The 55,507-nt window shown below is 71.5% G+C and carries 54 protein-coding genes (2 of these 54 cut by a window edge); 36 read left to right on the top strand and 18 right to left on the bottom strand.

From position 1 onward, the window contains the following. Together galE and QM782_RS04795 are read left to right on the top strand one after the other, a co-directional pair. Positions 1-51 carry the final stretch of a UDP-glucose 4-epimerase GalE gene (gene galE, locus QM782_RS04800; protein ID WP_415201783.1) on the top strand. It extends 960 nt beyond the left edge of the window, so only the last 51 of its 1,011 coding nucleotides appear in the window; the start codon falls outside the window, past its left edge; the stop codon is at positions 49-51. A gap of 34 nt (positions 52-85) precedes the next feature. Next, positions 86-1,534, top strand: coding sequence for a mannose-1-phosphate guanylyltransferase/mannose-6-phosphate isomerase (locus tag QM782_RS04795; RefSeq protein ID WP_415201782.1), 1,449 nt, complete (start codon positions 86-88; stop codon positions 1,532-1,534). Between the two features lie 47 nt (positions 1,535-1,581). Here the strand turns inward: QM782_RS04795 and ppc are convergent, their stop codons facing one another. Then, on the bottom strand, positions 1,582-4,515 hold the full coding sequence (ppc, locus tag QM782_RS04790) for a phosphoenolpyruvate carboxylase (RefSeq protein WP_415201781.1): 2,934 nt from the start codon (positions 4,513-4,515) through the stop codon (positions 1,582-1,584). A gap of 40 nt (positions 4,516-4,555) precedes the next feature. Between ppc and hemC the strand changes: the two genes are divergently transcribed. The 4 genes from hemC to QM782_RS04770 all read left to right on the top strand — a co-directional run bounded on the left by hemC (position 4,556) and on the right by QM782_RS04770 (position 8,982). Next, positions 4,556-5,569, top strand: coding sequence for a hydroxymethylbilane synthase (hemC, locus tag QM782_RS04785; RefSeq protein WP_415201780.1), 1,014 nt, complete (start codon positions 4,556-4,558; stop codon positions 5,567-5,569). A 9-nt stretch (positions 5,570-5,578) separates the two neighbouring features. Beyond that, entirely contained in the window at positions 5,579-6,343 is a 765-nt protein-coding gene (locus QM782_RS04780) for a uroporphyrinogen-III synthase (protein WP_415201779.1), read from the top strand. Further along, positions 6,340-7,395 carry a uroporphyrinogen-III C-methyltransferase gene (locus QM782_RS04775; RefSeq protein ID WP_415201778.1) on the top strand — a complete coding sequence of 352 codons (1,056 nt, stop codon included), beginning with the start codon at positions 6,340-6,342 and terminating at the stop codon, positions 7,393-7,395. Before QM782_RS04780 ends, QM782_RS04775 begins: the two co-directional genes overlap by 4 nt. 303 nt (positions 7,396-7,698) lie before the next feature. Further along, complete coding sequence (locus QM782_RS04770) at positions 7,699-8,982, top strand: heme biosynthesis protein HemY (protein ID WP_415201777.1); 1,284 nt, start codon at positions 7,699-7,701, stop codon at positions 8,980-8,982. 63 nt (positions 8,983-9,045) lie between these two features. Here QM782_RS04770 and QM782_RS04765 read toward each other — a convergent pair whose 3' ends face one another. After that, positions 9,046-11,892, bottom strand: coding sequence for an Rne/Rng family ribonuclease (locus QM782_RS04765; protein WP_415201776.1), 2,847 nt, complete (start codon positions 11,890-11,892; stop codon positions 9,046-9,048). Positions 11,893-12,444: 552 nt separating this feature from the next. Here QM782_RS04765 and QM782_RS04760 point away from each other — a divergent pair. The 4 genes from QM782_RS04760 to QM782_RS04745 are packed head-to-tail and all read left to right on the top strand — an operon-like array spanning position 12,445 to position 15,477. Beyond that, positions 12,445-13,452, top strand: coding sequence for an RluA family pseudouridine synthase (locus QM782_RS04760; RefSeq protein ID WP_415201775.1), 1,008 nt, complete (start codon positions 12,445-12,447; stop codon positions 13,450-13,452). A gap of 10 nt (positions 13,453-13,462) precedes the next feature. Continuing rightward, entirely contained in the window at positions 13,463-14,125 is a 663-nt protein-coding gene (locus tag QM782_RS04755; protein WP_415201774.1) for an HAD family hydrolase, read from the top strand. 19 nt (positions 14,126-14,144) lie between these two features. Further along, entirely contained in the window at positions 14,145-14,507 is a 363-nt protein-coding gene (locus tag QM782_RS04750) for a Rieske (2Fe-2S) protein (RefSeq protein ID WP_415201773.1), read from the top strand. A gap of 7 nt (positions 14,508-14,514) precedes the next feature. Beyond that, positions 14,515-15,477, top strand: coding sequence for a S49 family peptidase (locus QM782_RS04745; RefSeq protein ID WP_415201772.1), 963 nt, complete (start codon positions 14,515-14,517; stop codon positions 15,475-15,477). Here the strand turns inward: QM782_RS04745 and QM782_RS04740 are convergent, their stop codons facing one another. Next, the gene (locus tag QM782_RS04740; protein WP_415201771.1) at positions 15,478-16,230 is read right to left on the bottom strand and encodes an SAM-dependent methyltransferase; all 753 of its coding nucleotides are present in this window, start codon (positions 16,228-16,230) and stop codon (positions 15,478-15,480) included. It abuts the gene before it with no gap. Next, positions 16,227-16,805: a Maf family nucleotide pyrophosphatase gene (locus tag QM782_RS04735; RefSeq protein WP_415201770.1), complete on the bottom strand. Its 579-nt coding sequence runs from the start codon at positions 16,803-16,805 to the stop codon at positions 16,227-16,229. Before QM782_RS04735 ends, QM782_RS04740 begins: the two co-directional genes overlap by 4 nt. A gap of 26 nt (positions 16,806-16,831) precedes the next feature. Here QM782_RS04735 and QM782_RS04730 point away from each other — a divergent pair, with 26 nt between their 5' ends. The 22 genes from QM782_RS04730 to nagZ all read left to right on the top strand — a co-directional run bounded on the left by QM782_RS04730 (position 16,832) and on the right by nagZ (position 36,272). Beyond that, positions 16,832-17,374: a YceD family protein gene (locus tag QM782_RS04730; protein WP_415201769.1), complete on the top strand. Its 543-nt coding sequence runs from the start codon at positions 16,832-16,834 to the stop codon at positions 17,372-17,374. A 181-nt stretch (positions 17,375-17,555) separates the two neighbouring features. Then, positions 17,556-17,738 carry a 50S ribosomal protein L32 gene (rpmF, locus tag QM782_RS04725; protein WP_234266733.1) on the top strand — a complete coding sequence of 61 codons (183 nt, stop codon included), beginning with the start codon at positions 17,556-17,558 and terminating at the stop codon, positions 17,736-17,738. 117 nt (positions 17,739-17,855) lie between these two features. Continuing rightward, on the top strand, positions 17,856-18,905 hold the full coding sequence (gene plsX, locus QM782_RS04720; protein ID WP_415201768.1) for a phosphate acyltransferase PlsX: 1,050 nt from the start codon (positions 17,856-17,858) through the stop codon (positions 18,903-18,905). A 7-nt stretch (positions 18,906-18,912) separates the two neighbouring features. Then, positions 18,913-19,890 carry a beta-ketoacyl-ACP synthase III gene (locus tag QM782_RS04715; protein ID WP_415201767.1) on the top strand — a complete coding sequence of 326 codons (978 nt, stop codon included), beginning with the start codon at positions 18,913-18,915 and terminating at the stop codon, positions 19,888-19,890. A 52-nt stretch (positions 19,891-19,942) separates the two neighbouring features. After that, positions 19,943-20,905 carry an ACP S-malonyltransferase gene (gene fabD / locus QM782_RS04710; RefSeq protein ID WP_415201766.1) on the top strand — a complete coding sequence of 321 codons (963 nt, stop codon included), beginning with the start codon at positions 19,943-19,945 and terminating at the stop codon, positions 20,903-20,905. Next, complete coding sequence (gene fabG, locus QM782_RS04705; RefSeq protein WP_415201765.1) at positions 20,902-21,648, top strand: 3-oxoacyl-ACP reductase FabG; 747 nt, start codon at positions 20,902-20,904, stop codon at positions 21,646-21,648. The genes fabD and fabG overlap by 4 nt, the downstream gene beginning before the upstream one ends. A gap of 101 nt (positions 21,649-21,749) precedes the next feature. Next, positions 21,750-21,989, top strand: coding sequence for an acyl carrier protein (gene acpP, locus QM782_RS04700; RefSeq protein ID WP_056672556.1), 240 nt, complete (start codon positions 21,750-21,752; stop codon positions 21,987-21,989). Positions 21,990-22,008: 19 nt separating this feature from the next. Beyond that, positions 22,009-23,253 (top strand): beta-ketoacyl-ACP synthase II, encoded by a 1,245-nt coding sequence (gene fabF, locus QM782_RS04695; RefSeq protein ID WP_415201764.1) that lies wholly within the window; start codon positions 22,009-22,011, stop codon positions 23,251-23,253. 28 nt (positions 23,254-23,281) lie between these two features. Beyond that, positions 23,282-23,749 carry a hypothetical protein gene (locus tag QM782_RS04690; RefSeq protein ID WP_415201763.1) on the top strand — a complete coding sequence of 156 codons (468 nt, stop codon included), beginning with the start codon at positions 23,282-23,284 and terminating at the stop codon, positions 23,747-23,749. Then, positions 23,746-24,369 (top strand): RNA polymerase sigma factor RpoE, encoded by a 624-nt coding sequence (rpoE, locus tag QM782_RS04685; RefSeq protein WP_415201762.1) that lies wholly within the window; start codon positions 23,746-23,748, stop codon positions 24,367-24,369. The genes QM782_RS04690 and rpoE overlap by 4 nt, the downstream gene beginning before the upstream one ends. Before the next feature lie 33 nt (positions 24,370-24,402). After that, complete coding sequence (locus QM782_RS04680) at positions 24,403-25,071, top strand: sigma-E factor negative regulatory protein (protein ID WP_415205589.1); 669 nt, start codon at positions 24,403-24,405, stop codon at positions 25,069-25,071. 33 nt (positions 25,072-25,104) lie between these two features. Continuing rightward, positions 25,105-26,130, top strand: coding sequence for a MucB/RseB C-terminal domain-containing protein (locus QM782_RS04675; protein WP_415201761.1), 1,026 nt, complete (start codon positions 25,105-25,107; stop codon positions 26,128-26,130). Between the two features lie 55 nt (positions 26,131-26,185). After that, positions 26,186-27,631 (top strand): DegQ family serine endoprotease, encoded by a 1,446-nt coding sequence (locus QM782_RS04670; RefSeq protein ID WP_415201760.1) that lies wholly within the window; start codon positions 26,186-26,188, stop codon positions 27,629-27,631. Positions 27,632-28,140: 509 nt separating this feature from the next. After that, positions 28,141-29,952 (top strand): translation elongation factor 4, encoded by a 1,812-nt coding sequence (gene lepA, locus QM782_RS04665; RefSeq protein ID WP_415201759.1) that lies wholly within the window; start codon positions 28,141-28,143, stop codon positions 29,950-29,952. Further along, positions 29,952-30,920, top strand: a complete 969-nt coding sequence (gene lepB, locus QM782_RS04660) for a signal peptidase I (RefSeq protein WP_415201758.1) — start codon at positions 29,952-29,954, stop codon at positions 30,918-30,920. The genes lepA and lepB overlap by 1 nt, the downstream gene beginning before the upstream one ends. Before the next feature lie 15 nt (positions 30,921-30,935). Continuing rightward, complete coding sequence (locus QM782_RS04655) at positions 30,936-31,301, top strand: DUF4845 domain-containing protein (RefSeq protein ID WP_415201757.1); 366 nt, start codon at positions 30,936-30,938, stop codon at positions 31,299-31,301. Positions 31,302-31,314: 13 nt separating this feature from the next. Next, on the top strand, positions 31,315-31,995 hold the full coding sequence (gene rnc / locus QM782_RS04650; protein WP_415201756.1) for a ribonuclease III: 681 nt from the start codon (positions 31,315-31,317) through the stop codon (positions 31,993-31,995). Next, the gene (era, locus tag QM782_RS04645) at positions 31,992-32,936 is read left to right on the top strand and encodes a GTPase Era (RefSeq protein WP_415201755.1); all 945 of its coding nucleotides are present in this window, start codon (positions 31,992-31,994) and stop codon (positions 32,934-32,936) included. Before rnc ends, era begins: the two co-directional genes overlap by 4 nt. 4 nt (positions 32,937-32,940) lie before the next feature. Next, positions 32,941-33,690 (top strand): DNA repair protein RecO, encoded by a 750-nt coding sequence (gene recO / locus QM782_RS04640; RefSeq protein WP_415201754.1) that lies wholly within the window; start codon positions 32,941-32,943, stop codon positions 33,688-33,690. Further along, positions 33,687-34,442: a pyridoxine 5'-phosphate synthase gene (locus QM782_RS04635; RefSeq protein ID WP_415201753.1), complete on the top strand. Its 756-nt coding sequence runs from the start codon at positions 33,687-33,689 to the stop codon at positions 34,440-34,442. Before recO ends, QM782_RS04635 begins: the two co-directional genes overlap by 4 nt. A gap of 88 nt (positions 34,443-34,530) precedes the next feature. Next, positions 34,531-34,923 carry a holo-ACP synthase gene (acpS, locus tag QM782_RS04630; protein ID WP_415201752.1) on the top strand — a complete coding sequence of 131 codons (393 nt, stop codon included), beginning with the start codon at positions 34,531-34,533 and terminating at the stop codon, positions 34,921-34,923. Positions 34,924-35,192: 269 nt separating this feature from the next. Further along, on the top strand, positions 35,193-36,272 hold the full coding sequence (gene nagZ / locus QM782_RS04625) for a beta-N-acetylhexosaminidase (protein WP_415201751.1): 1,080 nt from the start codon (positions 35,193-35,195) through the stop codon (positions 36,270-36,272). A 1-nt stretch (position 36,273) separates the two neighbouring features. Here nagZ and QM782_RS04620 read toward each other — a convergent pair whose 3' ends face one another. The 5 genes from QM782_RS04620 to QM782_RS04600 form a co-directional block, all read right to left on the bottom strand. Next, positions 36,274-37,545, bottom strand: a complete 1,272-nt coding sequence (locus QM782_RS04620; RefSeq protein ID WP_415201750.1) for an Hsp70 family protein — start codon at positions 37,543-37,545, stop codon at positions 36,274-36,276. After that, on the bottom strand, positions 37,542-38,123 hold the full coding sequence (locus QM782_RS04615) for a mechanosensitive ion channel family protein (protein ID WP_415201749.1): 582 nt from the start codon (positions 38,121-38,123) through the stop codon (positions 37,542-37,544). The genes QM782_RS04620 and QM782_RS04615 overlap by 4 nt, the downstream gene beginning before the upstream one ends. 148 nt (positions 38,124-38,271) lie before the next feature. Continuing rightward, the gene (gene lysS, locus QM782_RS04610) at positions 38,272-39,801 is read right to left on the bottom strand and encodes a lysine--tRNA ligase (protein WP_415201748.1); all 1,530 of its coding nucleotides are present in this window, start codon (positions 39,799-39,801) and stop codon (positions 38,272-38,274) included. Positions 39,802-39,869: 68 nt separating this feature from the next. Continuing rightward, a complete protein-coding gene (locus QM782_RS04605) occupies positions 39,870-40,430 on the bottom strand; it encodes a sugar transferase (RefSeq protein ID WP_415201747.1) in 561 nt (186 codons plus the stop codon). After that, positions 40,427-41,395 carry an NAD-dependent epimerase/dehydratase family protein gene (locus tag QM782_RS04600; protein ID WP_415201746.1) on the bottom strand — a complete coding sequence of 323 codons (969 nt, stop codon included), beginning with the start codon at positions 41,393-41,395 and terminating at the stop codon, positions 40,427-40,429. The genes QM782_RS04605 and QM782_RS04600 overlap by 4 nt, the downstream gene beginning before the upstream one ends. Positions 41,396-41,476: 81 nt before the next feature. On the opposite strand from QM782_RS04600, the gene QM782_RS04595 reads away from it, so the two are divergent. The 3 genes from QM782_RS04595 to QM782_RS04585 are packed head-to-tail and all read left to right on the top strand — an operon-like array spanning position 41,477 to position 44,888. Further along, positions 41,477-42,628, top strand: a complete 1,152-nt coding sequence (locus QM782_RS04595) for a glycosyltransferase family 4 protein (protein WP_415201745.1) — start codon at positions 41,477-41,479, stop codon at positions 42,626-42,628. Then, on the top strand, positions 42,628-43,842 hold the full coding sequence (locus QM782_RS04590) for a hypothetical protein (protein ID WP_415201744.1): 1,215 nt from the start codon (positions 42,628-42,630) through the stop codon (positions 43,840-43,842). The genes QM782_RS04595 and QM782_RS04590 overlap by 1 nt, the downstream gene beginning before the upstream one ends. Then, complete coding sequence (locus QM782_RS04585) at positions 43,839-44,888, top strand: glycosyltransferase (protein ID WP_415201743.1); 1,050 nt, start codon at positions 43,839-43,841, stop codon at positions 44,886-44,888. The genes QM782_RS04590 and QM782_RS04585 overlap by 4 nt, the downstream gene beginning before the upstream one ends. A 24-nt stretch (positions 44,889-44,912) precedes the next feature. Here QM782_RS04585 and QM782_RS04580 read toward each other — a convergent pair whose 3' ends face one another. Genes QM782_RS04580 through QM782_RS04570 form a run of 3 tightly spaced genes read right to left on the bottom strand, consistent with a single transcriptional unit; the run spans position 44,913 to position 48,253 of the window. Beyond that, positions 44,913-45,644 (bottom strand): glycosyltransferase, encoded by a 732-nt coding sequence (locus QM782_RS04580; protein WP_415205588.1) that lies wholly within the window; start codon positions 45,642-45,644, stop codon positions 44,913-44,915. Positions 45,645-45,694: 50 nt separating this feature from the next. Then, positions 45,695-47,668: a polysaccharide biosynthesis protein gene (locus tag QM782_RS04575; RefSeq protein WP_415201742.1), complete on the bottom strand. Its 1,974-nt coding sequence runs from the start codon at positions 47,666-47,668 to the stop codon at positions 45,695-45,697. A gap of 3 nt (positions 47,669-47,671) precedes the next feature. Then, positions 47,672-48,253 carry an LON peptidase substrate-binding domain-containing protein gene (locus QM782_RS04570; protein ID WP_415201741.1) on the bottom strand — a complete coding sequence of 194 codons (582 nt, stop codon included), beginning with the start codon at positions 48,251-48,253 and terminating at the stop codon, positions 47,672-47,674. A 100-nt stretch (positions 48,254-48,353) separates the two neighbouring features. Here QM782_RS04570 and QM782_RS04565 point away from each other — a divergent pair, with 100 nt between their 5' ends. Continuing rightward, the gene (locus QM782_RS04565; RefSeq protein ID WP_415201740.1) at positions 48,354-48,911 is read left to right on the top strand and encodes a YggT family protein; all 558 of its coding nucleotides are present in this window, start codon (positions 48,354-48,356) and stop codon (positions 48,909-48,911) included. Positions 48,912-48,918: 7 nt separating this feature from the next. Here the strand turns inward: QM782_RS04565 and accD are convergent, their stop codons facing one another. The 6 genes from accD to QM782_RS04535 form a co-directional block, all read right to left on the bottom strand. After that, positions 48,919-49,791 carry an acetyl-CoA carboxylase, carboxyltransferase subunit beta gene (accD, locus tag QM782_RS04560; protein WP_415201739.1) on the bottom strand — a complete coding sequence of 291 codons (873 nt, stop codon included), beginning with the start codon at positions 49,789-49,791 and terminating at the stop codon, positions 48,919-48,921. 35 nt (positions 49,792-49,826) lie between these two features. Further along, entirely contained in the window at positions 49,827-50,636 is an 810-nt protein-coding gene (trpA, locus tag QM782_RS04555) for a tryptophan synthase subunit alpha (RefSeq protein WP_415201738.1), read from the bottom strand. Beyond that, on the bottom strand, positions 50,633-51,901 hold the full coding sequence (gene trpB / locus QM782_RS04550; RefSeq protein ID WP_415201737.1) for a tryptophan synthase subunit beta: 1,269 nt from the start codon (positions 51,899-51,901) through the stop codon (positions 50,633-50,635). The genes trpA and trpB overlap by 4 nt, the downstream gene beginning before the upstream one ends. Before the next feature lie 180 nt (positions 51,902-52,081). After that, positions 52,082-52,765: a phosphoribosylanthranilate isomerase gene (locus QM782_RS04545; RefSeq protein ID WP_415201736.1), complete on the bottom strand. Its 684-nt coding sequence runs from the start codon at positions 52,763-52,765 to the stop codon at positions 52,082-52,084. After that, entirely contained in the window at positions 52,762-53,544 is a 783-nt protein-coding gene (truA, locus tag QM782_RS04540) for a tRNA pseudouridine(38-40) synthase TruA (RefSeq protein WP_415201735.1), read from the bottom strand. The genes QM782_RS04545 and truA overlap by 4 nt, the downstream gene beginning before the upstream one ends. A gap of 26 nt (positions 53,545-53,570) precedes the next feature. Then, positions 53,571-55,507, bottom strand: partial view of a FimV/HubP family polar landmark protein gene (locus QM782_RS04535; RefSeq protein WP_415201734.1) — the 3' portion only. Its footprint extends 193 nt past the window's final position; the window shows 1,937 of its 2,130 coding nt (coding positions 194-2,130); the start codon falls outside the window, past its right edge — the gene reads right to left on this strand; it ends in the stop codon at positions 53,571-53,573.

The following is a 55,507-nucleotide window of genomic DNA, read 5'->3' as shown; positions in this document are numbered from 1 at the left end:
CAGGATGCCTGGCGCTGGCAGAGCCAGAACCCGAACGGCTACGCGCGCTGATTTCCTGAACCGCCTGTCGAGAAACGAACGTCCGATGCTGATCCAACCCGTCGTCCTGTCCGGAGGCTCCGGCACCCGTCTGTGGCCGCTGTCGCGCGAGAAATATCCCAAGCAACTGCTGCCGCTGATCGGCGACGATTCCCTGCTGCAGGCCACGGTGCGGCGGGTCGAGGGCCTGCAGGGAGCCGAACTGGCGCCGCCGATGGTGGTGTCGAACGAGGAATACCGCTTCGTGATCGCCGAGCAGCTGCGGCTGATGGGCAAGCCCGGCACCATCGTGCTGGAGCCCGCCGGCCGCAACACGGCGCCAGCGCTGACGCTGGCGGCGCTGGTCGCACGGCGCGACGGTGCCGACCCGGTGCTGCTGGTGATGCCGGCCGACCACGTGATCGTGGACGTGCAGGCGTTCCAGGCTGCCGTGGCCGAGGGTGCGTGCCTGGCCGATGCCGGCGCCGTGGTCACGTTCGGCATCACGCCGGACACGCCCGAGACCGGCTACGGCTACATCCAGTCCGGCGCTCCCTACGCGGATGGCGCGGGCGGTGCGCGCCTGATCGCGCGCTTCGTCGAGAAGCCCGACCGCGCCACGGCCCAGGGCTACCTGGACGCCGGCGGCTACGCCTGGAACAGCGGCCTGTTCATGCTCAAGGCGTCCAACTGGCTGGCGGCCATCGGCGCCTGCCGGCCCGACATCCTGGCGGCCTGCGACAGCGCCTGGAGCAAGGGTTCAGCCGACGGCGAGTTCCTGCGCGTGGACAAGGTCGCCTTCGCCGCCTGCCCCAGCGACTCGATCGACTACGCGGTCATGGAGCGCCTGACCGCGGGCGCCGAAGGACTGCCGGCCGGCGTGGTGCTGCCGCTGTCGGCCGGTTGGTCCGACGTGGGCGCCTGGGACGCGCTGTGGCAGGTGCTGCCCAAGGACGGCGACGGCAACGTGGTCCAGGGCGACGTGCTGCTGCACGACAGCCACAACACGCTGGCGCTGTCCGAGGGCCGCCTGGTCGCCTGCGTGGGCGTGGACGACCTGGTGGTCGTCGAGACGGCCGACGCCGTGCTGGTCGCGCGCAAGGACAGGACGCAGGACGTCAAGAAGATCGTCGAGGCCCTCAAGCGCGATGGCCGCAGCGAAGGGCAGCTGCATCGCAAGGTGTTCCGCCCCTGGGGCTGGTACGACAGCGTGGACAACGGCGCGCGCTTCCAGGTCAAGCGCATCGTGGTCAAGCCCGGCGGCCAGCTGTCGCTGCAGATGCACCACCACCGGGCCGAGCACTGGATCGTGGTGTCGGGCACGGCCAAGGTCACGCGCGACAAGGAGACCTACCTGGTGTCCGAGAACGAGTCCACCTACATCCCGCTCGGCGCCACGCACCGGCTGGAAAACCCGGGGCGTCTGCCGCTGGAGATGATCGAGGTGCAGTCCGGCAGCTACCTGGGCGAGGACGACATCGTGCGCTTCGAGGACGTCTACGGCCGCTCGCAGTGATGCGCTGAGACCGGCGGCAGGCGAGCGCATGCCGCCGCCGGCGCCCGTCAGCCGGTGTTGCGCAGCCCGGCCGAGATGCCGTTGATGCAGATGTGGATGCCGGTGCGCACGCGCTCGTCCGCCTTGCCTTCGCGGTAGCGGCGCACCAGCTCGACCTGCAGGTGGTGCAGCGGGTCGATGTACGGGAAGCGGTGGCGGATCGAGCGCTGCAGCGCCGGGTTGCCGGACAGCCGCTGCTTCTCGCCGGTGATCTGCGCCAGCGCCTGCGCCGTGCGCAGCCACTCGGCCTCGATCATGCCGAACACCTTCCGGCGCAGCCTGGCGTCGCCCACCAGCTCGGCGTAGCGCGAGGCCAGCGCCAGGTCGCTCTTGGCCAGCACCATGTCCATGTTGGACAGCAGCGTGCGGAAGAACGGCCACTGGCGGTACATCTTCTGCAGCAGCGCGAGCCGTTCCTTGGCGCCGGATGCCTTCCTGCGGCTGCCGCTGCTGGCATCGTCCTGCTGCCCGGTGCCGGCCAGGAAGGCCTCCACGGCCGAGCCGAAGCCGTACCAGCCCGGCAGCGTCAGCCGGCACTGGCCCCAGCTGAAGCCCCAGGGGATCGCACGCAGGTCCTCGATCTTCTGGGTGGCCTTGCGCGAGGCCGGGCGCGAGCCGATGTTCAGCTCGGCGATCTCGCGGATCGGCGTGGACTCGAAGAAGTAGTCGGTGAAGCCCGGCGTCTCGTAGACCAGTTGGCGGTAGGCGCGCATGCTGGCGTCGGACAGCGCGGCGGCGGCGTCCAGGAAGGCCGGCGTGGCGGCCTTGGTCGGCTGCAGCAGCGTGGCCTCCAGCGTGGCGGCGACCAGCGTTTCCAGGTTGCGCCGGCCGATTTCCGGGTTGGCGTACTTGGAGCCGATCACCTCGCCCTGTTCGGTCAGCCGGATCTGCCCGCGCACGGTGCCGGGCGGCTGGGCCAGGATGGCCTGGTAGCTCGGGCCGCCGCCGCGGCCCACGGTGCCGCCGCGGCCGTGGAACATGCGCAGGGTGATGTCGTGGCTGGCGGCCAGCTCGTCGAACAGCTCGACCAGCGCCAGCTCGGCGCGGTACAGCTCCCAGTTGCTGGTGAAGATGCCGCCGTCCTTGTTGCTGTCGGAGTAGCCGAGCATGATGTCCTGCTCGCCGCCGGAGCGCTGCATCATCTGCGCGATGCCCGGCAGCGCGTAGAAGTCGCGCATGATGGGCGCGGCATTGCGCAGGTCCTCGATGGTCTCGAACAGCGGCACCACGATCAGGTCGCAGACGGCGCCCTCGGCGCGCGCGCCGCGGCCCTTGGGCTCGTCCAGCATGCCGCGCATCAGGCCCACTTCCTTCTGCAGCAGCAGCACCTCCAGCAGGTCGCTGACGGTTTCGGTGTGGCTGATGATGTAGTGGCGGATGGCGTTGCGGCCGTAGCGCTCCAGCACGCTGCGCGCGCTCTCGAAGATCGCGATCTCGCTGCGCACGTGGTCCGAGTACTGCGCGCCCAGCACGCGCAGCGGCCGCGCGTCGTTCAGCAGGCGCAGCAGCAGCGCCCGCTTGGCGGCCTCGTCCAGCGCCGCGTAGTCGGGTTCGACGCGGGCCGTGGCCAGCAGTTCGGCGACCACCTCCTCGTGCTTGTCGGAGCTTTGGCGCAGGTCCAGCGTGGCCAGGTGGAAGCCGAACACGTCCGCCGCGCGGATCAGCGGGTGCAGCCGCTGCGCCGTGAAGGCCGCGCCGTGGTGCGACTTCAGCGACGCCTCGATCGTGCGCAGGTCGGCCAGGAATTCCTCGGACGTCAGGTACGGGTTCTGCGGCGCCACGGCATGGCGCGCGGCGTCGCCGCCGGTCAGCCTCTTCAGCGTGGCGGCCAGGCGCGCGTACATGCCGGTCAGTGCGCGCCGGTAGGGCTCGTCCCGCCGGTGCTCGCTGGGGTCGGGCGAGCGTTCGGCCAGCGCCAGCATCTCGGGCGGGATGCTGACCAGCCGGGCCGACAGCGACAGCTCCGCGCCGAGGCGGTGCACCTGGGTCAGGTAGAAGCGCAGCGCGATCTCGGCCTGGTGGCGCAGCGCGTATTCCATGGTCTCGGCGGTGACGTTGGGGTTGCCGTCGCGGTCGCCGCCGATCCACTGGCCCATGCGCAGGAAGCTGGCCACGCTCTGGTTGCCGAGTTCGCGTTCGAGCTGCGCGTACAGCTTGGGGATCTCGCGCAGGAAGGTCGACTCGTAATAGGAGAGCGAGTTCTCGATCTCGTCGGCCACCGTGAGCTTGGTGTAGCGCAGGAGCCGCGTCTGCCACAGCTGCATCACGCGTGCGCGCAGCTGGGCCTCGTTGGCGGCCAGTTCGCGCGGCGTCAGCGCATCGCGCCCGCCGCTGGCCAGCTGGGCGCGCAGCTTGATCTCGTCGCGCGCGGCCAGCAACTGGGCGATGTCGCGCTCGGCATCCAGGATGCTCTTGCGCTGCACCTCGGTCGGGTGCGCGGTCAGCACCGGCGAGACGTAGCTGGTCGCCAGCGTCATCGCGATCGCCTTGGGCGCGATGCCGGCCCAGCGCAGGCGCGACAGCGCCACGTCGATGCTGCCTTCCTGCGTGTTGCCGGCGCGCTCGTGCACGGCGCGGCGGCGGATGTGGTGCCGGTCCTCGGCCAGGTTGGCGAGATGGCTGAAGTAGGTGAAGGCGCGGATCACGCTGACCGTCTGGTCGCCGGTCAGGCTCTTGAGCAGCTTCTTGAGCGCCTTGTCGGCTTCTTCGTCGGCGTCGCGGCGGAACGCGACCGACAGCTTGCGCACCTGCTCGATCAGGTCGAACGCGGCAGCGCCGTCCTGCTCGCGGATCACGTCGCCGAGCAGCCTGCCGAGCAGCCGGATATCCTCGACCAGCGGACGCTCGTTGTCGCGCGCGGCGGTCCGACTGCGCGGCGCCGGTGCGGGAGAGGAAGCCGCTGCCGCGGCGGGAGAGGCGGGCGCCGGTTCGTGTGTCTTCATGGCGGAGGGGGAGGGGGCTGCAAGGCGTTGTGCAAGAACGATGCCACGCCTTGGTGGGAGAACGCCCCATGCTAGCATCCGGCCCCCGCGGCCGCTGCCGGCCCGTTCCCGGTTGGTTACCAGCGTGCACGCTTCCTCTTCGTTCCCCCCGGTCGTGATCGCCACCCGCGAGAGCCGCCTGGCCTTGTGGCAGGCCGAGCATGTGCAGGCGCTGCTGGCCCGGCGCGGCGTGCAGGCCAGCCTGCTCGGCATGACCACGCGCGGCGACCAGATCCTGGACCGCACGCTCAGCAAGGTCGGCGGCAAGGGCCTGTTCGTGAAGGAGCTCGAAGCCGCCTTGCAGGAGGGCCGCGCCGACCTCGCCGTGCATTCGCTCAAGGACGTGCCGATGGAGCTGCCGGACGGCTTCGCGCTGGCCTGCGTGCCGGAGCGCGAGGACCCGCGCGATGCCTTCGTCTCGCCGCGCCATGCGCGCTTCGCGGACCTGCCGCACGGGGCGGTCGTCGGCACCTCCAGCCTGCGCCGCGGCGTGCTGCTGCAGGCGCTGCGGCCGGACCTGGACATCCAGCCGCTGCGCGGCAACCTGGACACGCGGTTGCGCAAGCTCGACGACGGGCAGTACGCGGCCATCGTGCTGGCGGCGGCCGGCCTCAAGCGGCTGGGGCTGCAGGAGCGCATCCGCGAGACCTTCGAGCCCGACGCCATGCTGCCGGCGGCCGGCCAGGGTGCGCTCGGCATCGAGGTGCGGGCCGACCGCGCCGACCTGCAGGCCCTGCTGGCGCCGCTGGCGCACACGCCGACCTGGCTGGCCGTGGCGGCCGAGCGCGCCGTCAGCCGCGCGCTGGGTGGCAGCTGCTCCATGCCGCTGGCCGCCCATGCGCAATGGGGGGCCGCGGGCCTGCGGCTGCGCGGCGCCTGGGGCGACCCGGACGTCCGCGGCGTGCTGGTCCGTGCCGAAGCCGAAGCCGCCGTGGGGAGCCTGTCCGACGCCGAGGCCCTGGGCCGGCAGGTGGCGCAGGCGCTGCGCGCCGGCGGTGCGCACGCGGTCGGCTGAGGGCGGCGCATGCGCGTGCTGGTCACCCGGCCGCTGCGCGAAGCCCTGTCCTGGTGCGCGCAGCTGTGCGCCCATGGCGTGCCGGCCGAACCGCTGCCGCTGATCGAGATCGCGCCGGTCGACCCGGCGCCGCTGCGGCAGGCCTGGGAGGAACTGCCGGCCTGCCGCGCCGCCATGTTCGTCAGCGCCAATGCGGTCGATGCGCTGTTCTCCGCCCGGCCCGGCGCCATGCCCTGGCCTGCGGCGACGCGCGCCTGGGCCACCGGGCCGGGCACCGTGCGAGCGTTGCGGGCGGCCGGCGTGCCGCAGGCCGGCATCGACGCGCCGGATGACGGGGCCGCCCAGTTCGATTCCGAAGCGCTGTGGCAGCGGGTCGGCGTGCATGCCATGCCGGCCGGCACCCGGGTGCTGATCGTGCGCGGCGCCGATGCCGAGGGGCGCCTGGGCGGCCGGCCCTGGCTGGCCGAGCAGCTGGCGGCGCGCGGCGTGGCGCTGCGCCAGTTGGTCGCCTACCAGCGCCGCCTGCCGCCGTGGGACGCGGCGGCGCGGGCCGGCGCGTCGGCGGCGGGCGATGGGGGACTGTGGCTGTTCAGCAGTTCCGATGCGGTGCGCCATCTGCAGCGGCTGCTGCCCGGCCAGTCCTGGGCGCGCGCCGCCGCGCTGGCCACGCACGCGCGCATCGCCGAGGCGGCCCGCGGCGCCGGCTTCGGCCGCGTCGCCGTCACGCAGCCCACGCTGGCGGCCGTTTTGGCGTCGATAGAATCGCCGCGATGAATGCCGAGCCGTCCCCAGAGCCTCCGCCGGACAGCGCCGCGAGGGGGCCGGGCCCCCGGGCAAGGCCGGCATCGACCGCCGTGCTGCGGGCATTGGTGCTGTTTCTCGCCCTGCTGGTGGTGATCGCGCTGGGCGCTACCGGCCTGCTGTGGCAGAAGGTCGCGGGCATGCAGGAAAGCCTGGCCCGCCAGAGCAGCGACACCCAGGCCCGCGCCCTGGAGGCGCGCGCGGCCGCGCGCGAGGCCCAGGATCTCGCGCGCGAGACCGCCGCGCGCCAGGCGGTGGCCGACGTCAAGCTCGGTGAAGCCGCGGTGCAGCGCAGCCAGGTCGACGAACTGCTGGCCAGCGTGTCGCGCTCGCGCGACGAGACGCTGGTCATCGACCTCGAATCCTCGCTGCGCCTGGCGCAGCAGCAAGCCCAGCTGACGCTCAGCGCCGAGCCGCTGCTGGCCGCGCTGCGCGCCGCCGACCAGCGCCTGGAGCGGGCGGCGCAGCCCAGCCTGGAGCCGGTGCGCCGCGCGATCGCGCGCGACATCGAACACATCGGCGCCACCCAGATGACCGACACGCAGGCCCTGCTCGGCAAGCTCGACGACCTGGTGCGGCAGGTCGACGAGCTGCCGCTGGCCAATGCCATGCTGGCTGCCGGCGCCGGGGTGCGGGCCGGCGACACGGAGCCGCCGGCGGCCGAATGGTGGCTGCGCCTGTGGCAGCAGATGCGCCGCGAAGCCATGCGCCTGCTGCGCGTGTCGCGCATCGACCAGCCGGACGCCGCGCTGCTGGCGCCCGAGCAGGGCTACTTCCTGCGCGAGAACCTCAAGCTGCGGCTGCTGAACGTGCGCGTGGCCCTGCTGGCGCGCCAGTTTGTTTCGGCACGGGCCGACGCGGGCGCGGCCGCCTTGGCGCTGAACCGCTATTTCGACCCGGCCGCGCGGCGCACCCAGCAGGTCGCGCACACGCTGTCCGACGTCCAGGCGCAGCTGAAGGCGGTGGAGCTGCCGCGCGTGGACGAAACCTTCTCGGCGCTGGCCACGGCCGCGGCGGGCCGATGACGTCGAACCACCGTTCCGCCCCGTGGCCATCCGAAGCGCGGCGGGCGGGCCGGCGCCGTGGACCGCTTGGAAGCCGTGAGCGAATCCGTCGCACCCGCGCGAGATGCCTGATGAGCGTCCACGTCCATCGCCAACGCCGTGCGCGGGGCCTTGCTCTTCGGGTCCGGGAACGCCAGGCCCTGTGCGGGCGTTGCAGTCCTTGTCCTGGCACTCGCCAGGGCGGCAGCCTGCACCGGTGCCTACGCCTGTGGCCCGGCCCACCCCGTCGCGGGCGCGATCGATCCGTTCACGGCTTCTGACATGATGCGCGCACTGCTCTGGTTCCTCGCGCTGTTCGGCCTGGCGGCCGGCGCGGCGCTGCTGGCCGGCAACAACGACGGCATGGTCACGCTGTTCGTGCCGCCGTACCGGGTGGACCTGTCGCTGAACCTCGTGATCGTGCTGCTCGTCGTCGGCTTCGCGCTGCTGCATCTGGCGCTGCGCGGCCTGTCGGCACTGCTGTCGATGCCGCGGCAGGCGCAGCGCTGGCGCCTGCAGCAGCGCGAGCGCGCGATGCATGCGGCCGTGCTGGACGGCGTGACGCACCAGCTCGCCGGCCGCTTCCTGCGCGCGCGCAAGGCGGCCGAGGCCGCGCTGCAGCAGGAAGACATGCTGGATGCCGCCGGCCTGCGCCTGCCGCATGCCGGCAAGCTGCGCGCCATGGCCCACGTCGTCGCGGCCGAGAGCGCCCATGCGCTGCAGGACCGGGCCACCCGCGACGCGCACCTGCAGCAGGTGCTGCAGAGCCTTGCCGACCGCGATGCGCAGGAGACCCGCGAGGGCGTGCAGTTGCGCGCCGCGCGCTGGGCGCTGGACGACCGCGATCCCCAGGCCGCACTGCGGCGGCTGGACGACATGCCGCAAGGCGCGGCGCGGCGCACGGTGGCGCTGCGCACCCGGCTGAAGGCTGCGCGGCTGGCGCGGCAGACCGTGCCGGCGCTGGAAACGGCGCGCCTGCTGGCCAAGCACCGGGCGTTCTCGCCCGAGGCCGCGAACCTGATCCTGAAGGGGCTGGCGCTGGAGCTGCTCCAGGACGCCCACGATCCGGTGCAGTTGCAGCGGGCCTGGTCCCAGCTCGAGCCGGCCGAGCGCGCCATCCCCGAGGTGGCGATCGACGCCGGCCGGCGCCTGGCCGAACTGCAGGGCGACGTGGTGCTGTCGCGCCAGTGGCTGCTGCCGGTGTGGGAGGAGTTGATGCGCGCGCCGCGCCTGCCGGAGCACGACGCGACGCTGGTCAAGCTGATCCAGGCGCTGGAAGCCGGCTTCGATGCCGAGGAAGCCGGCGCCAGCGACCTGCAGTGGCTCGAACGCATCGAGGCGGCCCAGCGCCAGCACCCGCAATCGGCCGAGCTGCAGTACCTGGCCGGCATCGCCTGCCTGCGGCACCAGCTCTGGGGCAAGGCGCAGCAGCTGACGGTGCAGGCCCTGGCGCGCCTGCAGGACGTGGAACTGCGGCGCAACGCCTGGCGGGCGTGCGCGGTGCTGGCGGCCCAGCGCGGCGACGAGGCCGAGGCGCAGCGGGCGCTGCGCGAAGCGGCCCTGCTGTAGCCGCCGTTTCTTTCCAAAAAAAAGCCGCCCCGAAGGGCGGCTCGCGCCGGGTGCCGGCTGCGGTCAGAACGGCAGCTGCATGTTGCCGAGGTCGCGCCGGGTCTCCACCAGGATCAGCGGCTCGTCCGAGACCTGCACCACGGGCGGGCGTTCGCGCGGCACGTGCACGGGCTTGGGCTCGGCGGCGATGGCGGCCTGCACGGCGGCGCTCTTGGCGGCGTCGGTGACGACCCACTGCAGGCCCGAGTTCAGCGCGACCTGCTCCAGTTCGGCCACCGGCAGCGCGAACGGCTGCACCTTGGGCAGTGCGCCCGGCGCGGCTGCTTCGGCGGCGCTTGCAGCGGCCGGCTGCTGGCCCTCGTCCGCGATGGCTTCGGCCGGGCGCGGCGTGCGTTCGCGGCGTTCGCGGCCGTAGCGGTCGCGCGAGCGCTTCTCGCGGCGCGGGGGCTCCTCGGCTTCGTCGGCTGGTGCGGCCGCCGCGGCCCTGTCTTCGGCGGGCGCGGCGGTGTCGGCGACCGGTGGTGCCTGGACTGCCGGGGTGGCGGGGGCGTCAGGGACGGCGGGAGCGTCCGAGGCATCGGGCGTCGCCGCGAAGTACGACGGGCGTTCGGTGCGTTCGGGCCGGGCCGGCGGCGTCACGTCCTCCTCGGGCGCTGCTGCGTCGGTCAGTTCGCCCGGTACGCGCTCCTCGCGCGGCTCGCGCTCGGCACGGGGCCGGCCGCCGCGGCCACCGCGTTCGCGGCCCTCGCGCGGTTCACGGCCGTCGCCGCGCTCGCCGTTGCGCGGGGCGCGCTGGCGTTCCGCCGGCAGTTGCTCGGCGTCGGCGATGTCTGCCGGCGGCAGGCTGGCCTGGCCGTCGGCACGCACCTCGCCATCGGGACGTTGGCGCGGGCCCTGGCCCTGGCGTTCGCCGCCGCGGCCACCGCGGCCACCGCTGCGGCCCTGGCTGTCGGCCTGCTCGCCGTTGCGCGGCTCGTCGGCGCGCGGTGCCCGCGGTTCGCGGTTCTCACGGGCCTCGCGGCCTTCCCCGTTGCGGCCGCGGCCACCACGGCCGCCGCGGCCCTGGCCTTCGCCGCGCGCGCCGCGCCCTTCCGGCCGCGCAGGCGCGGCCGGCGCCGGGGCTGGCGCGGCCACCGGCACCGGGGCCGGAACCGCCGGCGGCGTGGCCGGGCGGGCGCCGAACAGGCTCTTGATGAAGCCGATGAAGCCGCGTTCCTCGGGCACCGGCGGCACGTAGGCCGGCGCGGGAGCCGGGGCCGGGGCTGGCGCGGGCGCCTCCACGGCCTTGGGCACGGGCTGCGGCGCCGGCGCATCGGGCAGTACGCCCTTGATCAGCGGCTGCTGCTTGTTGGTCGGCTCCTTGGAGCGGCGGGTGACGGCCGTCGGGTCCTCGACCTCCTCGGCGAGCTTGTAGCTGGCCTGCATCTGGTCCAGACGGGGATCGTCGTGCTTGAGCCGCTCCATGCGGTAGTTCGGCGTTTCCAGCGTCTTGTTCGGAACCATCAGCACGTTGATGCGCTGCTTCAGTTCGATCTTGGCGATCTCGGTGCGCTTCTCGTTCAGCAGGAACGAGGCCACTTCCACCGGCACCTGGCACAGCACCGAGGCCGTGTTGTCTTTCTGCGACTCCTCCTGGATGATGCGCAGGATCTGCAGCGCGGAGCTCTCGGTGTCGCGGATGTGGCCGGAGCCGCCGCAGCGCGGGCAGGGGATGGAGGCCCCCTCGGACAGCGCCGGGCGCAGCCGCTGGCGGCTCATCTCCATCAGGCCGAACTTGCTGATGGTGCCGAACTGCACGCGCGCACGGTCCTGGCGCAGCGCATCGCGCAGGCGGTTCTCGACCTCGCGGCGGTTCTTGGACTCCTCCATGTCGATGAAGTCGATCACGATCAGGCCGCCCAGGTCGCGCAGGCGCATCTGGCGCGCGACCTCGTCGGCCGCCTCCAGGTTGGTGCGCGTGGCGGTCTCCTCGATGTCGCCGCCGCGGATCGCGCGCGCGGAGTTCACGTCGATCGAGACCAGCGCCTCGGTGTGGTCGATCACGATGGCGCCGCCGGAGGGCAGGCTCACGGTGCGGGCGTAGGCCGACTCGATCTGGTGCTCGATCTGGAAGCGGCTGAACAGCGGCGCGTCGTCGCGGTAGCGCTTCACGCGCGGCGCGTGTTCGGGCATCACGTGCGCCATGAACTGGTGCGCTTGCTCGTACACGTCGTCGGTGTCGATCAGGATGTCGCCGATGTCGTGGTTGAAGTAGTCGCGCAGCGCGCGCACGACCAGGTTGGATTCCTGGTAGATCAGCTCGGGCTTGCGCAGGCTCCTGGCGGCCTCGTCGATGGCCTTCCACAGCTTGAGCAGGTAGTTCAGGTCCCACTGCAGCTCGGGGGCGCTGCGGCCGATGCCGGCGGTGCGCGCGATGATGCTCATGCCCTTGGGGTAGTCGAGCTGGTCCATCGCCTCCTTCAGCTCGGCCCGGTCGTCGCCCTCGATGCGGCGCGAGACGCCGCCGCCGCGCGGGTTGTTGGGCATCAGCACCACGTAGCGGCCAGCCAGCGAGATGAACGTGGTCAGCGCCGCGCCCTTGTTGCCGCGCTCTTCCTTCTCGACCTGGATCAGCAGTTCCTGGCCCTCGCGGATCACGTCGTTGATGCGCGCCTGGCTGACCGAGACGCCCTCGGCGAAGTACTGCCGCGAGATTTCCTTGAACGGCAGGAACCCGTGGCGGTCCTCGCCGTAGTCCACGAAGCAGGCTTCCAGCGAGGGCTCGACCCGCGTGACCACGGCCTTGTAGATGTTGCCCTTGCGCTGCTCGCGCCCTTCGATCTCGATCTCGTAGTCCAGCAGCTTCTGCCCGTCCACGATCGCCAGGCGGCGCTCTTCGGCCTGCGTGGCGTTGATCAGCATCCGTTTCATGGTGCGTTCCTCATGGGGCTCCGCGGAGCCCGGTCTCTGTCGTCAAAACGTCGCGCTGTGGTGCGACTCTTCGGATGCCTGAACGAACGTGACCGAAACGCAAGGAATTGCCGGAGAGCCCTCACGCAGGCGCACGAGGCGCATGGCGTGGGGCATGGGCGCGTGGATGGCGGCAAGGGCCGGGGCGGCTCGGCCCGTCCGCAGCGGCTGCGGACGGCCAGGCAGGCCGTGGCGGTGCGTGGCCTGCGCGCGACGCCGGCCGCGCGGGCGTCTGCCCGCGCCGGCCGGTTCGGGAGGATGGTCTCCGCACCATGTGCTTGCTCTGATCCGCCGGCCTGGCAGCCATGCGCGGTGCATGGTCGCCAGGCCGGCTTGGGGTATTCCGTATCTGGGTTTCGATCGCTTCGCTCGCCCCGAACGCCTGTCGGCTGGCCCCGCGGCCTGCGCGGACCGGGTCGGCTGCCGACGCCTCCGAGGGGCATCGCCGTGCAGCGTGTTGGGCAGTGTGCTCTAAACTCGTGGTTTATCAAGCACTTACAGGCCAAGACGCTGGTGACGAACATTATAGGTGCAGCGCCGGCATCGGCGCCGCCGGCCCCCCGGACCGTGCAGGTCGGCGCTGACGCCGAGGGCCAGCGGCTGGACAACTTCCTGCTGCGCGAACTCAAGGGCGTTCCCAAGACGCATGTCTACCGGATCATCCGCAGCGGCGAGGTGCGGGTGAACAAGGGGCGGGCCGCTGCCGATACCCGGCTGGCGCTCGGCGACCAGGTGCGGCTGCCGCCGCTGCGGCTGTCGGAACGTGCGGAGCACAAGGCGCAGGCCATGGCCGGCCGCGCCGCGCCGGCCCGCAGTTTCCCGGTGCTGTACGAGGACGAGGCCTTCCTCGCCATCGACAAGCCGGCCGGCGTGGCGGTGCACGGCGGCAGCGGCGTGGATTTCGGCGTGATCGAGCAACTGCGCATGGCCCGGCCCGGTGCGCTGTTCCTCGAACTGGTGCACCGGCTGGACCGCGAGACCTCCGGCGTGCTGCTGGTGGCCAAGAAGCGCAGCGCGCTGAAGGCGCTGCAGGACCAGTTCCGCGGGCGCGAGACCGGCAAGACCTACCTGGCGCTGGCGGTCGGCGCCTGGCCGGCCAACCGCAAGGTGCTGGACAAGCCGCTGGTGCGCTACCTGCTGCCCGGCCGCAGCGGCACCGAGGGCGAGCGCCGCGTGCGCGTCACGGCCCGGGACGACCCCGAGGGCATGCGCTCGATCACGCTGGTGAAGCTGGCCCGGCAGCTGGCCGAATTCAGCCTGCTGGAGGTCACGATCAAGACCGGCCGCACGCACCAGATCCGCGTGCATCTGGCCAGCGAGGGCCATCCGATCGCCGGCGACGACAAGTACGGCGACTTCGCGCTGAACAAGGCGCTGGCCCGGCGCGGGCTGGCGCGCATGTTCCTGCACGCCTGGCAACTGCGGATCGCGCATCCGGCCAGCGGCGCGCCGGTGGAATTGCAGGCGGCGCTGCCGCCCGAGCTCGATGGCTTTCTGGCGGCCTGCGCGCCAGCGGAGTGACAATCGCCCGATGCACGCCCGACGCTTCGACCTGATCGCCTTCGACTGGGACGGCACGCTGTTCGACTCCACGGCCATCATCACGCGCTGCATCCAGCAGGCGGTGCGCGACGTGGGCGGGACCGTGCCGACGGACGCCGCGGCCGCCTTCGTGATCGGCATGGCCCTGCCGCAGGCCCTGGCCCACGCCGCGCCGGACGTGCCGCCCGAGCGCTATCCCGAACTCGGCGCGCGCTACCGCCTGCATTACATGCGGCACCAGAACGACATCGTGTTGTTCCCCGGCGTGCCAGAACTGCTGGAGGCGCTCAAGGCGCGCCAGATCCTGCTGGCCGTGGCCACCGGCAAGTCGCGCCGCGGGCTGGACGAGGCGCTGCGCACGGTGGAGCTGCAAGGCATCTTCGACGGCTCGCGCACGGCCGACGAGACCGCCGGCAAGCCGCATCCGCGCATGCTGCAGGAACTGATGCGCGAGTTCGACGTGCCGCCCGAGCGCGTGCTGATGGTCGGCGACACCACGCACGACCTGCAGATGGCGCTGAACGCCGGCTGCGCCGGCGTCGGCGTGGGCTACGGCGCCCATCCGCACGAAGACTTCGCGGCGTTGCGGCCGCTGTTCGTCGCCCAGTCGGTCCGCGAACTGCACGACTGGCTGCTCGCGCCGCGGCCCTGAAGCCCGCCAGCGTCAGGCCATGGACGCCATCGCCCTGTGCCATTCGCGCGATCTCGTCGACGGCGGCGAGGCCGTGCCGTTCGACGTCCTCTACCACGGCCAGACCTGCCGCGCGTTCGCGATCCGCCACCAGGGCCAGGCCCATGCCTACCTGAACCGCTGCACCCACGTCGCCATGGAGATGGACTACCAGCCCAACCGCTTCTTCGACGACAGCGGCCGGTGGCTGCTGTGCGCCACCCATGGCGCGGCCTACGATCCGGCCAGCGGCGGCTGCGTGGGCGGCCCGTGCCGCGGCGGACTCGTCCGCATCGCGCTGTCGGAGCGTGACGGCGTGGTGCATTGGCATACTCACTCCCAGTTGCAACCCGTTTTCTTCTAGTGCCGCCATGACCGAACCGCAAACCCCCGGCCGCGCGCCGTCCGACCCGCAGTGGGAGCGCAGCCTGCTGGAGCGGCTGGCCTTCGCCTCGCTGAAGGAGCAGCGCGCCGCCCGGCGCTGGAAGATCTTCACGCGGCTGGCCTGGCTGGGCTTCTTCGTCGCGCTGGCCTGGCTGGCGCTGCTGCGCGCCGCGCCTTCGCCGAGCACCAGCACCGCGCACACGGCCATGGTCGAGGTCAAGGGCGAGATCGCCGCAGGCGCCGACGCCAGCGCCGAATCCATCGTCTCGGCCATGCGCAGCGCCTTCGAGGACGAGGGCGCCCGGGCCGTGGTGCTGGTGATCAACTCGCCGGGCGGCAGCCCGGTGCAGGCCGGCATCGTCAACGACGAAATCCTGCGCCTGAAGGCCAAGCACAACAAGCCGGTCTACGCCGTGGTCGAGGAAACCTGCGCCTCGGCGGCCTACTACATCGCGGTCGGCGCGGACCAGATCTTCGTCGACAAGGCCAGCATCGTCGGCAGCATCGGCGTGCTGATGGACGGCTTCGGCTTCACCGGCCTGATGGACAAGCTGGGCGTGGAGCGCCGGCTGCTGACGGCGGGCGAGAACAAGGGCTTCCTGGACCCGTTCAGCCCGATGAGCGAAGCCCAGCGCGCCCAGGCCCAGGCCATGCTCGACACCATCCACCGGCAGTTCATCGGCGTCGTCAAGAAGGGGCGGGGCGACCGCCTGAAGGAAACCCCCGAGACCTTCAGCGGCCTGTTCTGGACCGGCGAGCAGGCCGTGCAGATGGGGCTGGCGGACCAGCTCGGCAGCCTGGACTACGTGGCGCGCGACGTGGTCAAGGCCGAGGACATCGTCGACTACACGCAGCGCGAGAACGTGGCCGAGCGGCTGGCCAAGCGCTTCGGCGCGGCGTTCGGCGAGGGGGCGGTGCGCGCGCTGCGCGCGGCGCCGGCGCTGCGCTGATCAGCGGCCGAGCGCGAACACGGCCGGCGCGTCCGGCAGCGGCTCGGGGTGCTGGCGCCAGGCCTTGACCGTGCGGCTGGCGATCTGCGCGTCCTGCAGCGTCAGCCCGCTGGCGATCGCCAGCCGCGTGTTGTGCTGCAGCGTCTGCACCAGTGCGCGGCGCAGCGCCTCGCCGCGGTAGGGCGTCTCGATGCACAACTGGGTCTGGCCGGTCTTCAGCGCCAGCGCTTCCAGCTGCCGGATGCGCTGCACCCGTTCCTGCGCATCCTGCGGCAGGTAACCCACGAAGGCGAAGTTCTGGCCGTTCAGCCCGCTGGCCGCCAGCGCCAGCAGCAGCGCGCTGGGGCCCACCAGCGGCACCACGGCCACCTCCAGCGCATGGGCCGCGCGGACCACGGAGCTGCCCGGGTCGGCCACGGCCGGCATGCCGGCCTCGCTGACCAGGCCGACGTCCTGCCCTTGCAGCGCGGCGGCCAGCAGCGGGGCGGCGTCGAAGCCCGGTCCGTGGTCGCCTTTCTTGTGCACTTCGCGCGGCAGTTCGGTCAGCACCTGCTGCTGCAGCGGCGTGGCCAGCGGCACCACGGCGTCGATGCGCTTGAGGTAGGCGCGCGTGCTCTTGGCGTTCTCGCAGATCCAGTGCGACAGGCGGGCCGCCACCTGCAGCGTGGCCAGCGGCAGCGCCTGCTCCAGCGGCGCCGGCACGGCGCAGCCGAAGTCCAGCGGCGCCGGCACCAGGTAGAGGCGGCCGTTCACAGCAGGCGCAGGCCGGCCGCACGCAGCAGCCGGCAGGTCGCGATCAGCGGCAGGCCGACCAGCGCGGTCGGGTCGTCGCTGGTGATGGCGTCCAGCAAGGCGATGCCCAGGCCCTCACTCTTGGCGCTGCCGGCGCAGTCGTACGGCTGCTCGGCCTGCAGGTAGGCCTCGATCTCGGCGTCGTCCAGTGCGCGGAAGCGCACCCGAACCGGCACCAGCGCGCTGTCGGCAAAGCCGCTGGCCCGGTGCACCACGGCCAGCGCGGTCTGGAACATCACGGTGCGGCCGCGCATCGCGCGCAGCTGGGCGGTGGCGCGCGCATGGTCGCCCGGCTTGCCGAGGGACTGTCCCTCCAGGTCGGCCACCTGGTCGGAGCCGATCACCACCGCGTCCGGATGCCGCGCCGCGACCGCATGCGCCTTGGCCAGTGCCAGCCGGCGCGCCAGCGCGTCAGGCGCCTCGCCCGGCAGCGGGGTTTCGTCGACCTCGGGGGCGACCACGTCGAAGGGGATGCGCAGGCGGGCCAGCAGCTCGCGGCGGTAGCGCGAGGTGGAGCCCAGGATCAGTCGTGGCATCCGGTGATTCTCTTACACTGCCCCGCATGAACGCGCAGAAGAAGGGGTACCGCCTGGACGTCAAGGCCTTCGCCCAGAGCGGCGGCGAACGCAGCGAGGAAGACCGGCTGTCCGACTATCCGCGACTGTTCGAAGAGGCCGGCGGCCGAGGTGCCGACCGCCCGGTGCGCTGGCAGGCGCACGGCGAGTTGCGCAAGCCCCCCGGCCACGCGCCGCAGGTCTGGCTGCACCTGCAGGCCGAGGCCGAGGTGCCGCTGACCTGCCAGCGCTGCCTGGAGCCGGTGGACGAGACGCTGGCCGTCGACCGCTGGTTCCGCTTCGTCGCCGACGAGGCCCAGGCCGCCGCCGAGGACGAGGAGGCCGAGGAGGACGTACTGGCGCTGGACCCCGCGTTCGACCTGCAGGCGCTGGTCGAGGACGAACTGCTGATGGCGCTGCCGCTGGTGCCGCGCCACGCGGTCTGCCCGGCACCCGTGCCCCTGCAGCACGCCGATCCCGGCTTCGAGCAGGCCCAGGCCGACAAGCCCAACCCTTTCGGCGCGCTGGCCGGCCTCGGGCGCAAGACCTAGCTTTCCTCTTTGCCCGGCGGCGGGCTATAATCATGGGCTTCGCGTGCCGCGTGCGCCTGTGATGGTGCATGCTTCGGCCAGATCGTGACCCGCGCTCTACGTACCAGGTCGTACCCGGTACGCATGGAGAAATCGGGGTTGCGGTCCCCGCAATCCTCATTCATTCGTCCAGGAGCCGACCATGGCAGTCCAGCAGAACAAGAAGTCGCCGTCCAAGCGCGGCATGCACCGCTCGCACAACGCGCTGAGCGTGCCCGGCATCGCCGTGGAACCCACCACCGGCGAAACCCACCTGCGCCACCACATCAGCCCCAACGGCTTCTACCGTGGCCGCCAGGTGCTCAAGAACAAGTCCGAAGCCTGATCGTTTCGCCTGCAAGGCCCGTGGCTACCTTCCGTAGCGACGGGCCTTTGTCTTGGTGGCCGTTTCTTCATTCGTCCGCGATGCAATCGTCCGGATCGCGGGCGTACAGTTGACGCCATGATCACCGTCGCTGTCGACTGCATGGGGGGGGACCACGGTCCCGGCGTGACGTTGCCGGCCTGCCGCGCGTTCCTCGAGGCGCACGCCGATGCCCGCTTGCTGCTGGTCGGCCTGCCAGAGGCGCTCAAAGGCTTCTCCCATCCGCGTGCGCAGAGCGTTGCCGCCACCGAGGTCGTCGGCATGGACGACCCGGTCGAAGTGGCGCTGCGCAAGAAGCGCGACTCCTCGATGCGTGTGGCCATTGCCCAGGTCAAGGACGGCAAGGCCGACGTGGCCGTGTCCGCCGGCAACACCGGCGCGCTGATGGCCATCGCCCGCTACCTGCTCAAGACCGTGCCCGGCATCGACCGGCCGGCCATCGCCACCCAGCTGCCGAACGCCCGCGGCGGCGCCACCACGGTGCTGGACCTGGGGGCCAACGTCGATTGCACGGCCGAGCACCTGCTGCAGTTCGGCCTGATGGGCGCGGCCCTGGTCTCGGTGCTCAAGGGGCATGACGAGCCCACGGTCGGCCTGCTGAACATCGGCGAGGAGGCCATCAAGGGCAGCGAGGTCATCAAGCGGGCCGGCGAACTGCTGCAGGCCGCGCACGCGGCCGGGCACCTGAACTTCCATGGCAACGTGGAGGGCAACGACATCTACAAGGGCACGACCGACCTTGTGGTCTGCGACGGCTTCGTCGGCAACGTCGCGCTCAAGAGCAGCGAGGGCGTGGCCTCGATGATCGGCGGCTTCATGAAGGCCGAGTTCTCGCGCAGCCTCTGGACCAGGCTCGCTGGCCTGCTGGCCTATCCGGTGCTGCAGGCCCTCAAGAGCCGGCTGGACCATCGCCGCTACAACGGGGCGGCGCTGCTGGGCCTCAGGGGGCTGGTGTTCAAGAGCCATGGCTCGGCCGATGCGTTCGCGTTCGAGCAGGCGCTGGGCCGCGGGTATGATGCGGCGCGCAACAAGCTGCTGGACCGGGTGCAGGCGCGCATCGCCAAGACCATGCCCCAGCAGGCCGTGGCGGCCGGGGCCGAGGCGCCGGCCGAGCTGGCAGCCCACTGACATCATCATGCCCACCTATTCACGCATCTCGGGGACCGGCAGCTACCTGCCGCCGCGCCGGCTCAGCAACGCCGATCTGGTCGCCGAACTCGCCGGCCGCGGTGTCGAGACCTCCGACGAGTGGATCGTCGCGCGCACCGGCATCGAGGCGCGCCACTTCGCGGCGCCCGACGTGACCAGCAGCGACCTGGCCCTGCCGGCCGCGCAGGCCGCGATGCAGGCCGCAGGCGTCGAGCCGCAGCAGATCGACCTGATCATCATGGCCACGTCCACGCCGGACATGGTCTTTCCTTCGGCCGCCTGCATCCTGCAGCACAAGCTCGGCATCGCCGGCTGCCCGGCGTTCGACATCCAGGCCGTGTGCAGCGGCTTCGTCTATGCGCTGACGGTGGCCGACGCGATGATCCGCGCCGGCACCGCGACGCGGGCGCTGGTGGTCGGCGCCGAGGTGTTCTCGCGCATCCTCGATTTCAACGACCGCACGACCTGCGTGCTGTTCGGCGACGGTGCCGGCGCCGTGGTGCTGGAAGCGTCCGACACGCCCGGCCTGCTGGCGAGCGACCTGCATGCCGACGGCAGGCATGTCGGCATCCTGTGCGTGCCGGGCAACGTGTCGGGCGGCCGGGTGCTGGGCGATCCGCTGCTGAAGATGGACGGCCAGGCCGTGTTCAAGCTGGCCGTGGGCGTGCTGGAAGACGCCGCCCGCGCCACGCTGGCCAAGGCCGGCAAGGCGCCGGAGGAGATCGACTGGCTGATCCCGCACCAGGCCAACATCCGCATCATGCAGAGCGCGGCCAAGCGGCTGAGGCTGCCGATGGACAAGGTGGTCGTCACGGTCGCCCAGCACGGCAACACCTCGGCCGCCTCGATCCCGCTGGCGCTGGACCACGGCGTGCGCAGCGGCAAGGTGCGCAAGGGGGACCTGCTGCTGCTCGAAGGCGTCGGCGGCGGCTTCACCTGGGGCGCCGTCCTGCTGAATTTTTGAGGAGACCGCGGCGCGCCGACCGGGTCGCCATGGCCCGGGCGCCCTACAAGCCATGACCACACCGTTCGCATTCGTTTTTCCGGGCCAGGGCTCGCAGGCCGTCGGCATGCTCGATGGCTGGGGAGGCCATGCCGCCGTGGCCCAGACACTGGCCGAAGCATCCGATGCGCTGGGCGAGGATGTCGCCAGGCTGATCCGCGAAGGCCCCAAGGAGGCGCTCGCGCTGACCACCAACACGCAGCCGGTGATGCTGGTCGCCGGCGTGGCCGCCTACCGCGCCTGGATGGCCGAGACCGGCCTCGCGCCGGCCGTCGTCGCCGGCCATTCGCTGGGCGAGTACTCGGCGCTGGTCGCCTCCGGCGTGCTGACGCTGGCGCAGGCCGCGCCGCTGGTGCGCTTCCGCGCCCAGGCCATGCAGGAGGCCGTGCCCGTGGGGGCCGGCGCCATGGCCGCGATCCTGGGCATGGACAGCGCGCAGGTCGCGGCCGGCTGCGCCGAGGCCCAGGCGGCGCTGAACCAGGCCGGCGAGGTCGTCGAGGCGGTGAACTTCAACGACCCGGCCCAGACCGTGATCGCCGGCAGCAAGCTGGCGGTCGAGCAGGCCTGTGCGCTGCTGAAGGCCAAGGGCGCCAAGCGTGCGCTGCCGCTGCCGGTGTCCGCGCCGTTCCATTCCAGCTTGATGCGGCCGGCGGCCGAGCGGCTGCGCGAGCGCCTGGCGGGCCTCGCGTTCGGCACGCCGCAGATTCCGGTCGTCAACAACATCGACGTGGCCGTGCAGCAGGACGCCGATGCCATCCGCGACGCGCTGTACCGCCAGGCTTTCGGGCCGGTGCGCTGGGTCGAGTGCGTGCGCGCCATCAAGGCGCGCGGCGTGGCGACCCTGCTGGAGTGCGGCCCTGGCAAGGTGCTGGCCGGCATGGTCAAGCGCATCGATCCGGAACTGGCGTCGGGCGCCGTCTACGATCCCGCGACGCTGGCCCAGTCGAGGGCCCAGCTGGAAGGAGCCGCGGCATGAGCCATCCCGCCATCCAGGAACAGGTCGCGCTGGTGACCGGCGCCTCGCGCGGCATCGGCGCAGCGATCGCGCAGGAACTGGCGCAGCGTGGCTACCGGGTCGTCGGCACTGCTACCAGCGAGGCCGGCGCAGCCTGCATCGGCGAGGCGCTGGCCGCCCACCCCGGCTGCAGCGGCCGCGTGCTGGACGTGAACGACGCCAAGGCCGCCGAAGCGCTGGTGGATGCCATCGTGCAGCAGCACGGCGGCCTGCACGTGCTGGTCAACAACGCCGGCATCACGCGCGACACGCTGGCCATGCGCATGAAGGACGAGGACTGGGACGCGGTGCTCGACACCAACCTCAAGGCCGTGTTCCGCATGAGCCGCGCCGTCATGCGCGGCATGATGAAGCAGCGCTACGGCCGCATCGTCAACATCACGTCGGTGGTCGGCGCCTCCGGCAACCCGGGCCAGGCCAACTACGCGGCGGCCAAGGCCGGCGTGGCGGGCATGACGCGCGCGCTGGCGCGCGAACTGGGCGCGCGCGGCATCACCGTCAACTGCGTCGCGCCCGGTTTCATCGCCACCGACATGACGGGCAAGCTCTCGGAGGAGCAGCACAAGGCGCTGCTGGGCCAGATTCCGCTGGGCCACCTGGGCAAGCCGTCCGACGTGGCGCATGCCGTGGCCTACCTGGCTTCGCCCGAGGCCGCCTACGTGACGGGGCAGGAACTGCACGTCAACGGCGGCATGTACATGTAGCTGCCGCGTGGTGGCTGGTTTCCTTGCATCCGCAAGGAGTACCGGCCGCCAGGACGGCCTCGCTAAAATCACCGATTCTTTACAAACCCGATGGGGGAACCATGAGCGATATCGAAGCACGCGTCAAGAAGATCATTGCCGAGCAGCTGGGCGTGGAGGAGTCCCAGGTCACGAACGAGAAGTCGTTCGTCGCCGACCTGGGCGCCGACTCGCTGGATACCGTCGAACTGGTCATGGCGCTGGAAGACGAGTTCGGCATCGAGATTCCCGACGAGGACGCCGAGAAGATCACCACGGTGCAGAACGCGATCGACTACGCCAACAGCCACCAGAAGGCCTGAGGCCGAAGGACTGCCGCATATGTCGCGTCGTCGTGTCGTCGTCACGGGTCTGGGCTGCATCAGCCCGGTTGGAACAACGGTGGAGTCGTCCTGGCAGGCCTTGCTGGCCGGCCAGTCCGGCATCGATCTGGTCCAGAGCTTCGACGCGAGCGGCCTGGCCTGCAAGTTCGCAGGCGAAGTCAAGGGCTTCGATGTCGCCCAGTACATCCCCGAGAAGGAAGCGCGCCACATGGACCGCTTCATGCAGCTGGGCATCGCCGCGGCCTGCCAGGCGGTCGAGGATGCGGGGCTGGCGACCGGCGAGGCGCTGAGCGAAGAGGAGGCCACGCGCATCGGCTGCAACGTGGGTTCCGGCATCGGCGGCCTGCCCATGATCGAGCAGACCCATACCGAGCTGATGAACCGCGGCCCGCGCCGGGTGTCGCCGTTCTTCGTGCCTGCCTCGATCATCAACATGATCTCGGGCCATGTCTCGATCAAGTTCGGCTTCAAGGGTCCGAACATCGCCGTGGTCACGGCCTGCACGACCGGCCTGCACGCGATCGGCCTGTCGGCCCGGATGATCGAGTCCGGCGATTGCGACGTGATGGTCGCCGGCGGCGCGGAGTCCACCGTCTCGCCGCTGGGCATCGGCGGTTTCGCGGCGGCGCGCGCGCTCAGCACGCGCAACGACGATCCCAAGGCGGCGTCGCGCCCCTGGGACAAGGGCCGCGACGGCTTCGTGCTCGGCGAGGGTGCCGGCGTGCTGGTGCTGGAAGAGTACGAGCGCGCCAAGGCGCGCGGCGCGAAGATCTACGCCGAGCTCGTCGGCTTCGGCATGACGGGCGATGCCCACCACATCACCGCGCCGAACGTGGATGGCCCGCGGCGCTCCATGCAAATGGCGCTGCGCAACGCCGGCCTGAATGCCGACCAGGTCCAGCACCTCAACGCGCACGGCACCTCCACGCCGCTGGGCGACGTGAACGAGACCAATGCCGTCAAGGCGGTGTTCGGCGACCATGCGCACAAGCTGGCCATCAACTCCACCAAGTCCATGACCGGCCACCTGCTCGGCGGCGCCGGTGGCATCGAAAGCGTGTTCACGGTGCTGGCCCTGCACCATCAGAAGGTGCCGCCCACGATCAACCTGGTCGAGCCCGATCCGGAGTGCGATCTGGACTACTGCGCCAACGTCGCGCGCGACCTGCGGATCGACGTGGCGCTGAAGAACAATTTCGGCTTCGGTGGCACCAACGGCTCGCTGGTGTTCAAGCGCGTCTGATCCTGTCGCAGACGCGTTCATCCACCGCATGCACAGCGCCCCGGCGGTCCGCTATCCGGTGGCGCGGTCCTGGCGTGCCGGTTCCGTACCGGTGCTGCTGGCAGGCACGGCCCTCGCGGTGTGCGGCTGGTGGTGGCGGCAGGGGACTGCGTTCTGGCCGCTGGCCGTCGTGCTGGCCAGCGTGGTGCCAGCGCTGGCGGTCGGCCTGTTCCAGTGGCGCGGCATGCGTCCCGGCCTGTTGCATTGGGATGGGGCGCACTGGTGGTGGTCGGATGCGGCCGACGCCACGCAGCGGGGGGAGTACGCCGTGGTGCCCGATCTGCGGCTCGACCTGCAGCACGGTCTGCTGCTGCGGCTGCACGGATTGCCCCGTGGCACGCGCTGGCGCTACCTCGAACGTTCGGCCCGGCCGCAGTCCTGGAACGACCTGCGCCGCGCGCTGTATGCCCCCGTCCCCGTGGACGCCGCCGGCGCGCCGTCTCCCCTAGCGCCGTGAGCGATGCAGCGCCTTCTTCGGACAGCGATCTGGTGCTCGTCGAGCGCACGGTCGCGGGCGACCAGCGCGCGTTCGAGCTGCTGGTGCTCAAGTACGAGCGCCGTATCCAGCGCCTGATCGCCCGCATGGTGCGCGACGTGGATCTGGTGGACGACATTGCCCAGGAGACGTTCCTGCGCGCCTACCGCGCACTGCCGAAGTTCCGCGGCGACGCCCAGTTCTACACCTGGCTGTACCGCATCGCGGTCAACACCGCCAAGAAGGCGTTGATGGACCTCAAGCGCGATCCGACCGTGGCCGAGGCCGCGCTGCGCTCCAGCAGCGACGACGAGCATGAAACTTATCGCTCGGAAACCGAACCAATCAGCCACGAGACGCCGGATACCGTGCTGGCCGCCCAGCAGATTTCCGAAGCAGTGAACGCGGCGATGGAAGCCTTGCCGGACGATCTGCGGCAGGCCGTGACGCTGCGGGAAATCGAAGGGCTCAGCTACGAGGAAATCGCGGAAGCCATGAACTGCCCCATCGGCACCGTGCGTTCGCGCATCTTCCGGGCGCGGGAAGCGATCTCGGCGAAGGTCAAGCCGTTGCTGGAGAACCAGTCGGGCAAGCGCTGGTGATGGCGGGTGGGACGAGTGTTGCAGGTGACGACGATGGATGAAAACGAAGTCTTGAGGCTCCGCGAACGGCTGTCCGCCCTCGCCGATGGCGAGTTGGCGGGCGAGGATGTCGCTGCGCTGATGGATGCGGCCGGCCAGGCCGGCCGGGTGCAGGCGGTACTGGCCACTTGGCAGACCTACCACCTGATCGGCGATGTGCTGCGCGGCGGGGAGCAGGCGGCTGCGCATGCCTCTGCCGGCTTCCTGGGGCGGCTGCAGGCGCGCCTGGCGCAGGAAGGACCGTTGGCGCTGGAGCGTCCGGTCCTGGCCGAGCCGCTGCAGGCCGTCGTGCGGCGCGCCGAACCCGCCAACGACGCCAGCTTCCGCTGGAAGATGGTGGCGGGCTGCGCCTCGTTCGCTGCGGTCGCGGCGTTGGCCTGGGGCATCGTGGGCGGCTCCGGCCCGGTGGCGACATCGTCGCAGATGGCGCTCGTGGCGCCGCCGGCCCAGACGCAGCCGGAAGTCGCGGTCGTGGCCGAAAGCCCCGTTCCTGTCGAGAGCATCGTCACGCTGCCGAGCGGCGAGGCGCAGGTGATGATCCGCGACGCCCGTCTCGACGAGTTGCTGGCGGCCCACAAGCAGGCTGGCGGGTCGAGCGCGCTGCAGATGCCGGCGCCGGCGGGCTTTCTGCGCAGCGCGACCTTCTCGGCCTCCGATCGATGAGATGAGGACGGATTGAGCGCGCGGCTGCCGCCCATGGCTTTTCTTCCGTTCTGCCGCACCAGCGTCCTGGCCTTGCTGGTGGTGCTGGGTGCGTCGGCCGCCGGTGCGCAGCCGGTCGCCGATGCCGTTGGCGATGCGCCGACGGCGGGCGCGGAGCAGCGCAGCATCGGCGAGTGGCTGCGGCGCATGCACGACGCCTCGCGCAAGCGCACCTATTCGGGCAGCTTCGTCGTCTCCTCCGATGCGATGCTCGCGAGCGCCCGCATCTGGCATGCCTGCGAGGGCGAGCAGCAGATCGAGCGCGTGGATGCGCTGAGCGGCCCGCCGCGGATGACCTTCCGCCGCAACGACCATGTCGTCACCTTCCTGCAGGACGCGAAGGTCGCCCGCATCGAGAAGCGCGAAGCGCTCGGCCTGTTCCCGAATCTGCTGCAGGCGGTCGACAGCTCCATTCCCGAGTTCTACACGGTGCGTCAGCTCGGCCAGGATCGTGCGGCAGGCTTCGAGGCCGACATCGTGCTGATCAAGCCCAAGGACAAGCTGCGCTACGGCTACCGGATCTGGAGCGAGAAGAAGTCCGGCCTCGTGCTCAAGCTGCAGACGCTGGACCACGACGGCCGGGTGCTGGAGCAGGCGGCGTTCTCCGAACTGCAGATCGATGCGCCGGTGCGCCTGAGCGCGCTGGCCCGCATGATGGATAAGACGGCCGGATACCGCATCGAACGCCTGGAGACCCGGGTCGTCGATCCCGCCGACGAGGGCTGGGAACTGCGCGAGCCGGTGCCAGGCTTCCAGGCCATGCACTGCATCAAGCGCGCGGCCCACGCCGGCGCCGCGCCGACGATCGTGCAGTGGGTGTTCTCCGATGGCCTGGCTTCCGTCTCGCTGTTCCTGGAGCCGCTCGATCCGCAGCGCGTCGCCAAGCCCGGGCTGGTCGCCATGGGGGCCACGCAATCGCTGATGCAGCGCCACCAGGGCTGGTGGCTGACGGCCGTGGGCGAAGTGCCGCCCGCCACGCTGAAGGCGTTCGCCAGCGCGCTGCAACGCAGCCGAAAATAATCGCACACGGCGGGTGCAGGCCCGCCCGCACAGGAAGGAAACAAGGATGATGAAGATGCCCCGCTTCGTTGGATGGCCGTGGCGCCCGCAAGCCGCGGCGCTGGTGCTGGCCCTGGCGGCGCCGCTGCTGCTGCAGCCGGCGCTGGCGCAGGCCCCGCAGCTCAGCAGCCTGCCCGACTTCACCGCGCTGGTGGACCAGGTCGGTCCCTCCGTCGTGAACATCCGGACCGTGGAGCGTGCACCGTCGTCGCCAGGCGGGGGGGCGGCCGACGAGGAGATGCTCGAATTCTTCCGCCGCTTCGGCATCCCGCTGCCCAACATCCCGCGCCAGCAGCAGCCCGATGGCGACAACCAGCCGCGCGGCGTCGGCTCGGGCTTCATCCTCAGCGCCGACGGGCTGATCATGACGAACGCGCACGTCGTCGAAGGCGCCACCGAGGTGCTGGTCACGCTGACCGACAAGCGCGAGTTCAAGGCCAAGCTGATCGGGTCCGACAAGCGGACCGACGTGGCCGTCGTGAAGATCGACGCCACGGGCCTGCCGGCCGTCAAGCTGGGCGACGTCGGCAGGCTGCGCGTGGGCGAGTGGGTCATGGCCATTGGCTCGCCGTTCGGGCTGGAGAACACCGTGACGGCCGGCATCGTCAGCGCCAAGCAGCGCGACACCGGCAACTACCTGCCCTTCATCCAGACCGACGTGGCCATCAACCCCGGCAACTCGGGCGGCCCGCTGATCAACCTGCGCGGCGAGGTGGTCGGCATCAACAGCCAGATCTACTCGCGCTCGGGCGGCTTCATGGGCATCTCGTTCGCGATCCCGATCGACGAGGCCACGCGCGTGGCCGAGCAACTGCGCGAGAACGGCCGCGTCTCGCGCGGGCGCATCGGCGTGCAGATCGAGCAGGTCACCAAGGACGTCGCCGAGTCCATCGGCCTGGGCAAGCCGCAGGGCGCGCTGGTGCGCAGCGTGGAGGCGGGCTCCCCGGCCGAGAAGGCCGGCATCGAGGCCGGCGACATCATCGTGCGCTTCGATGGCAAGCCGATCGAGCGCTTCGGCGAGCTGCCGCGCCAGGTCGGCAACACCAAGCCGGGCAGCAGGAGCACGGTCACCGTGTTCCGCCGCGGCGCGACGCGCGACCTGAGCATCCTTGTGGCGGAGGTCGAGCCCGACGCACCGGTGGCCAAGGCCGCCGGCAAGGAGGAGCGGCCGCGCAGCTCCGCGGCGGGCCAGGCGCTGGGCCTGACGGTCAGCGAGATCGGCGAGGCGCAGAAGAAGAGCATGCGCATCAAGGGCGGCGTCAAGGTCGAGGCGGCCACGGAGGGGGCCGCGCAGGCCGGCTTGCGCGAGGGCGACGTGATCGTGGCCATCGCCAATACCGAGATCGGCAGCGTCAAGGACTTCGAGGCCGTGGTGGCCAAGGTCGACCGCAGCAAGCCGGTGAACGTGCTGTTCCGCCGCGGGGACTGGGCGCAATACGCGCTGATCCGCCCGGTTCGCTGACCGTTGGCGTACACACAAGGCCCCCGGCGGCGCTCGGGTTTGGGGTTTTTGCGGTCCTTTCCGGGCCCTGGGGAAGTCCGCTGCTGACTTTTTTGCGGGCCTCCCCTGTGGACTGGGGAGGTTGGTGTACGCCTGCGTTGGCAGGTCTGCTCAAGCGATTTGGATAGAATCAGCGGCCCAATCGGGCCTTGTGCGGCATATGGAGCCAGGCCCGAACCCACGATGCGGGATGCCAACAACCATGCCCGTGCCGATCCACAGGGCGCCCACAAGTTGTCCAAGGAACTATCCCGCGATCTTGTGGATAAGCTGTATATAAAATCCTGTTGCCACCTTGCAACGACCCTGTGCTGCCGTGCGTTCAGCGACGCAGCCAGCCCTTTTTGCCTACAATGAAGCTCCAACTATCGCAGTTGCCAAAGATTGTTGGTTCGGGGCGCGTCGTTGATCGACGCGCCCTTTTTCTTTTTGTGCGCCCTCTAAATTCAATTACTTAACGCTTCTCGTTGATGCAGCACATCAGAAACTTTTCGATCATTGCGCACATCGACCATGGCAAGTCGACGCTGGCGGACCGGCTGATCCAGCGTTGCGGCGGCCTCGCGGAGCGCGAGATGGAAGCCCAGGTCCTCGACTCGATGGACATCGAGAAAGAGCGTGGGATAACTATCAAGGCGCAGACCGCCGCGCTGCGCTACCAGGCGCGCGACGGCCAGATCTACAACCTCAACCTGATCGACACGCCGGGCCACGTGGACTTCTCGTACGAGGTGAGCCGCTCCCTCAGCGCCTGCGAAGGCGCGCTGCTCGTCGTCGATGCCAGCCAGGGCGTGGAAGCGCAGACCGTGGCCAACTGCTACACCGCGCTGGACCTCGGCGTGGAAGTCGTGCCGGTGCTGAACAAGATGGACCTGCCGCAGGCCGACCCCGACACTGCGCGCGCCGAGATCGAGGACGTGATCGGCATCGACGCGAGCGAGGCCATCCCGTGCTCGGCCAAGACCGGCATGGGCATCGACGAGATCCTGGAGGCCATCGTCGCCAAGGTGCCGCCGCCGCGCGGCAACCCCGACGGGCCCTTGCGCGCGATGATCATCGACAGCTGGTTCGACAGCTACGTCGGCGTGGTGATGCTGGTGCGCGTGGTCGACGGCCGCCTGGCCAAGGGCGAGCGCATCAAGCTGATGGCCAGCGGCGCGACCTACGAGGCCGGCAGCCTCGGGGTGTTCACGCCGGCCAACCAGTCGCGCGAGGCGCTGGAGGCCGGCGAGGTCGGCTACATCATCGCCGGCATCAAGGAGCTGCAGGCCGCGCGCGTGGGCGACACGGTGACGCTGGTGCGCGGCGGCAGCGGCGGCGCGGCCTTCACCGCGACCGAGCCGCTGCCCGGCTTCAAGGAGATCCAGCCGCAGGTGTTCGCGGGCCTGTACCCGACCGAGGCCAACCAGTACGACGCGCTGCGCGACAGCCTGGAGAAGCTCAAGCTCAACGACGCCTCGCTGCACTACGAGCCCGAGGTCTCGCAGGCGCTGGGCTTCGGCTTCCGCTGCGGCTTCCTGGGCCTCTTGCACATGGAGATCGTGCAGGAGCGGCTGGAGCGCGAGTTCGACCAGGACCTGATCACGACCGCGCCCAGCGTGGTCTACCAGGTCGTCAAGAACGACGGCGAAGTGCTGATGGTCGAGAACCCGTCGAAGATGCCGGACATCGGCAAGACGGCCGAGATCCGCGAGCCCATCGTCACTGTGCACCTGTACATGCCGCAGGACTATGTCGGCCCGGTCATGACGCTGGCCAACCAGAAGCGCGGCGTGCAGATCAACATGGCCTACCACGGCCGCCAGGTCATGCTGACCTATGAGATGCCGCTGGGCGAGATCGTGCTGGACTTCTTCGACAAGCTCAAGTCCGTCAGCCGCGGCTATGCGTCCATGGACTACGAGTTCAAGGAGTACCGGGCGTCCGACGTGGTCAAGGTCGACATCCTGCTGAACGGCGAGAAGGTCGATGCGCTGTCCATCATCGTGCACCGCAGCCAGTCGCAGTACCGCGGCCGCGCCGTGGTGGCCAAGATGCGCGAGATCATCTCGCGGCAGATGTACGACGTGGCGATCCAGGCCGCCATCGGGGCCAACATCATCGCGCGTGAGACAATCAAAGCTTTGCGCAAGAACGTGCTCGCCAAGTGCTACGGCGGCGACATCACCCGCAAGCGCAAGCTCCTCGAAAAACAGAAAGCTGGCAAGAAACGCATGAAGCAGATCGGCTCGGTGGAAGTTCCACAGGAGGCCTTCCTGGCCATTTTGCAGGTGGAAGACTGATGCCAGCGCTGACCGCCGCGATCCTCGCGGCCTTCGTGGCCTACGGCGGGGCCTGGTACCTGGGGCGCATCGAAGGCAATTTCGCGCTGCTGCTGTTCATGGCCACGGTCGTGACCGGGGCCTACTGGCTGGCCGAGCGCTTCGTCTTCCTGCCGCGCCGCCGCGCCGCGGCCGAGCGGCTGGAGCAGCAGACCGCCCAGCGCCGCCAGGAGCTGGCCGGCAAGGGCATCACCCAGGTCGACAATGTCGATCTGGCCGAGGCCCGCAGCCTCATCCTGCAGCAGCCCTGGTGGCTGGACTGGACGGCCGGGCTGTTCCCGGTGATCCTGGTCGTGTTCCTGCTGCGCTCGTTCCTGTTCGAGCCGTTCAAGATCCCTTCGGGCTCGATGATCCCGACGCTGCTGGTCGGCGACCTCATCCTGGTCAACAAATACCACTACGGCGTCCGCCTGCCGGTGCTGAACACCAAGATCACCGAGGGCCAGCCGCTCGCGCGCGGCGACGTGGTGGTGTTCCGCTACCCGCCCAAGCCCAGCCTGGACTACATCAAGCGCGTGGTCGGCATCCCCGGCGACGAGGTGGCCTACCTGAACAAGCGCCTGACCATCAACGGCCAGCCGGTGCCGATCCAGCCCGTGCCCGAGTTCTTCGACAAGGACGCGATGCGCTACTTCAAGCAGTACCAGGAGCAACTGGGCGGCAAGCCGCACCGCCTGCTGATCGACGATGACCGGCCGGCCTTCATCCCGGGCGTGGAGAACTTCGCGTTCAAGGACCAGTGCCGCTACAGCGTCGAGGGCGTGGTCTGCAAGGTACCCCCGGGCCACTACTTCATGATGGGCGACAACCGCGACAACTCGCTGGACTCGCGCTACTGGGGCTTCGTGCCCGACGGCAACATCGTCGGCAAGGCGTTCTTCATCTGGATGAACTTCGGCGACTTCGGCCGCATCGGCGCATTCGACTGACGGAGGGCGGGGGCAGTGCACAACCGGAAGATCCGGCGTCCGGGCGCCCGCCAGGCGGGACTGAGCTTCTTCGGCGTGCTGATCGTCGGTGCGCTGGTCGTGTTCGCGTTCGTGATCGGCGCCAGGATCGTGCCCACGGTCCTCGAGTACCAGGCCATCCGCAAGGCCGTGGACCGGGCTTGCGCCGGCACCACGGTGGCCGAGGTGCGCCAGATCTTCGACCGCGCGGCGCAGGTCGACGACATCACCTCGATCAAGGGCAGCGACCTGGAGGTCGGCAAGCAGGGCGAGAAGGTCGTCGTCTCCTTTGCCTACGACAAGGAGATCGAGCTGTTCGGCCCGGCCTATCTGCTGCTGAAGTACCGGGGCCGGTCCCGGTAGCGCCGCGCCCGTGATGCTCGACCTGACTGCGCTGCAGCAGCGGCTGCAACACCGTTTTTCCGACGAGCGCCTGCTGCTGCGCGCCATCACCCACCGCAGTTTCTCGGCGGACCACAACGAGCGGCTGGAATTCCTGGGCGACTCGGTGCTGAGCCTGGCCATCTCGGGCCTGCTGTACCAGCGCCTGTCGGACCAGCCCGAGGGCGACCTCTCGCGCGTGCGCGCCAACCTGGTCAAGCAGGACACGCTGCACCAGATCGCGCTGGGCCTGGGCCTGCCCGACCTGCTGCGCCTGGGCGAGGGCGAGGCCCGCTCCGGCGGCCACCGCCGCCCCTCCATCCTGGCCGATGCGCTGGAGGCGCTGATCGGCGCGGTCTACCTGGACGGCGGCTTCGCGGCCGGCGAAGCGCTGGTGCACCGGCTGTTCGCCAAGGTCGCGATCAACCCGCAGATGCAGGCCATCGGCAAGGACGCCAAGACGGAATTGCAGGAATGGCTGCAGGGCCGCAAGATGAAGCTGCCGGCCTACCGCGTGGTCAGCACGCTGGGCGCGGCGCACCGCCAGACCTTCGACGTGGAGTGCACGGTCGAGGAGCTGGGCCTGGCCGAGCGCGGCATCGGCGGCTCGCGCCGCGCTGCCGAGCAGGCCGCCGCGGCCGCCATGCTGGCCAGACTGAAAGCGAGCAAGCCATGACAGAGCAAACGCCCGCCGCCCCCGAGCACGCCGCCCCGGCCGGTCCGCAGCGCTGCGGACTGATCGCCATCGTCGGCAAGCCCAACGTCGGCAAGTCCACGCTGCTGAACGCGCTGGTCGGCCAGAAGATCAGCATCACCTCGCGCAAGGCGCAGACCACGCGCCACCGCATCACCGGCATCCACACGATCGGCGCCGCGCAGTTCGTGTTCGTGGACACGCCGGGCTTCCAGACGCGGCACGACAACGCGCTGAACCGCTCGCTGAACAAGACCGTGCTGGGCGCCGTCGGCGACGTGGACCTGGTGCTGTTCGTGGTCGAGGCCGGCAGCTTCGCGCTGGCCGACGCCAAGGTGCTGTCGCTGCTCAAGCCCGGCGTGCCGGTGCTGCTGGTGGCCAACAAGCTCGACAAGGTGCACCGCCGCGGCGAGCTGGCGCCCTGGCTCAAGTCCATGCAGGAGCGGCATCCGTTCACCGAGTTCGTGCCGATGTCGGCCAAGAACCCCAAGGACGTCGAGCGCCTGTTCGCGATCTGCGAGCGCTACCTGCCCGAGCAGCCCTGGTGGTACGCCGAGGACGAGCTGACCGACCGCAGCGAGCGCTTCCTGGTCAGCGAGACCGTGCGCGAGAAGCTGTTCCGCCTGACCGGCGACGAACTGCCCTATACCTCCACCGTCGTCATCGACAAGTTCGACGAGGAGCCCGCGCGCAGCGGCCCGGGCCGCATGGTGCGCATCGCGGCCACCATCGTGGTCGAGCGCGACGGCCACAAGGCCATGGTCATCGGCGACAAGGGCGAGCGCATCAAGCGCATCGGCACCGAGGCGCGCGTGGAGCTGGAGCGGCTGCTGGACGCCAAGGTCTTCATCGAGCTGTGGGTCAAGGTGCGTTCGGGCTGGGCCGACGACGAGGCGCGCGTGCGCTCCTTCGGCTACGAGTGAGGATGTGGCCACCAGGCGTGTCCTCGACGAGCCGGCCTATGTGCTGCACCGCTACGACTGGAGCGAATCCAGCCTGATCCTGGACGTGTTCACGCGGCGCCATGGCCGCGTGGCGCTGGTGGCCAAGGGCGCCAAGCGGCCCAGCTCGGGCTTCCGCCCCGTGCTGCTGCCGCTGCAGGCGCTGCGCCTGTCCTTCGGCGGCGATGGCGAGATCCGCACGCTCAAGGGCGCCGAATGGGCCGGCGGCCACGTCATGCCGACCGGCGGCGCGCTGCTGGCCGGCTACTACCTGAACGAGTTGCTGCTGCGCCTGCTGGCGCGCGAGGACGCGCACCCCGAGCTGTTCGACGCCTACGCTCAGGCCGTGGCGCTGCTGGCCAGCGAGCACGGCGAGGCGCAGCAGGCCGTGCTGCGCAGCTTCGAGCTGCTGCTGCTGCGCGAGACCGGCGTGCTGCCGGCGCTGGACGCCGAGACCGCCACGCTGGCGCCGCTGGATCCCGCCGCGCAGTACGTGCTGGTGCCCGAAGGCGGCCTGCGTGCGCGCCATGGGGACGACCGCGCCGGCCTGGCCGGCGCGCAGTGGCAGGCGCTGCAGCAGGCGCTGCAGGATGCCGCGCCCTTCATGGCCACGCTGCATGCCTGCGCCCATCTCAACGGGGCGCTCAAGCCGCAGCTGCGCAACCTGCTGCACTACCATTGCGGCGGCGCCGCGCTGCATACGCGGCAGCTGCTGCTGGACCTGCAAGCCCTATGACCTCTCCCACCTCTGCGCTGCGCTGCGCGCTGTCCGTCAACGTCAACAAGGTCGCGCTGGTGCGCAACACGCGGCACCTGGGCATCCCCAGCGTGCTGCGCGCGGCGGAGCTGTGCCTGGCGGCCGGCGCGCACGGCATCACCGTGCACCCGCGGCCCGACGCGCGCCACATCCGTGCCGGCGACGTGCACGAACTGGCGCAGCGGATGCAGGCCTGGCCCGGCCGCGAGTTCAACATCGAGGGCAACCCGTTCCAGAACCTGATGGACTTCGTGCGCGCCGTGCGGCCCACGCAGTGCACCTTCGTGCCCGACAGCGAGGACCAGTTCACCAGCGACCATGGATGGGATCTCGCGCGCGACGGCGAGCGCTTGCGGCCCCTGATCGCCGAGGCCCGCGCGCTGGGCGTGCGCGTGAGCCTGTTCATGGACGCCGATCCCGCCGCCATGGCCGGCGCGCGCGCCGTCGGCGCCGACCGCGTGGAGCTCTACACCGAGCCCTACGCCGCGGCCTTCGGCACGGCGCGCCAGGCCGAGGTGCTCGATGCCTTCGCCCGCGCCGCTGCGGCCGCCGCGGCGGCCGGCCTGGGCGTCAATGCCGGCCACGACCTGAACCGCGCCAACCTCACGCCCTTCCTGCAGGCCTGCCCGGCCGTGCAGGAGGTGTCGATCGGCCATGCGCTGATCGCCGATGCGCTGGAACTGGGCTACGCCGAAACCGTGCGCGCCTACCTGGCGCGCATCGCGGCATGAACATGGCCCCCGCGTCCGTCGCGTCGCATACTCGCTGCGCCCCGAAGGGGCCGCAGCGCGTCCCTGGCGCAGCCGGCCGGGCACGTGCATGATCCACGGCCTGGGCACCGACATCTGCGACGTGCGCCGCATCCGCGAGAGCGTCGCGCGGCACGGCGAGCGCTTCGCCGAGAAGGTGCTCGGCGACGGCGAGCTGGCGGTGTTCCGCCGCCGCAGCGCGCGCTGGCCCGAGCGCGGCCTGCGCTTCCTCGCCACGCGCTTCTCGGCCAAGGAGGCCTTCAGCAAGGCCATCGGCCTGGGCATGCGCATGCCGATGACCTGGCGCGCCTGCGAGATCGCCAACCTGGCCAGCGGCCAGCCGGTCATCGTGCTGCACGGCGAGCTGAAAACCTGGTTCGAGGCGCGGGGCCTGACGGCCCACGTCACGCTGACGGACGAGACCGACTATGCGGCCAGCTTCGTGGTCGTCGAGAAGAACTGAAGTGAAGCACCCCCGGTCTGCGCGCTCCGCGCTGCGCCAACCCCCTCCGAGGGGCGGCGGGCCGCGGCTCCCAGCCTGCCTGCGCAGGTTTGGACGGCCCGACGAGGCTGCTTCTCCGGAGCGGCTGCAGCCTGCAAGGCATGCCTGCGGTCCGGCCAAGCCGGCCCGCGGCGCCCGCTGGCATGGCCTGCTCCGCGGCCTTTCGAACCCCTGCCTGCGGCCCGGTTGCATGCGCTGCGGGTGGCGCGCCAGCGCCGTGGAGAACTGACATGCAGCACGCCCCCCTCGTCATCGACATCGCTGGCACCGCGCTGACCGACGACGACCGCCGCCGCCTCGCCCACCCGCTGGTCGGCGGCATGATCCTGTTCGGCCGCAACTGGCAGGACCGCGCCCAGCTCACGGCCCTGTGCGCCGAGATCAAGGCCCTGCGGCCCGACCTGCTGGTCTGCGTGGACCACGAGGGCGGCCGCGTGCAGCGCTTCCGCACCGACGGCTTCACCCACCTGCCGCCGATGCGCGCGCTCGGCGCACGCTGGATGCAGGACGCCGGCCCCCTGCCGGGCGAAGGCGCACTGGCCGCCATGGCCGCGGCCACCGCCTGCGGCTACGTGCTCGGCGCCGAGCTGCGCGCCTGCGGCGTGGACTTCAGCTTCACGCCGGTGCTGGACCTGGACCACGGCGGCAGCACCGTGATCGGCGACCGCGCCTTCGCGCGCGATCCGCGCGTCGTCGCCATGCTGGCGCGCTGCCTCGCGCACGGCCTGCTGCAGGCCGGCATGGCCAATTGCGGCAAGCACTTTCCCGGCCACGGCTTCGTGCGCGCCGACTCGCACACCGACATGCCGGTGGACCGCCGCAGCCTCAAGGCCATCCTGGCCGACGACGCCCAGCCCTACCGCTGGCTCGACGGCGTGCTGACGGCCGTGATGCCGGCGCACGTGGTCTATCCCCGCGTCGACGCCCGCCCGGCCGGCTTCTCGCGCCGCTGGCTGCAGGACGTCCTGCGCGGCACGCTGGGCTTCGGCGGCGCCATCTTCAGCGACGACCTGAGCATGGCCGGCGCGCGCCGGCTCGACGGCCGCACGCTGGACTACGCCGAGGCCGCGCTCGCGGCGCTGGACGCCGGCTGCGACCTGGCCCTGCTGTGCAACCAGTCGCTGGACGGCGGCGAAGCGCTGGATGCGCTGATCGACGGCGTGGCCCGCGCGCAGGTCGAGGGCCGCTGGCAGCCGTCGGAGGCTTCCGAGCTGCGCCGGCTGGCGCTGCTGCCGCTGGCGCCGGCGCCCGGCTGGGAGGCGCTGATGACGCAGCCGGCCTACATGCAGGCGCTCTGGAAGCTGCCCTGATTCAGCGGCCGTACAGCGCCCGCGCCTGGTAGGCCAGCCCGGCCGCCACGCCGCCGAACAGGTCGCCCTCGACCAGCGGCACGCCCGGCAGGCCGGCCGCCAGCGCCGCCTGGAACGGCCGCAGCGCCGACGAGCCGCCGGTCAGGTAGATGGCCTGCAGGCCGGCGGGCGCGATGCCGGCGGCGCGCACGCAGTCCTGCGCGCAGCCCACGACCTGTGCCAGCAGGGCGGCCAGTTCCTCGGCCAGCTGCCGCGGCGTCAGGGCGACGTGCAGGCCGGGCTCGACGCAGCCGAGTTCCATGTCCGCCGGCGCATCGCGCAGCGAGGCCTCGATCTTGGCCCGCTCCACGGTCTCGGCGATGCGGTGGCCCTGGCCGTGCTCGAGCACCCGCATCAGCCGCTCGTGCAGCCGCAGGTCGCCGTAGTTCACGCGCAGGCCGCGCGCCTCGCACTGCGCCCTGGGCCCGCTCAGCCAGTGGATCAGGTGCCAGGACGACAGTTCGAAGAACACCTTGCTCGGCACCTCGCGCCCGTCCGGCCCGTGGTGGCCCAGGCCCAGTGCCGGCATCACGCGCGCCAGGTTCAGCCGCTGGTCGAAGTCCGTGCCGCCGACGTGCACGCCGCGCGTGGCCAGCACGTCGGCGCTGCGGTCGGCGTGCAGCCGGCGGTCCGGGGCCAGCCGCACGACCGTGAAGTCCGAGGTGCCGCCACCGATGTCGGCCACCAGCACCACGGCCTCGCGCGCGATGCGGCGCTCGTAGTCCAGCGCGGCGGCGATCGGCTCGTACTGGAAGGCGACCTGCTCGAAGCCGGCGCTGCGGGCGGCCGCGCGCAGGCTGTCCTCGGCCTGGCGGTCGCGCACCGGGTCGTCGTCGACGAAGTGCACGGGCCGGCCCAGCACCACGCGGCGCGGCCGCGCGCCCAGTTGCCGTTCGGCCCGCGCGGCCAGCTCGGCGAGGAACAGCGCGACCACGTCCTGCAGGCGCACCAGCGCGTCGCCGATGGCCGTGGCCTCCTGCATCAGCGGACTGCCCAGCACGCTCTTGAGCGAGCGCATCAGCCGCCCCTCGAAGCCGGCCAGGTACTGCGCCACCGCGTCGCGGCCGAAATGGCGCAGGCCTTCCTCGGTGTTGTAGAAGACGGCGGTCGGCAGCGTGGTGTGCGCGCCCTCGACCGGCAGTGCGCGGGCCAGGCCGTCCGCGCCGACGTGGGCGACCGCGGAATTGGAGGTGCCGAAGTCGATGCCGAGCGCCGGCGCCGCGGGCGGCGTCACGGTGCGTCGCCGCCGGTCGGCAGTTCGGCGGCGCGCCAGCGCCGCAGCGATTTCTGGAAGAACAGCGAATTGGGCACCTGCAGCAGGGCGCCCTTGTGGTCGGGCAGCACGTCTTCCAGCGTGGTGTAGACCAGCTGGATGTTGACCACGCGCCCCTTGATGCCGGGCTTGTCGCCGGCGTCGATGACTTCGATCACGTCGCCCAGCCGGAACGGCCGCGTGCTGAAGATCAGCACGGAGCAGAACAGGTTGGACAGCACGCTCCAGGCCGCGAAGAAGGCGATGGCCGCCACCGTCACGAAGCCGGTGAAGCCGGTCCACAGCACGGTGGCCGACACGCCCAGGCGCTCCATCACCAGCAGGAAGGCGGCGCCGTAGATCAGGTAGCGCAGCAGGTTGCGCGCCGGCGTCACCAGGTCGGCCGGCAACTGGTAGCGCGTGCCGAGCCGGGCCACCAGGCGGCGCAGCAGGTACTGCAGCAGCCAGGCCGCGACCAGGATGCCGACGATCTGCAGGCCGGGCACGAGCACGTCGATCCATTCGTGCGCCCAGGCGGGCAAGTAGGCTCTCAAGCGCATCTCAGCGACCCCTTTGCGCGGTGCGATTCACATGGCCGCGGAGCAGGCCATGCCAGGGCGCCCGCGGAACTGGCTCTGCCTGGCTGCCGGGCAGGCCCCCTGCGCGCGGCGCAAGGGGGAGCAGCGCAGCAGCCTGGGCCGGGATGTTTCACGTTTCCCGGCGCAGCGCCGGGAAGAGGATCACGTCGCGGATGCTGGGGCTGTCGGTCAGCAGCATCATCAGCCGGTCGATGCCGATGCCGCAGCCGCCGGTGGGCGGCATGCCGTATTCCAGCGCGCGCACGAAGTCGTGGTCGAAGAACATGGCCTCGTCGTCGCCGCCGTCCTTGGCCGCGACCTGGGCGGCGAAGCGCGCGGCCTGATCCTCCGCGTCGTTGAGCTCGGAAAAGCCGTTGCCGAACTCGCGGCCGGTGACGTAGAGCTCGAAGCGCTCGGTGACCTCGGGCCGCTCGTCGTTGGCGCGCGCCAGCGGCGAGATCTCGGTCGGGTGCTCCATGATGAAGGTCGGCTGCCAGAGCTGCTCTTCCACCGCCTCCTCGAAGTACAGCACCTGCAGGCTGGCCAGGCTGCGCCGCGACAGGCGGTCCTTCTCCTCGGTCAGGCCGAGCCGGCGCAGCGCGGCGACCAGCCACTCGGCGCTGTCCACGTTCTCGCCGGCCTCGGTGTGGGCCAGGATGGCCTCGCGGATGGTCAGCCGCGCGAACGGCCGGGACAGGTCCACCTCCCGGCCCTGGTAGGACAGCTGCAGCGTGCCGCGCGCGGTCTGCGCGGCATGGCGCACCAGCGCCTCGGTGAAGTCCATCAGGTCGCGGTAGTTCCACCAGGCCGCGTAGAACTCCATCATCGTGAACTCGGGGTTGTGCCGGACCGAGATGCCTTCGTTGCGGAAGTTGCGGTTGATCTCGAACACGCGCTCGAAGCCGCCGACGATCAGGCGCTTCAGGTACAGCTCGGGCGCGATGCGCAGGAACATCTGCTGGTCCAGCGCGTTGTGGTGGGTGACGAAGGGCTTGGCGTTGGCGCCGCCGGGGATCGGGTGGAGCATCGGCGTCTCCACCTCCAGGAAGCCGTGCTCGACCATGAAGGCGCGGATCGCCGACACGGCCTGGCTGCGCGCGACGAAGCGCGCGCGCGCCTGCTCGTCGGTGATCAGGTCCACGTAGCGCTGGCGGTACTTCTGCTCCTGGTCCGTCATGCCGTGGAACTTGTCCGGCAGCGGGCGCAGCGACTTGGTCAGCAGGCGCACGCTGCTGGCCTTGACCGAGAGCTCGCCGGTCTTGGTGCGGAACAAGGTGCCCTCGCAGCCGACGATGTCGCCCAGGTCCCAGTGCTTGAACGCGGAGAGCGTCTCGGCGCCCACCGCGTCCTGCGTGATGTAGAGCTGGATGCGGCCGGTCGCGTCCTGCAGCGTGGCGAAACAGGCCTTGCCCATCACGCGCTTGAGCATCATGCGGCCGGCGACCACGGCGCGCACCGGCGCGGCTTCGAGCTGTTCGTTGTCCTGGCCGTCGTGGCGGGCATGCAGGTCGGCGGCCTTGTCCTGCGGCTTGAAGTCGTTCGGGAAGGCCACGCCGCCGCCCTGGGCCTGGCGTTCGCGCAGGGCCTTGAGCTTCTCGCGCCGCTCGGCGATGAGCTGGTTGTCGTCGGTAGGCGTGGGCGTGGCGGTGGGGTGGGACATGGCTGGATGGGAGCGGGTGGCGCGCGGGCGGGCTGCCCGCGGCGAAACCGGCGATTTTAGGGTTGTTGCTAATGCGAGACGCCGTCGCGCGCCAGCACCTTGCGCGCGGTGCGCCACAGGATCACGAGGTCCAGCCGCAGGCTGCGGTGCTGCAGGTACCAGTGGTCGAACGCCACCTTGGCCGGGATCGGCAGCTCGTCGCGGCCGTTGATCTGCGCCCATCCGGTCAGGCCGGGCGGCAGCGCGTCCACGCCGGCCTCGGTGCGCAGCGCGACCAGGTCGTGCTGGTTGAACAGCGCCGGGCGCGGGCCGACGAAGCTCATGTCGCCCTTCAGGATGCTCCACAGCTGGGGCAGTTCGTCCAGGCTGCTGCGGCGCAGGAAGCTGCCGATCGGCGTGAGCCACTGCTCGGGCCGTTCCAGCAGGTGCGTGGCCACGGCCGGCGTATCGGTGCGCATGCTGCGGAACTTGGGCATGCGGAACAGGCGGTTGCGGCGGCCGACGCGGTCGGACCAGTAGAGGGCGGGGCCGGGGGAGGTGAGGCGCACGGCCAGGGCGATGGACAGCAGCGGCAGCGCCAGCAGCGGCAGCAGCGCCAGTGCGAGGGCGATGTCGAACAGCCGCTTCACCGCAGGCCCTGGACGGTGCGGCGCAGGCCTTCGTCCACGCCCAGCGGCGGCGCCCAGCCGAGCACGCGGCGGGCCTTGGCGATGTCCACCCGCAGGCTGCCGCACAGGCGCTCGACGGCCGCGCCGCGGCCGAGCAGGCCGGCACCCGCGCGCAGCAGCGCCGGCGGCACCGGCAGCAGCCGCGCGGGCCGGCCCATCGCGGCGGCCAGGCGGCGCAGCAGGGCGGGCGTGGACAGGTCCTCCCCGTCGCTGGCCAGGAAGGTCTGCTGCGCGGCGGCCGGATGCTCCAGGCACAGCAGCAGCAGGTCCACGAGATTGTCCAGGCCGACCAGGCTGCGCCGGTTGTCGATCGCGCCCAGCGGCAGCGGCCAGCCGCGCGCGACGGCGCGCACCAGCGCCGCGAAGTTGGCGCGCACGCCGGGGCCGTAGACCAGCGGCGGGCGCACGACGACGACTTCCATCCCGGTGCGCGCGGCGATCGCCGCCAGGCCCTGCTCGGCCTCCCATTTGCTGAGGGCGTAGGGATCCTGCGGCGCCGGCGCCATGTCCTCGGTGAACGGCCGGTCGGCCGGCGTGGACTCGCCGTGGACCTTGACCGTGCTGGCGAACACGAAGCGGCGCACGCCGGCGGCGGCCGCCTGCTCCGCCAGGCGCAGCGTGCCGGCGGTGTTGACGGCGCGGTAGGCGGCCAGCGGGTCGGCGGCCGGATCGCGCAGCACGTGGGCGCGGGCGGCGAGGTGCAGCACGGCCGAGGCGCCGCGCAGCGCGGCCGACCAGTCGGCCTGCGGGCCGAGCGGCGCGACGGCCACGGTCTGCACATGCGGTGGCAGCGGCACCGGGGCCGCTGCCGCACGGCCGGCCAGCCGCAGCGCCGAGCCACGCCGTGCCAGCGCCTGGACCACGGCCCGCCCGACGAAGCCGCTGCCCCCCGTCAGGACGATGGGCGGGGCGGCGGGCGCGGGCATGTGGGCGATGCGTAGGGATCGGGGCGCACAATGTTAGTGGACAGGACCCGGGCGCCGGCCTGCGCATCTGCCTGTGATCCGATGGCCAAGCTGCTCTATTTCATCTCCGAGGACTGGTTCTTCTGCTCGCATTTCCTGGACCGTGCCATCGCGGCGCAGCGCGCCGGCCACGAGGTGCTGGTGCTCACGCGCGTGGCCGCGCACGGCGAGCGCCTGCGCCAGCTCGGTTTCCGCCTGCTGCCGCTGCGCATGGAGCGCAGCGGTACGCATCCGCTGCGCGAGCTCGGCGTGTTGCGGCAGGTCTGGCGCGCCTACCGGGCCGAGCGGCCGGAGCTGCTGCACCACGTGGCGCTCAAGCCCATCCTGTACGGCAGCCTCGTGGCGCGGTGCCTGGGCCTGAGGGCGGTCGTCAACGCGCCGGTCGGCATGGGCTACGTGTTCACGGCCGGCGGCGCCCGGGGCAGGGCGCTGCGTGCGCTGGTGCGCCTGGCCCTGCGTGCGCTGCTCGATCCGCCCGGCAGCAAGGTCGTGTTCGAGAACGAGGAAGACCTGGCGGCCAGCGTGCGGGACGGCAGCGTGCGGGCCGACGACGCGGTGCTGATCCGCGGGGCCGGGGTGGACATGGCGGTGTTCGCGCCGGCCGAGCCGCCCGCCGGCACGCCGGTGGTCGTGCTCGGCGCGCGCATGCTGCGCGACAAGGGGGTGCAGGAATTCGTCGCGGCGGCGCGGCTGCTGCGGGCACGCCAGGTGGACGTGCGCTGCGTGCTGGTCGGCGCGCCCGATCCGGCCAATCCCTCCTCGCTGACGCGCGAGCAGCTCGAGCGCTGGCAGGCCGAGGGTGCGGTGGAATGGTGGGGCCACCGCGACGACATGGCCGCGGTGCTGCGGCAGTGCCACATCGCCTGCCTGCCGTCGTACCGCGAGGGGCTGCCCAAGTTCCTGCTGGAGGCGATGGCGTGCGGCCTCGCCGTCGTGAGCACCGACGCCACGGGCTGCCGGCAGGCGGTCGAGCATGGGGTGACGGGGCTGCTGGTGCCTCCACGCGACGCGGGCGCGCTGGCCCGGGCGCTGGAGCGGCTGCTGCGCGATGGCCAGGAGCGCGCAGCCATGGGACGGGCCGGACGCGAACGCGTGCAGCGCCTGTTCGACGACCGCATCGTGGTCCGGGACACCGTGGCGCTGTACCGCCAGCTCATGGCGGAGAGCGTGACGGTGGGCGGAGCCTGGCGGTAATGGGGCGCCTCGCGCGGCTGGCGGGCTCCGCCGGCGCGATGCATGCGGCGGGCAGCCTGATGCAGCGCGTGGGCACGGTCTCGCTCATGATCGGCATCGGCCAGTTCTGTGGCCTCGACGTGCTCGGCCAATGGGCCGTGGGGCAGACCCTGGCGCTCGCTGTCCAGGGTCCGGTCGGCATGTCACTGGCCCAGGTGATGCTGGCGGGCCGCGATGCAGCAGGCGGCAGCGGCCGGAACGCCTTCCTGGCGGCGCTGAAGCTGGCTTTCGTCGCGACGGGCGCGGTGATGCTGCTGGCGTTCGCCCTGTCTGCCGGCGCTGTCTTGCCCGCCGACTGGCGGATGCTCGATGGCCGCGCGCTGGCCGCGGTGGCGGCGTACACCATGGGCGGGACAGCCTACATGCTGGTGGCGGCGCGATTGCTGGTGGACGGCGATGGCATGCGCCTGCGCCGGCTCGCATGGGTGGGCGGGGTGGCCGCGCTGTTGCCCGCCCTGCTCGCATTCGGTGCCGCCGCATGGTGGACCGTGGCCGGCGTGGGCGTGGTGCTCGGCGCCGGAAGTCTGTCGTGCGCGGCCCTGGCGGCGGCGGACTGGCGCACGATGGGGCCATCGGGCGTCCGGGCGGTGCTGCACCGCGCGCTGCCGCTGGCGTTGGCAAACGCCTTGCTGAATCCCGCCGTGTTCATCTCCGTGTCCGTGGTGGGCGTGCAAGGCGGCATGCCGGCGGCGGCGCTCTACAACATCGGGAATCAGCTGCGCAACTTGTTCATGGTGCCGGTCGCGCTGTGGATGCCGGTGCATTTGCGCCACCTGGTCGTGTCGGGCGGGCGCGGGGTTCCCTACGGCGGCGCGGCGGCCTTGCTGGGCATCGCCGTGCTGGCCGCGCTGATGGCGTACCCGCAGATGGCGTGGCGGCTGTTCACGTCGAGCGCGCCGACGCCGCAGGCGTTGACGGTCGTGCGTCTGACGCTGCTGTCCGTTCCGCTGCTGGTATTCAACTCGATTGCGGGCCAGGTCTTCATCGCCAGGGGCCGGCTGTGGACGACCTTCGGCCTGACTGCGCTGTGGTGCCTGGGGCTGCTGCTCGGCTACCTCGCGCTCGGTTCGGTCGATTCGGTGGCCGAACGGATGTCGATGGCGCAGATCGCCGCGTATGCAGCCGTGGGCGTGGCGACGGTACTGTTGCGTTTGCGCGCGGGACGGGCCCGATGACGCGCAAGACGCTCGTGGTCGGGTTCCACTACCACCATCACGACGCCTATTCGGGATACGGGCGCCTGATGGAGCACCTGCGCTCGGCGCAGGTGTACGACTGCACGCCGCTCTTCTCGGGGCGCCCCACCACGGGCCTGGACCTGGCGTTCCGGCGCCTGGCGGTCGAACTGTCGACGATCGTGAAGGGCGCGCGCGCGGACGTCATCCACTACCTGTATCCCGAAGGGCTGGTCTTTCTTTCCCCGCTGGTGCTCAAGCATGTGTTGCGCAAGAAGATCGTCATGACCTTGCATCTCTCGCCTGCTTCGCTGCTGCAGGTGAGCCGCGAGGGCGGGGCGGCCAAGGCATGGCTGCGCAAGGCGTTCCGCGGACTGTTCCTGCGCTGCGTGCGCTGCGTCGACCATGGCATCGCCTTGACAGCGGATGCGGCGGCCGCCTACGGGCACCAGTTCGGGATACCGCGCATGTCGGTCGTTCCCCACGGCGTGGTCGTGTCCCGTCCGGGCGCGCCGTCGAAGAAGCCTTTGCTGCAGGCCAGGCCGGCCATCTGCGTCGTCGGCAGGAACTACCGGGATCTGGCTTTTCTGAACGCGGTATTGCAGGACGAACGGTCGCGGTGCTGCGAGTTCCATCTGGTCGGCGTGGACTTCGACCGTATCCGTGTGCCGGAACATGCGCAGGTGTTCTGCCACCGTGAGCGGCTGAGCCACGAGGACTACGCGGCCGTACTGGGACGGTGCTTGTTCATGCTGTTGCCGCTGGAGTATGCGACGGCCAACAACGCGGTACTGGAGGCCTACCAGCATCGGCTCATCGTGTTGACCACGGCGGCCGGCATGCAGGAGGAATACCGGGAGCCGAGCCTGGTGCAGTTGGACGATCCAAAGGATTTCTACCGGGCCGTGGAAGGGCTGTGCGCCCGCGCGCGGTCCGGCGACCTCGACGTGGACCGGCTGCTGGAGGCCGCTGCGGCGTCTTCGGCCAGACGGTTCGGCTGGGAAGGCATCGCCCGCAGGATCGAGGCCATCCACCAGCAGGTCTGAACGCGGCCCCTGCGGTCGATGCCGTCACCTGCGCATCGCTCTGCCGATCGTCTTGCCGATGGCCACGAGCAGTCCCAGCAGCTTCGCGACGCTGGGGGCGACCAGCAGGCTGCGCAGCATGTGGCCCGCGACCTCGGCATAGCCGAGCAGGCTGCCGCTGGACTGCTGGGGCGAGACCCGGTAGTCGATCATCGGCAGCGAGGAGGTCACGACCGTGACGTCGGGGGACTCGGCCATCCTGAGCCACAGGTCGTAGTCTTCGCTGCGCAGGCCATTGGCATAGCCTTTGAACGCCAGCAGCCTGTCGCGCCGGATGGTGGTGGCGGGATGCACGAAGGGGTTTTTCCAGCGCAGCGTCCGGCGCCAGTCGGCGCTGTTGCCGATATCCCGCACGCCCAGTACCTCTCCCGCTTCCGAGATCGTGCGGCAGGAGCCGGCGACCACGTCGGCCTCCGGATGGGCGGCCAGGATCTCGCGTGTCCAGCGCAGGCGCTCGGGATGACAGAGGTCGTCGGCATCGAAGCGGACGATGTACCGGCCGCGGCTGAAATGCAGGCCGAGGTTCAGGTTGAACGCCAGTTGCCCGATCTCCGTGCGGTGCACCACGATCCTCGGGTCGTCCAGGGATCGGATGCGCTGTTCCAGGCTGTCCGGACAGGCGTTGAGCACGATGATGAATTCGAACGCGCCCTCCGTCTGCGCGAGCACGCTGTGGATGGCCGGCATCACGAAGCCGTCGTCGCGGTGCGCGCACATCAGCACCGTGAACAGGACGGCCGGTTGCTCGGGTGTCCGTGGCGCCACCATCACGGCATCTGCACCAGCGCGGGGGGGCCCCGGCCGTCCGTGACGAATCCCGGCACCAGCTCCCGCAGCACCTGCAGCATCCGTTCCGCTTCCCCATGCCGCGCCGCGTTCGCCAGCGCCTGCAACGGCGCCTTCAGCTCGGCCCATCCGATGAATTCTTCCCGCGCCCGCAGGATGCGCGGATGCTCCGTCGGCTCCGGGTCGTCGCCGATCAGCAGTTCCTCGTACAGCTTCTCGCCCGGACGTAGGCCGGTGATGGCGATGGCGATGTCGCCGTCGGGGTGGGCCGCGTCGCGCACCGTCAGGCCGGACAGCGCGACCATGCGCCGCGCCAGGTCCAGGATCTTCACCGGCCGGCCCATGTCGAGCACGAACACGTCGCCGCCGCGCGCCATCGCGCCGGCCTGCAGCACCAGCTGCGCGGCCTCGGCGATGGTCATGAAGTACCGCGTGACCTCGGCGTGGGTGACCGTCAGCGGGCCGCCGGCGGCGATCTGGCGGCGGAACAGCGGCACCACGCTGCCGCTGGAGCCGAGCACGTTGCCGAAGCGCACCATCGAGAACAGCGTGGCGTTGCGCAGCGTGGCCGGGCCGGTGTCGGCCAGCGCGTCGAACGCCACGTCGCGCTGCGCGGCCAGCGCCTGCAGGATCAGCTCGGCCACGCGCTTGCTGGCGCCCATCACGTTGGTCGGCCGCACGGCCTTGTCGGTGGAGACCAGCACGAAGTGGCCGGCGCCGCTCTCGATCGCGGCGCGCGCCAGGTTCAGCGTGCCCAGCACGTTGTTCATCACGCCCTCGGCCGCGTTGTCCTCCACCAGCGGTACGTGCTTGTAGGCGGCCGCGTGGTAGACCGTGGCCGGGCGCCAGCGCCGGCACAGGGCCGCCATGCGCGCGTAGTGCACGACGCTGCCGAGCACCGGCACCAGCGCCACGTCCAGGCCCTGGCGCGCGCACAGCGCCTTCAGCTCCGCGTGCAGGCTGTACAGCGCGTACTCGCCGTGCTCCAGCAGCACCAGCCGGGCGGGCCGCTCGCGCACGATCTGGCGGCACAGCTCGCTGCCGATGCTGCCACCGGCACCGCTGACGAGCACGGTGCGCGCGGCCAGGTTGCGCGCCAGCAGCTCCGGGCGCGGCGGCACCGGCGCGCGGCCCAGCAGGTCTTCCACGTCCAGCTCGCGGATGTCCTGCACGCTGACGCGGCCGCTGGCCAGGTCGTCCAGGCTGGGCAGCGTGCGCACGCGCACCGGCAGCGGCTGCAACCGCTCCAGGATGCGGTTGCGCCGTTCGCGCGTGGCGCTGGGGATGGCCAGCAGGATGTCGTCCACGTGCAGCCGCGCGATCAGCGCCGGCAGTTCCTGCGGCGCGAACACGCGCGCGCCGTGGATGCTGCGGCCGACCTTGGCCGCGTCGTCGTCGACGAAGCCGAGCAGCCGGTGCGGCCGCTGGGCGTTGATCAGCGCGGCGGCGGCCTCGGCCCCGGCCTGGCCGGCGCCGTAGATCATCAGCCGCGTCGGCGCGCGCAGCCGGCGCCGGGTCGACCGGTCGAGCCAGCCGCGGGCCAGCATGCGGCTGGCCAGCACCAGCACCAGGAAGATCAGCGGCTGCAGGATGCCGAGGCTGCGCGGCACCAGGGACAGGCCGGCCGCCTGCATCGCGGCCAGCGCCGCCAGCAGCAGCGCGCCGTACAGCGCCGTGGCCCTGGCCGTGGCGATCAGCGTGGCCACGCCGGTGTAGCGGAAGATCGCGCGGTACAGGCCGAAGCGCGCGAACACCGGCACCGACAGCAGCGGCGCCACGGCGTAGACGGCCCACTGGTCCTCGCTCGGCCAGTGCGCCGTGTCCAGCCGCAGCGTGAAGGCGATCCAGGTGGCCGCCAGCGACAGCAGCACGTCGACCAGCACGACGACCATGCGCTTGAGCGCACGCGGCCAGCCGAGCACGGCGGACGAGACCGCGGCCCCGCGTGCCGGCATGGCTCAGCGGCGGTCCTGGCGGGCCAGCAGGTCGCCCACCAGTTCCAGCCGCACCAGCGGGTTGTCCAGCTCCATCAGTTGCTGCTTGACGGCCAGCGGCAGCGCCAGCAGCTCGCACCAGCGGTTGGCCAGCCAGCCGCAGTCGTCCCAGCGCCAGGGCGGGCGCAGCGGCCACCGGTCCTCGGGGATGCCGCGCGCGCGCCAGTCGTCCAGCAGCTGCTGCAGCGCGCGGGCGGCGGACCGCAGGTCCTCGGGCACGGCCACCGGCGGGTCGTCCGGCAGCAGCGCCACGTCGGCCGTCCACAGGCCGTGCGGCAACTGGCGCGCGGCCTGGATGCGGAAGCGCTGCCCGCCTTCGCAGGCGATCAGCATCAGGCCGGGCTGCGGGGCGTCGGCGTGCCGCAGGTGGGCCAGCGTGCCGACCTGCAGGAATTCCTCGGCCGGCGCGCCGGGCACGCGCACCTCGCTGCCCTGGTGCAGGGCCACCACGCCGAACGGCGAGCCGTCGCGGCGGCACTGGCGGACCAGGTCCAGGTAGCGCACCTCGAAGATGCGCAGCGGCAGCAGGCCGCCGGGATACAGCACGGTGGATAGCGGGAACAGGGGCAGCGGCGAGGGAAGCACGACGGTCGGCCGGGGCGGAAAGTGCAGCCGCTATCATCCCATGCGGTTTTCATCCGTCCGCATGCTGTATCAAATCTTCTCGTTCCTGCTGGAAGTCGCCGCGGGCCTGCTGGGCAGCGCCTGCCTGCTGCGGCTGTACATGCAGCACCAGCGCATCCCGTTCGGCAATCCGATCGGCAACCTGGTGTTCGCGCTGTCGGACTGGCTGGTGCTGCCGCTGCGCCGGCTGGTGCCGCCGGCGGGGCGCTGGGATCTGGCCAGCCTGGCCGGCGCGGTGCTGCTCAAGCTGGCGCAGTACCTGCTGCTGTGGCTGATGACGGGCGGGGCGCTGGTGGTGGTGCCGATCATGGCCGTGTTCGGCGTGATCGGGCTGGTGGTCTACGGCCTCACCGGCCTGCTGATCGTCTACGCCGTGCTGTCCTGGGTGCAGGCGCATTCGCCGCTGCACGACGTGATTGCGCGCCTGGTGGAGCCGCCGCTGCGGCCGCTGCGGCGCATCGTGCCCATGGTCGGCGGCATGGACCTGACGCCGCTGATCCTGCTGGTGCTGCTGCAGGTGGCGTCGATCGTGCTGCAGCACGCGCTGCGCAGCGTGCTGAGCGGGCTGGTCCTGGGCTGATGACGGCTCAGCTGACCGCGTCGGCCGGCTGGCGCTGCAGCATGGCCAGCACGTTGGCGATGGTGCGGCGCAGGTCCTTGCGGTTGCAGATCAGGTCGACCGCGCCCTTTTGCTGCAGGAATTCCGCGCGCTGGAAGCCCGCGGGCAGCGTCACGCGCACGGTGGACTCGATCACGCGCGGGCCGGCGAAGCCGATCAGCGCCTTGGGCTCGGCGATGACCACGTCGCCCATGAAGGCGAAGCCGGCGCTGACGCCGCCCATGGTCGGGTCGGTCAGCACGCTGACGTAGGGCAGGCCCTTCTGGGCCAACCGCGTCAGCGCGGCGTTGGTCTTGGCCATCTGCATCAGGCTCATCAGGCCTTCCTGCATGCGTGCGCCGCCGGTGGCGGTGAAGCAGACGAAGGGCACCTTCTGGTCGATGGCCGCGTGCACGCCGCGGGCGAAGCGCTCGCCGACCACGCTGCCCATGCTGCCGCCCATGAAGTCGAACTCGAAGCAGGCCGCGACCACGTTCAGCCCGTGCAGCGCGCCGCCCATGACGACCAGCGCGTCGGTCTCGCCGGTCTCTTCCAGCGCTTCCTTCAGCCGCTCGGGGTACTTGCGGCTGTCCTTGAACTTCAGCGGGTCCATCGGCAGCACTTCCTGGCCGATCTCGTAGCGGCCCTCGGCATCGAGGAAGGCGTCGAGCCGCGCGCGCGCGCCGATGCGGTGGTGGTGGCCGCAGGTCGGGCAGACGCTCAGGTTCTTCTCGAGATCGGTCTTGTAGAGCACGCTCTCGCAGCTGGGGCACTTGATCCACAGGCCCTCGGGCACCTGGCGGCGCTCGGCGGGGTCGCTGGGCTGGATCTTGGCGGGGAGCAGTTTTTCGAGCCAGGACATGGGGTTGGACTCTTTCCTGTTGGCAGGGGGCGGGATTATGCGTCCAGCGCTTGGCGGATGCCGCGCAGGAACTCGGCCGCCGTGGCGGCCACGCGCTCGCGCGGCTGGCCGTCGAGCAGCTGGATGATCCGGCTGCCGATCACCACGGCGTCGGCCACGCGGCCGACGGCGCGGGCCGAGGCCGCGTCGCGGATGCCGAAGCCGACGCCGACCGGCAGCCGCACGTGGCGGCGGATGCGCGGCAGCATGGCTTCCACGGCCGCCGTGTCCAGCGTGCCGGCGCCGGTCACGCCCTTGAGCGAGACATAGTAGACGTAGCCGCTGGCGACCGCGCCGACCTGGCGCATGCGCTCCTCGGTCGAGGTGGGCGCGAGCAGGAAGATCAGGTCGATGCCCCTGGCGCGCAGCCTGGCGGCGAAGTCGGCGCATTCCTCGGGCGGGTAGTCGACGATCAGCACGCCGTCCACGCCGGCCGTGGCGGCGTCGCGCGCGAAGCTGTCGGCGCCGTGGCGCTGCTCGTAGCGCTCGACCGGGTTGGCGTAGCCCATCAGCACCACCGGCGTCTGCGTGTCCCGGGTGCGGAAGGCCTTGACCATGTCCAGCACCTGGGCCATGCCGATGCCCAGCGCCAGCGCCTTCTCGCCGGCGGCCTGGATCACCGGGCCGTCGGCCATCGGGTCGCTGAACGGCACGCCGAGCTCGATCACGTCGGCGCCGGCCTCGACCATGGCCTGCATCAGCTCGGGCGTGACGTCGGCGTACGGGAAGCCGGCCGTCACGTAGGGGATCAGCGCCTTGCGGCCCTGGGCCTGGAGCGCTTCGAACGTCTTCTGGATGCGGCTCACAGCTTGCCTCCCTTGACGGCGTGGCCGCGCATCGACGGCCGGTCGTAGTAGTCCTCGCCCGACAGGTCGGCCACGGTGCCGATGTCCTTGTCGCCGCGGCCCGACAGGTTGACCAGGATGCTCTGGTCCGGCCGCATCGCCGGCGCCAGCTTGCGCGCGTAGGCGAAGGCGTGGCTGGATTCCAGCGCCGGGATGATGCCCTCGGTGCGGCACAGGTAGTGGAAGGCGTCCAGCGCCTCGGCGTCGGTGATGCCGACGTATTCGGCGCGGCCGATCTCCTGCAGCCAGGCGTGCTCGGGGCCGACGCCGGGGTAGTCCAGGCCGGCGCTGATGCTGTGCGTCTCCGTCACCTGGCCGTTCTCGTCCTGCAGCAGGTAGGTGCGGTTGCCGTGCAGCACGCCGGCGCTGCCGCGCTGCAGCGAGGCGGCGTGCTTGCCGCTGTCCAGGCCTTCGCCGGCGGCTTCCACGCCGATCAGCCGCGTCCCTGCGTGCGGGATGTAGGGGTGGAAGATGCCCATCGCGTTGCTGCCGCCGCCCACGCAGGCGACCACGGCGTCGGGCTGTGCGCCGGCGCAGCCGGCCGCGGCCAGCATCTCGGGCATCTGCGTGAGGCATTCGTTGCCGATCACGCTCTGGAAGTCGCGCACCATCATCGGGTAGGGGTGCGGGCCGGCGACGGTGCCGATGATGTAGAAGGTGTCGTCCACGTTGGCGACCCAGTCGCGCATGGCCTCGTTCAGCGCGTCCTTCAGCGTGCGGCTGCCGCTTTCCACCGGCACCACGGTGGCGCCGAGCAGCTTCATGCGGAACACGTTGGGGCTCTGGCGCTTGACGTCCTCGCTGCCCATGTAGACCACGCATTCGAGGCCGTAGCGCGCGCAGATCGTGGCCGTGGCCACGCCATGCTGGCCGGCGCCGGTCTCGGCGATCACGCGCGGCTTGCCCATGCGGCGGGCCAGCAGCGCCTGGCCGATGACGTTGTTGATCTTGTGCGCGCCGGTGTGGTTGAGGTCCTCGCGCTTGAGGAAGATCTGCGCGCCGCCGTGCTCGCGGCTGCTGCGCGCGGCGTGGTAGACGGGCGAGGGCCGGCCGACGAAGTGCGCCAGCTCGTAGTGGAATTCGGCGAGGAAGGCCGGGTCGTGCTGGTAGCGCGCGTAGGCCTCGCGCAGTTCGGCGATGGCGTGGGTCAGCGTCTCGGAGACGAAGCTGCCGCCGTAGATGCCGAAATGGCCCGACGCGTCGGGCTGCTGGTAGGGAATTGGCATGTCAACAATCGGTTGCGTGGCGCGCCACCCATGGTCTGGCAGCCTGGGTCGCACGCAGAGGTTCGGAAGGCCGCGGAGCAGGCCATGCCAGCGGACGCCGCGGGACTGGCCTTGCCAGACCGCAGGCGTCGCCCCCTGGAGGGGGTTGGCGGAGCGCGCAGCGCGACGACTGGGGGTGCTTCATTGCAATGCGTCGGCGGCGCGCACGGCCGCGACGAAGCGGTGGATCTTGCCGGCGTCCTTGATGCCCTTGGCAGCCTCGACGCCGGAACTCACGTCAACGGCCAGCGACAGCGCGCGCGGCCGTACCTGCACGATGCCATCGGTCACGTTTGCAGGCGTGAGCCCACCACTTAAGACGAGGTGAGAGTTGACGCTTGGAGGCAGGAGTGACCAATCGAAGACCTTGCCGCCGCCGCCGTATCCCTCGACATGGGCGTCGAGCAGGATGGCCTGGGCCTGGGCGAAATCGGCCGCGAATCTTAGCAAGTCGAACGAAGCCCCGGGCGCCAGCGGGATGCGCGCCGCGCGGATGAACGGCCGCGCGGGCCGCGCCGTGGCGGCCAGGCACTGCGACGGCGTCTCGTCGCCATGGAACTGCACGACGGCGCCGGGCACCTGGTCGCAGGCCGCGGCGACCTCTGCGGCCGGCGCGTTGACGAACAGCAGCACCGGCGTGACGTAGGGCGGCAGCCGGCGCGCGAGCGCGGCCGCGCGGCGCGGCGCGACGTGGCGCGGGCTCTTGTCGTACAGCACGAAGCCGACCGCGTCGGCGCCGGCCGCGACGGCGGCCTCCAGGTCCTGCTCGCGGGTGATGCCGCAGATCTTGATGCGGGTGCGGGTGGCCGCCGGGGGTGTGGTCATGGCAGCCAATCATAGGCAGCCGTGCGGTCCGGCAGGCCCCAGTGCGGCGCGTAGACGGGGCCCAGGAAGTACAGGCCGTCGGGTGCGAAGGTCGGCGCGGCGGCGCGGCGGTCGCGTGCGGCCAGCACCTCGGCCATCCAGTCCACCGGCCGGTCGCCCTTGCCGATGACCAGCAGGCAGCCCATCAGGTTGCGGATCATGTGGTGCAGGAAGGCGTCGGCCTCGAACTCGAAGCGCCAGTAGGCGCCGCGGCGCGCGATCTCGATGCGGCGCATGGTCTTGACCGGCGTGCGGGCCTGGCACTCCGCCGCGCGGAACGAGCTGAAGTCGTGCTCGCCCAGGAGCTGCTGCGCGGCGGCCTGCATCGCCGCCGGGTCCAGCGGGCGGAACACCCAGCCGACGCGGCCGCGCTCCACGCTGGGGCGCACCGGCGACTCCAGCAGCACGTAGGCATAGCGCCGGCCGATGGCGCTGGCGCGGGCGTGGAAGTCGGCCGGCACGGGCCGCGCCCAGTGCACGGCGATGTCGCCGGGCAGGAAGCTGTTGGGGCCGCGCACCCAGGCGTGCTCCTTGCGGTCCAGGTCGGTGTCGAAATGCACCACCTGCATCAGGCCGTGCACGCCGGCATCGGTGCGGCCGGCGCAGACGGTGCCGATGCGCTGCTGCGTGAACTGGCGCAGCGCGGCTTCGAGCCGGTCCTGCACGGTGTTGCCCGAGGGCTGGCTCTGCCAGCCGTCGTAGGCTTGGCCCGCATAGCTGACGCCGAGTGCCAGGCGCACCGGTTCTCCCGTGGCGGATGCCGGGCTCAGCCCAGCGCGTCCCGCAAGCGCCGCGCCCGGGCCCGGAGCGGGCCGCTGGCCTCGGCCAGCACCTCCTCGCTCAGCGCGCGGGCGCCCTGGAGGTCGCCGATGGCCCGGAACTCCTCGGCCAGCGCCAGCTTGGTGGCCAGCGGGTCGCCGGCGCCCGGCGCCGCCCGGGGTGCCGGCGTCTCGTCCAGGTCCAGCGACAGCGCGCCTAGGTCGAACGGCATGGGCCCGGGTGCCGGAGGTGTCGCCGCCGGGGATCTCAGCAGCGGCTGGCCGGTGGGCCCGTCGAAGTCCAAGGCGTCGTCGGGCCGGAGCGGTCCGGCGGCGCCGGCCGGGGCGGGCGGCAGCGCCTCCAGATCGCCCAGGTCGAGCACGATGTCCGGCAGCACCGGGGCGTTCGTGGCGGCGGCGGCCTGGAAGGGCGTGGCGACGGCCTGGAAGGGCGTGGCGGCAGCCGCTGCCAGCTTGGCCGCGGCTCCGCCGGCCACGGCGGCAGCGGCTTCGCGCTGACGGGCATGGATCTGCGCGAGCTTGGCGCGGATGGCGGCGGCGCGTTCGGGCGCGGTGCGCAGTGCCTCCTTCAGGATTTCCTCGGCCTGCAGGTCGTGGCCGCGGGCGAGGCAGTCGTCGGCTTCGGCGACCGGGTCGGGCCTGCCGCCGCCGTCGGACGGGCCCAGTGCGCCGGCGGCCGTGTCCACGTGCTTGCCGCCGCTGCCGGTGAAGAGGCCGTCGGCCGTCGCCGGCGCCGCCGCGCTGGCTGCGGCAGCACGGCGGCGCCGGCGGTAGACGCCCAGCCCGGCCAGCAGCGCGAGCAGCGCCATGGCGGCGGCCGGCAGCAGCGGGTTGCGGTGCAGCAGGCCGGGTGCGCTGGCGTCGTCGGGTACGGCCGGCGGCGGTACCGCCACCGCGGGCGCGGTGGCGGCGCTGGCGGCCTCGGCCGCCGGGGCGGCGGCGGGCGGAGTCGACTCTTCCCCGGTCGCGGCGCCCGCGCCGAGCTGGTTCAGCTCCTGGATGTTGCGCGACAGCTCGGCCATGCGCTCGGCGGCTTCGCTGGCGGCCTTCTGCTGCGCGATCTGCTCCTCGCGCTGGCCCTGCACGCCGCCCTTGGAGAGCGTCAGCCGGTCCGTGGCGACGGCGGGGCGGTGTTCCTCCACCTCGGCCTGCACGCGGCCGCTGGCCGAGCGCTCGGCGTCGCTGCGGACCGTCGGCGCTTGCGCGGCCAGGCGGCCGCGGTAGGCGTTGAAGTCCCGCGCCTGCGCCGCGACGACGCGCGCCGCCTCGGGCTGCGGCACGCCGGAGGCCTGTTCGGCGCTGGGCAGCGTCAGCACGGCGCCGGCCTTCAGCCGGTTGACGTTGCCGTCGATGAACGCGTCGGGGTTGCTGCGCAGCATCGCGACCAGCATCTGGTCCAGCGAGACCTGCGGCGCCTTGTGGGCCGCCGCGAGGCGGCCGGCCGTGTCGCCGCGCCGCACCGTCACGGATGTGCTGCCGCCGGCGCCGCTCGCCACGGGCGCTGCCGGGCGGGGGGAAGGCGGCGCCGCGGGCGGTGGCGCGGCCGGCGCAAGGGTCTGGGCGGGGGCCGGCGCAGGGGTCGGTGCCGGTGTCTCCGGGGCCTGGGGCAGCAGCTGCGGCGCCGTCACGGCCGCCTCCGGCGCCTGCCGTTGCGGCGGCGGGTCGAGCAGCAGCGTGTAGTCGCGCGCCACGCGGCCCGCGGCCCAGTCGGCCTGCAGGATCAGGTCGACGAAGGGTTCGCTGACCGGCCGGTCGCCGCTCAGCAGCAGCACCATGCGGCCATCGGGCCGGCGCTGCGGCGTGATGCGCAGGCCCGCGAGCGCGGCGTTGTAGTCCAGGCCCGCGGCGCGGAAGGCTTCCGGTCCGGCGACTGAGGGGCGCAGCGTGCGTTCTTCGTCGACCGTGATGTCCGGCAGCTCGATCT

Source organism: Pseudorhodoferax sp. (assembly GCF_047601025.1).
Classification (GTDB): domain Bacteria; phylum Pseudomonadota; class Gammaproteobacteria; order Burkholderiales; family Burkholderiaceae_C; genus Pseudorhodoferax.
This window is presented reverse-complemented; position numbering and strand designations above follow the sequence as displayed.

What these genes read in the sequence shown, in the direction of transcription:
- lepA (WP_415201759.1), top strand. Translation starts at nt 28,141, where the DNA reads ATGCAGCACATCAGAAACTTTTCGATCATTGCGCACATCGACCATGGC.
- QM782_RS04750 (WP_415201773.1), top strand. Translation starts at nt 14,145, where the DNA reads ATGGACGCCATCGCCCTGTGCCATTCGCGCGATCTCGTCGACGGCGGC.
- QM782_RS04675 (WP_415201761.1), top strand. Translation starts at nt 25,105, where the DNA reads ATGGCTTTTCTTCCGTTCTGCCGCACCAGCGTCCTGGCCTTGCTGGTG.
- QM782_RS04600 (WP_415201746.1), bottom strand. Translation starts at nt 41,395, where the DNA reads ATGCCCGCGCCCGCCGCCCCGCCCATCGTCCTGACGGGGGGCAGCGGC.
- QM782_RS04545 (WP_415201736.1), bottom strand. Translation starts at nt 52,765, where the DNA reads ATGACCACACCCCCGGCGGCCACCCGCACCCGCATCAAGATCTGCGGC.
- QM782_RS04795 (WP_415201782.1), top strand. Translation starts at nt 86, where the DNA reads ATGCTGATCCAACCCGTCGTCCTGTCCGGAGGCTCCGGCACCCGTCTG.
- QM782_RS04755 (WP_415201774.1), top strand. Translation starts at nt 13,463, where the DNA reads ATGCACGCCCGACGCTTCGACCTGATCGCCTTCGACTGGGACGGCACG.
- acpP (WP_056672556.1), top strand. Translation starts at nt 21,750, where the DNA reads ATGAGCGATATCGAAGCACGCGTCAAGAAGATCATTGCCGAGCAGCTG.
- QM782_RS04680 (WP_415205589.1), top strand. Translation starts at nt 24,403, where the DNA reads ATGGATGAAAACGAAGTCTTGAGGCTCCGCGAACGGCTGTCCGCCCTC.
- QM782_RS04615 (WP_415201749.1), bottom strand. Translation starts at nt 38,123, where the DNA reads ATGCGCTTGAGAGCCTACTTGCCCGCCTGGGCGCACGAATGGATCGAC.
- QM782_RS04585 (WP_415201743.1), top strand. Translation starts at nt 43,839, where the DNA reads ATGACGCGCAAGACGCTCGTGGTCGGGTTCCACTACCACCATCACGAC.
- QM782_RS04735 (WP_415201770.1), bottom strand. Translation starts at nt 16,805, where the DNA reads ATGCCACGACTGATCCTGGGCTCCACCTCGCGCTACCGCCGCGAGCTG.
- QM782_RS04635 (WP_415201753.1), top strand. Translation starts at nt 33,687, where the DNA reads ATGACCTCTCCCACCTCTGCGCTGCGCTGCGCGCTGTCCGTCAACGTC.
- QM782_RS04715 (WP_415201767.1), top strand. Translation starts at nt 18,913, where the DNA reads ATGCCCACCTATTCACGCATCTCGGGGACCGGCAGCTACCTGCCGCCG.
- accD (WP_415201739.1), bottom strand. Translation starts at nt 49,791, where the DNA reads ATGTCCTGGCTCGAAAAACTGCTCCCCGCCAAGATCCAGCCCAGCGAC.
- rpmF (WP_234266733.1), top strand. Translation starts at nt 17,556, where the DNA reads ATGGCAGTCCAGCAGAACAAGAAGTCGCCGTCCAAGCGCGGCATGCAC.
- ppc (WP_415201781.1), bottom strand. Translation starts at nt 4,515, where the DNA reads ATGAAGACACACGAACCGGCGCCCGCCTCTCCCGCCGCGGCAGCGGCT.
- QM782_RS04775 (WP_415201778.1), top strand. Translation starts at nt 6,340, where the DNA reads ATGAATGCCGAGCCGTCCCCAGAGCCTCCGCCGGACAGCGCCGCGAGG.
- era (WP_415201755.1), top strand. Translation starts at nt 31,992, where the DNA reads ATGACAGAGCAAACGCCCGCCGCCCCCGAGCACGCCGCCCCGGCCGGT.
- QM782_RS04595 (WP_415201745.1), top strand. Translation starts at nt 41,477, where the DNA reads ATGGCCAAGCTGCTCTATTTCATCTCCGAGGACTGGTTCTTCTGCTCG.
- QM782_RS04770 (WP_415201777.1), top strand. Translation starts at nt 7,699, where the DNA reads ATGCGCGCACTGCTCTGGTTCCTCGCGCTGTTCGGCCTGGCGGCCGGC.
- rnc (WP_415201756.1), top strand. Translation starts at nt 31,315, where the DNA reads ATGCTCGACCTGACTGCGCTGCAGCAGCGGCTGCAACACCGTTTTTCC.
- QM782_RS04765 (WP_415201776.1), bottom strand. Translation starts at nt 11,892, where the DNA reads ATGAAACGGATGCTGATCAACGCCACGCAGGCCGAAGAGCGCCGCCTG.
- QM782_RS04745 (WP_415201772.1), top strand. Translation starts at nt 14,515, where the DNA reads ATGACCGAACCGCAAACCCCCGGCCGCGCGCCGTCCGACCCGCAGTGG.
- QM782_RS04690 (WP_415201763.1), top strand. Translation starts at nt 23,282, where the DNA reads ATGCACAGCGCCCCGGCGGTCCGCTATCCGGTGGCGCGGTCCTGGCGT.
- plsX (WP_415201768.1), top strand. Translation starts at nt 17,856, where the DNA reads ATGATCACCGTCGCTGTCGACTGCATGGGGGGGGACCACGGTCCCGGC.
- fabG (WP_415201765.1), top strand. Translation starts at nt 20,902, where the DNA reads ATGAGCCATCCCGCCATCCAGGAACAGGTCGCGCTGGTGACCGGCGCC.
- QM782_RS04780 (WP_415201779.1), top strand. Translation starts at nt 5,579, where the DNA reads ATGCGCGTGCTGGTCACCCGGCCGCTGCGCGAAGCCCTGTCCTGGTGC.
- QM782_RS04580 (WP_415205588.1), bottom strand. Translation starts at nt 45,644, where the DNA reads ATGTGCGCGCACCGCGACGACGGCTTCGTGATGCCGGCCATCCACAGC.
- lysS (WP_415201748.1), bottom strand. Translation starts at nt 39,801, where the DNA reads ATGTCCCACCCCACCGCCACGCCCACGCCTACCGACGACAACCAGCTC.
- fabD (WP_415201766.1), top strand. Translation starts at nt 19,943, where the DNA reads ATGACCACACCGTTCGCATTCGTTTTTCCGGGCCAGGGCTCGCAGGCC.
- QM782_RS04590 (WP_415201744.1), top strand. Translation starts at nt 42,628, where the DNA reads ATGGGGCGCCTCGCGCGGCTGGCGGGCTCCGCCGGCGCGATGCATGCG.
- fabF (WP_415201764.1), top strand. Translation starts at nt 22,009, where the DNA reads ATGTCGCGTCGTCGTGTCGTCGTCACGGGTCTGGGCTGCATCAGCCCG.
- QM782_RS04730 (WP_415201769.1), top strand. Translation starts at nt 16,832, where the DNA reads ATGAACGCGCAGAAGAAGGGGTACCGCCTGGACGTCAAGGCCTTCGCC.
- QM782_RS04575 (WP_415201742.1), bottom strand. Translation starts at nt 47,668, where the DNA reads ATGCCGGCACGCGGGGCCGCGGTCTCGTCCGCCGTGCTCGGCTGGCCG.
- hemC (WP_415201780.1), top strand. Translation starts at nt 4,556, where the DNA reads ATGCCACGCCTTGGTGGGAGAACGCCCCATGCTAGCATCCGGCCCCCG.
- trpB (WP_415201737.1), bottom strand. Translation starts at nt 51,901, where the DNA reads ATGCCAATTCCCTACCAGCAGCCCGACGCGTCGGGCCATTTCGGCATC.
- lepB (WP_415201758.1), top strand. Translation starts at nt 29,952, where the DNA reads ATGCCAGCGCTGACCGCCGCGATCCTCGCGGCCTTCGTGGCCTACGGC.
- nagZ (WP_415201751.1), top strand. Translation starts at nt 35,193, where the DNA reads ATGCAGCACGCCCCCCTCGTCATCGACATCGCTGGCACCGCGCTGACC.
- QM782_RS04670 (WP_415201760.1), top strand. Translation starts at nt 26,186, where the DNA reads ATGCCCCGCTTCGTTGGATGGCCGTGGCGCCCGCAAGCCGCGGCGCTG.
- acpS (WP_415201752.1), top strand. Translation starts at nt 34,531, where the DNA reads ATGATCCACGGCCTGGGCACCGACATCTGCGACGTGCGCCGCATCCGC.
- QM782_RS04565 (WP_415201740.1), top strand. Translation starts at nt 48,354, where the DNA reads ATGCTGTATCAAATCTTCTCGTTCCTGCTGGAAGTCGCCGCGGGCCTG.